Here is a 57,671-nt window from a genome sequence, read left to right on the forward strand (position 1 = left end):
AACTGGCTGACTTTGGGCGGTACAATCACGATACTGCCGCCGTTCATGCCCTTGCCGACGTAGTCGTTGGCGTCGCCTTCCAGGAAAAGATTCAGACCCCGAGCATTCCATACCCCGAAGCTCTGCCCCGCCACGCCGACGAAATTGGCCGTGACCGGCGCCGCTTCCAGTCCCTCTTCACCGTATCGCTTGGCAATGGCACCAGAGGTGAGTGCACCCACGCTGCGGTCACAGTTGGTGATGGTGAAGTGGAATTCACCGCCCGACTGGCTTTCGATAGCATCTTTCAGCGCCGCCAGCACTTCCTGGTTTTTAGCGCCCGGATCGTGGGGCACGTTACGGCTAACCCTGCAGAACTGCGGCGCATCTTTGGGTACAAAATCATTGGCCAGCAGCGGCGTTAGATCGAGCTTACGCTGGGAAGCCGTATCACCCTCAAGCACTTCCAGAAGGTCGGTACGCCCGATCAAATCAGTGAGCTTGCACACACCGAGCATAGCCATCAGCTCACGCACTTCTTCGGCGATAAAGCGGAAGTAGTTCTTGACCATATCCACGGTGCCGCGGAAGTGCTCGCCGCGCAGGAAGTCATCCTGAGTCGCGACCCCAGTGGCACAGTTGTTGAGGTGACAGATACGCAGGTATTTACAGCCCAACGCCACCATGGGCGCGGTGCCGAAACCGAAGCTCTCGGCGCCGAGAATCGCCGCTTTGACCACATCCAGACCGGTTTTCAGGCCGCCATCGGTCTGCAGGCGAATCTTATCGCGCAGCCCGTTGATGCGCAGCGCCTGATGCACTTCCGGCAGCCCCAATTCCCAGGGTGAACCGGCGTGCTTGATTGAGGTCAGCGGGCTTGCCGCTGTACCGCCGTCGTAGCCTGATACGGTAATCAAATCCGCGTAGGCCTTGGCCACACCGGTGGCGATCGTGCCGATCCCCGGCTCGGAAACCAGTTTCACCGACACCTGGGCATCCGGATTGACCTGCTTAAGGTCAAAAATCAGCTGGGCCAAATCCTCGATAGAGTAAATATCGTGGTGCGGCGGCGGTGAAATCAGCGTGACGCCGGGGACTGCGTAGCGCAGCCGAGCAATCAGCTGGTTTACCTTACCGCCGGGTAGCTGACCGCCCTCACCGGGCTTGGCACCTTGGGCGACCTTGATCTGCAGTACTTCTGCATTGACCAGATACGCCGGGGTTACACCAAAGCGGCCAGAGGCAATCTGCTTGATCTTGGAGCTGCGAATGGTGCCGTAGCGGGCTGGATCTTCACCGCCCTCACCGGAGTTGGAACGCCCGCCGGCTTCGTTCATGGCCTGGGCCAGCGCTTCGTGGGCTTCCGGCGATAGCGCCCCCAGTGACATACCGGCGCTATCAAAGCGCGGCAGTAAATCTTCAACCGGCTCTACGTCTTCCAGCGCAATCGGTGTTTCCGCAGGCTTGAGCTTGAGCAAGTCACGAATAGTGGCCACAGGCCGCTCGTTCACCAATTGAGCAAACTTTTTCCACTTGGTATAGCTGCCTTCCTGAACCGCCGCCTGTAGTGACATCACCACATCGGGGTTGTAGGCGTGGTACTCGTGGCCGTGCACATACTTGAACATGCCGCCTTGGGAGATTCCTTTACGGGGAATCCAGGCATCTTTCGCCAGCAGCGCTTGCTGCATCTGAAGCTCGGCAAAACCGGCGCCCTGAATGCGCGAGGCCATACCGACAAAGCAGAGATCCATTACTTCATCTGCCAAGCCCACGGCTTCAAACAGCATCGAGCCGCGGTAGGAAGCCAGCGTCGAGATACCCATTTTAGACAGGATCTTGAACAGGCCTTTCTGCAGCCCTTTACGGTAGTTCTCACGACCGTCAGCCGGGTTGCCGGTCAGCTCGCCCGTGCGGTGCATATCCGCCATGACCTGATAAGCGAGCCACGGATAAACCGCCGTAGCGCCCACGCCAAACAGCACCGCCATTTGGTGGGCGTCGCGAGCGTAGCCGGTTTCTACCACGATGTTGGCGTTGGGGCGCAGCGCCAACCGGCCTAAGTGAGAGTGCACGGCACCCACGGCCAGGGCGGCCTGAATGGGAATCAGGCCTTTCGTCAGCTCCGCATCGGTGAGTACCAGAATGACTTTACCGGCGCGGACTTGAGCTTCTGCCTCCTCACATAAAGCCTTAAGCGCTTGATGCAAGCTCTGCTGATCGGGATCGTAACCCAACGACAGTGTATAGCTGGCAAACGCAGGATCGTCCTGGCTAACCAGGGCGGTAAACTTGCGTGGGGACAGTACCGGCGTGGTCAAGATCAAGCGGTGCGCGTGCTCAGGCGTCGCTTTAAAGACGTTAAGCTCAGCGCCACAGCAGGTTTCCAGCGACATCACGATCGCTTCGCGCAGCGGGTCGATGGGCGGATTGGTGACCTGGGCAAACTTCTGACGGAAGAAGTCAGTCAGCAGGCGCGGGCGGCTCGACAGCACCGCCATGGGCGTATCATCTCCCATGGAGCCAACGGCTTCCTGGCCACTCTCTGCCAGCGGGCGCAGCACCTGGTCACGCTCTTCGAAGCTAACCTGGAACAACTTCTGCTGAACGTTGAGCGAATCGGCATCCATGGTTTGGAAACGCGCAAGCTCGGTCAGTGCCGACTCTAAATAGTTCGCCTCCTGCTTAAGCCAACGCTTATAGGGGTAGGCAGATTTCAGCCGCTCATCGATATCAGTGGTGTGCAGCACTTCGCCGGTTTCGGTATCCACGGCGAGCATTTGACCAGGGCCAACGCGGCCCTTAGCGACCACGTCTTCCGGCTTATAGTCGTAGGTGCCGATTTCAGAGGCCAGGGTAATGTAGCCATTCTTGGTCATTACCCAGCGCGCCGGGCGCAGGCCGTTACGGTCGAGCATACACACCGCTTGGCGGCCATCGGTCATGACCACACCCGCAGGGCCATCCCACGGCTCCATATGCATGGAGTTGTATTCGTAGAAGGCGCGCAGCTCGGCGTCCATGGTCTCTACGTTCTGCCAGGCGGGCGGCACCATCATGCGTACCGCGCGATGCAGCTCCATACCGCCGGTCAGCAACACTTCCAGCATGTTGTCCATACTGGAGGAGTCGGAGCCGGTGGTGTTAACGATCTCGTCCAGCTCGGTGATATCCGGCAGACGCTCGTTAACGAAGTTGGCTTTACGCGAGTTCGCCCAGCCGCGGTTGGCCTCGATGGTGTTGATCTCGCCGTTATGGGCCAATAGACGGAACGGTTGTGCCAACGGCCAGCGCGGAGCAGTATTGGTCGAGAAGCGCTGGTGAAACACGCAGATGGCGGTTTCCAGGCGCGGGTCATTCAAGTCCTGATAAAACGCCGGTAGGTCTTCCGGCATCACCAGGCCTTTATAGGAGACCACTTCTGACGAGAGCGAGGCGACGTAGAAGTCCTCTTCGTTGCGTAGCGCCTGCTCGGCGCGGCGGCGGGCCATAAACAGGTCAACATCGAAGTGTTCACCCTGGCCTGGCTGCACAAACAGCTGACGAATACGTGGCAGGCAGTCCAGCGCCATGGGGCCGCAAACGCTGGAGTCAGTGGGCACATCGCGCCAGCCCAACACGTTAAGACCACGCGCTTCCAGCTCACCCGTCAGAGTGTCGCGGGCATGCGCTTCACGGGCATCATCGTTGGGTAGAAACACCACACCCACAGCAAAGCGTTCGCCCAGCTCGGCATCGAATGCTTCTTTGGCCAGCGCCTGCATAAACGGGGTGGGCATTTTCAACAGCAAACCACAGCCGTCGCCGGTTTTGCCGTCGGCAGCAATGCCGCCCCGGTGGGTCATGCAGGTCAGGGATTCAATGGCAGTTTTCAGCAAATCGTGGCTAGCCTGGCCTTCCATATGGGCAATCAGGCCAAAACCACAGTTATCGCGAAACTCGCCAGGCTGGTGAAGACCTCTATTCATGGGCGTGCCTCTACTAGTCAGCGTATTTTTTTAGCAGCGTGCTTATGGTATAAAGGACGGTTTCGCTTTTTTTATAGTGCTTATAACCTGCCCAGAATGGGGTACTTCCCAAGTTCGCTGCCGCAACAAAATGGCCGGTCAGCATAGCGATTGCTAGCCACTTTGCGCAATCTCTTGGCGCCCACATCGTTAGAGAAACTCTTTTCAAATCCTGTATTTGCATCCTCATTCAAGGAAAAAATACATATACTTCAACCACTTGTAACAAGGTAAAACGCTATTTTAACGCTTTTTATTTTCCATTAAACTTTAGTCTAAACAGCGCCCAAAAACCCATGCCGATAGCGCATAAGGCATACGGATTATATAAAACAGCGTTCGACAAATGGGCTCACGATGTAGCCGAGCGAATAAAAAACCGCCCAATGAAAACCACTCTACGTAAGGAGCGATCCATTGGGCGGATAGGATATAGCTGACCAGTTTTTGGAATGACTAGCTTGTGAAAGGATTACTTTTCCACTGGACAGCGCGGGTAATCATCGAGCAGCGTGCGAAGGACATCAACGGGCGTGGCATCGCTAACACAAGCATCGCCCAGGGCGTTAAGCAGCACCAATCGCAGCCGCGTATCGATATTTTTCTTATCCAGCCGCATGCGGGTTAAAAAGTCATCGCTGGTCATATTCGCCGGTGCCGCTAACGGTAGCTCGGCGCTCTCGATCACCGCCAGGCTGCGTGCTAGCGCCGCATCGGTGAGCCAGCCCAAGCGTCGGGAAAGCGTTGCCGCCATGGCCATGCCAGCGCCCACGGCTTCGCCGTGTAGCCAGTTGCCGTAGCCCTGATGCGCCTCAATGGCATGACCAAAGGTGTGGCCCAGGTTGAGCAGCGCGCGGACGCCCTGTTCCGTCTCATCTTCGGCAACAATGTCTGCTTTGATTTGGCAACTTCGTGCAATGGCGTCTGCGACGACCTCAGGCTCCACATCAAGTAGTGCGGGCATGTTGGCTTCCAGCCAGCTTAAAAACGCTTCGTCGCGGATCAGGCCGTACTTGATAACCTCGGCCAGCCCGGCGGAGAGTTCGCGACGGGGCAGACTCTTGAGCGTATCAATATCCACCAGCACCGCTTTGGGCTGCCAGAAGGCGCCAATCATGTTTTTCCCCAGCGGATGGTTAACGCCGGTCTTGCCCCCCACCGACGAATCCACCTGGGAAAGCAGCGTGGTGGGCACTTGGATAAACGCTACACCTCGCTGATAGGAAGCGGCGGCGTAGCCGACCATATCGCCGATCACTCCACCGCCTAAAGCAATTAGCGTGCAGCGGCGGTTAAAACCGGCCTCTAGCAGCGCGTCCCAAATACGGCTGACCTGTTCGATGGTTTTGTATTGCTCGCCATCGGGGAGTATGACCGTGCGCACTTCCAGATGATCCGGCAGGCTAGCGCAAAGCTTGTCCAGGTAGAGCGGCGCGATAGTCTCGTTAGTGACGACCATCACCTGCTGGCCGGCCAGATAAGGCGTTAGCATATCGGCACGCCCCATCAGCTCGGTGCCAATATGAATCGGATAGCTGCGCTCGTCTAAAGCAACATGAAGGGTGCGTTGCGCGCTGGCTGTCGAGTTCATGGTGATACCTTATGGTTAAGCGTTTTAGCCGACGATGATGAGGGCTCAAGTGGATCTACCAACCGATGCACCCGGCGCAGAATTTCATTGACCACCGCTCGCGGGCTGCGCCGGTCGGTGCGCACGGCAATATCCGAGGTGGCGCGATAGAGCGGGTCGCGCTGGGCAAACATATCGTTGAGCACCTGCTCGCGGTTGGCGCACTGCAGCAGCGGCCGGTTGCGATCTTTCGCTGTCCGTTTGAGCTGCTGGTCGACGGTGGTCAGCAGATAAACCACCGTGCCACGCTCGCGCAGTGCGCGGCGATTCTCTTCGCGCAGCACCGCACCGCCGCCAGTGGCGACCACGACCGGAGAGAGCCGGGTTAGCTCATCAATCATATGAATTTCCCGCAGGCGAAAGCCCTGCTCGCCCTCGACATCAAAAATCCACGGGATATCTGCCCCGCAGCGGTCTTGGATGGCGTGGTCACTGTCGTAAAACGGGCGCGCAAGCTCGGCCGCCAATAGGCGACCAATGGTGCTTTTGCCAGCCCCCATGGGGCCTATGAGAAATAAATTGGGTAAATCCTGCATCAGCGAACCGTTAAGCCATCGTCTAGGAGTCGTGGAGTAATAAAGACTAACAACTCTACCTTTTCATTGCTCTCTTCGGTATAGCGAAACAGTCTACCGAGCAAAGGAATATCACCCAAAAGCGGTGTTTTGGCGATTTGGCGCAGCTCTTCGGTGGTCAAAATTCCGCCTAACACCACCGTTTGGCCGTTATCTACCAGCACTTGGGTCTCAATCTGGTTGGTATCAATCGGCGGTTCACCGCCAAACTCCGATTCACGAAAACTGTCATTTTTAATCACCAGATCCATAATAATGCGGTTATCCGGGGTAATCTGCGGGGTGACTTCCAATGAAAGCTCGGCTTCTTTGAATTCGGTATCCAGGTTGTCGTTGCCATCCACACTCTGAAAGGCACGCTCTTCACCCTGGCTAATTTTGGCGGTACGTTGATTGGCGGTAATAATTCTGGGCTGAGAAATAGTCTGGCTTTTCCCTTCGCTTTCCAGTGCGCGCAGCTCCAAATCCAACAGGATATCACCAGATAAGTAGCCAAAGCTAAAACCGGTGCCCGGCCCAGTGGCAGCACCTAAATCCACAGCCAGGCCGCCCTGTGCCCGGTTGATGCCATCGGGGTTGATATCGCGTCGGCTGAAGGTGCCATCTTCCGCCTCCTGAAAACCGCGGGTACTCGACATACCCCAGTTAACTCCCAGTTCACGGGAAGCAGTGTCCCTTGCAATGACAATGCGTGCCTCAATCTGTACCTGCCGAACAGCCACATCCAGGCGGTCAATGGTGCGGGCGATATCGCGCACTTGATCAGCGGTATCTTGCACCAGCAGCGTATTGGTGCGGTTATCAATGCTGACGCGCCCCCGCTCGGTGAGCAAACCAAAGCCGTCATCGCCACCTCCGCGTAGCAACTGAGCTAAATCTTTGGCCCGCGCATACTTGATCTCGATAAACTCGGTGACCAACGGCGAGAGCGTTTCACGCTGATTGCGCGCCTCTAGCTCTTGGCGTTCCAAATCGGCCAATTCACTAGCGGGCGCTACCACGATCACATTGCCCTGCTCACGGCTCGATAGCCTCTTACTTTGCAGAATCAGTTCGAGCGCCTGATCCCAGGGCACATCATTTAAATTGAGCGTTACACGCCCCGATACGCTATCGCTGGCGACTAAATTTAGCCCGGTAAATTCGGCCAGTTTCGCTAGCACCGAGCGTACTTCTATATCCTGAAAATTAAGACTCAACCGTTCGCCGGTGAAGCGTTCACCTGTCGTCTGGGAGGGTTGCGCCTTCTGACTGGCGGGCTGGACTTCCACAGTCAGCGTGCGGCCATTTTGCGTGGAGATCATCGCATAAGCACCCTGCGTGGCGATCGCTAACTGGGTGGCGTCCTGGCTGGTGCGGGGCGTAATCCGTGTTATGGGAGTGGCGAAATCGGTGACATCGTAGATTTGGTTAAGCGAGTCTGGAATCGCCACATCGCGCAGATCCACCATCACTTGATCGGGGCCACCTTCCCGCACGTTCGCCTCGACGCCTTCGCGATCAAAGGTGACTATCAACCGTCCGGCACCATCTGCACCGCGACGAAAGTCAATATTCTCAACCTGCGGCCCTTCATCGGTTTCAAGCCCCGCTGAGGCGATGCTGGGCGAAGGGCTAGGCAAGCGGCTGGCACCTGAAGCAAAGGTAATGCGTAGGCGATCATCCATTACCCGTGATGTGAACGCCTGCGACTCGCTCAGATTGATCACCAAACGCGTGCGGCCATTGCCCTCCAGCGCGGTAATCTGTTCGATACCGTTACGATTAACGTTGATGCGCCGATCAGTGAGACCACTTTGGGTTGCTGCCAAATCCAGCGTCACTCGGGGAGGAGAGTCTAAGCGGTAGCTGCGTAGTTCAGGCATATCACCGGTAAAACGCAGGTCAAGATGGGTTCCACCGTTCTTAGCGGGTTGAACCTCAATACCGGTCAGCACCGAGGCAGCTGCCAATGAGGGCAACAGTAAGCATAGTGCGGCCATGGCCATGTAGAGAGTGATTCGCCAAGCTGTAACTGCCATGAGCTGTATCCGCTTACTCGCTGTTTTCGTTGATGACTAGTGACACTTGCCGCTCCTGCCACCCTTCAGGCTGAGTGAACACCCGTTCGGTAACGCGTATTTCTTGGGCGTTGATCTGGGCGATACGCCCATAGTCGGTGCCCATATAGTTACCCTCTTTGACGCTGGTCACGTTGCCATCCGGCGATGCAATCAACGCCACTTGTCGCTCTCCCATACGCATAGTACCGACCAATCGCAGCTCTTGCAGTGAGAAGCGCTCCAGCGGCTCTGGCGCGCGCTGCCGGTCGGGAGCGAGCGCAACTTCGCCTCGATCAGCGCTATCCTGAGCAATCTCGTCGGGAGGCAAAAAAGGGCTACGCCCGTCGCTATACAAGTAGGATAAATCTTGGTTTTCGGGCAGCGCGACAGCCATAACTGGCGGTTGCCCGCCAGGGGTCTGACGAATATCGGCCAGCGTGCCTTCAAGCTGAGCCAAGTCGGCGTCTGCACAGCCGGTGAGCACCACCGCGGAGACCGTCAAGGTGACGGCCGAGGTTGCCCTTCTTGTCCTTCTTGTTGCTACAAAAAGCAGTTGTTCAGCTCTCATGGCGCCTGCGCCCCCTCTGTGGAGGTTTGGTCGCTCTCCTCCACATAGCGGTAGGTGCGGGCCAAAAGCGAAAGACGCAGCGCTTCGCCGCGGCCATCGGCGGGTTCCAGGTTAAAATCGTGCTGGGTCACCATGCGGGGTAGCGAGGCGATATCGGCACTAAAGCGCGCTAACTGGTGATAGCCGCCACGCACCTGTATATCCAGCGGCTGCTCGACATAATGGGCCTGGGCTTGCGCTGTGCGCAGCCGAATCGTTTCAATGGTCAGGCGGTTATCGGCGGCGGCATCGCTAATGCTATCCAGCAGCGAGGGGATTTCTGCATCGGTAGGGAGCATGGTACGCAAGCGCCCCACCTGCCCTTCCAGAGTCGCCAACTGATCGCGCATTTCCGGCAGGAAGGCCGCTTGCGAGGCTTTGCTGCGGTATTCGCTCAGCAGCCTGGCTTCTTGGCGCTGGGCGACCATCAAGGCCTCGCGCTGTTCACTCACCACTAGCCACAGCATGACGCTCAATGCTGCCAGCAGCGCCAAGCAGCAGCACAGCACTTTTAATAGCCACGGCCAGCCGCCGGCCTCTTTAACGTCTAGATCCCGCCAGTCGACATCCCACAGGTGCTGCCACTCAATAGCCCACTGCTCGCGGTTAAGCGTCATGGAAGCGCCTCCTCAACGCCTTGCGGCAGCGCTGCGGTGGTCTGTTCCACATCAAAACGAAATACTCGGCCTGAGCCGTTTTGCTCACTCTCTACCGCCAATAGCGAGGGCACAGCCAACCCCGGTAGAGCGGCAATGCGGCGCAGTTGCTCGGAAACCTGGCGATCACTGCCTGCCACCGCAGTAACACTGACGTTATTCCCGCTCTTCGATAAGCGTTGATAAATGACGCCATTGGCCACGCTCTCTGCCACATCATTAAACAGCTGCACAGCATCCGTTCGCTCGGTCTGCAGCGCCTGAAACACCGCGATCTGCTCGCCTAAACGCTCGGCTTCGCTGGAGTAGCGTGAGACGCTCTCGATATCGGCATTAAGACGCTCAATATGGTTACTAATGTAAGCATTACGTTGCTGCTGGGCTGCCAGCTTGAGCTGGTAAAAATGCGCGACCAGCAGGCCCAGTACTACACCCACCACCAGCATGCCCGCCACCACGACGTAGAATTTGCGGGTTCGCCGTTCACGCTGCGCTTCCCGCCAGGGCAGAAGATTAATCGTCATGCTCATTGGTTAACTCTCATTGACCATGTCTCATTGACTTACCCTCATGGCCAAGCCACCCGCGGTAAGCATCGCTGGGGCATCGCTAGTCAACGCCTGAAGGTTCAAGCGCTTGTTCATCCGCATGTTCTGGAAGGGATTGGCAATGGTCACCGACATACCGCTATCTTCAGCAATGCGCTCGGCAAGCCCTGGAATCACACTCGAACCGCCCGCTAATACGATGTGTTGCACTTCTTGCTGACGCCCGGCGGTGTAATAGAGCTGCAGGGAACGCCCCACCTGCTGCACCACGGTTTCCAAAAAAGGGTTGAGAACACGCTCATGGTAATCATCGGGTAGCCCGCCGCGCTCTTTGGCGAAACCCGCTTCCTCCATGCTTAAATCGTAGCGGTCGCGAATCGCATCGGTGAGCTGACGGCCGCCAAACAGCGTATCGCGGGTATAAACGATATGCCCGCCGCGGACGACGTGGAAAGCATTCATATTGGCACCAATGTCCACCAGACCAAAGCAGGCGGTAGGGTCATTCTCCACCTTAAGCTGGCGCCGCAGCTCGGCAAGTGAACGCTCCATGGCGAAGGTCTCCACGTCCACTGCCGCAAGCTTTAAACCTGCCTGTTCTAGCGTGTCGGTGAGCTGCGTCACATCCTGCTGCCGACAGGCGACCAACACTACCTGCTGGTGCTCATCGTCAAAGGGCGCAGGGCCAAGGCACTCAAAATCAAATGCCACTTCATTGAACGGAAATGGAATATGGCGGTCGGATTCGGCCACGATGCGCTCTTCGATCTCCTCATCGCTTAGCCCGATAGGGAAGCTCAGCGTTTTGGTAATCGCGGCGCTAGCGGGAACAGCCACTGCAGCTTTACGGGTAGAGGGTTTAGCGTGTTCTAGTGCACGACTAAGCACACTGGCAACGCCATCGATATCGCGAATTCGACGCTCCACAACCGCCCCTTCGCGAAGTGGTCGCACGGCATAGCTTTCTACCTGGTAATGATCGTGGCATTGTTTTAGCTCAAGCAGCTTGACGGTCGCCGAGGTAATATCGACGCCAATCAACCCTTTACCAGGTTTTAGAAAGCGCATATTGGGTCTGGCTCCACCTGCTTGTCGCCCGTTTTCACATGTGATTTGAGGTTACATGATTTTTAGTTCCGTCACACGCGAACCCACTTAGCGCATATCAACACTGGTGGCCGCCGCTTCAGGTTCCTATAATGGCTGCCAATTGCATGATACGGCCGTTTAGATGCCGATCTTTTCATTCTTCCCAGGGTGCTCTTCGTACATGACGTTTCTTCGAACCCTTATTGTGTCGCTGTTTTTTCTCATCGTCTCGTTGGTGGGCGCCACCGCCTTAGCCGTGGTGGGGGCCGCCATTTACTTTGCCCCAGGGCTGCCCGACGTTCGCCAACTGCAGGACTTCGAACTGCACACACCGCTACGTATTTTCACCCAAGACGGTAAATTGATTGGCGAGTTCGGCGAAGAGCGCCGCATGGCGATCAATTTTGATGAAATTCCGCAGGATATGATCAATGCCTTGATCGCCGCCGAAGATGCCAGCTATTTTGACCACGCCGGTGTCGACCCGCGAGGCCTGGCGCGGGCGGTGGTTCAACTTGCGATGAGTGGCGATATCCAATCGGGCGGCTCGACGATCACCATGCAGGTCGCGCGTAACTATATGCTGACACTCGATCAGACGTTTACGCGTAAAATTCGTGAAATCCTGCTGGCACTACAAATGGAGCAGATACTCGATAAAGAGGAAATCTTCGAACTTTACGTGAACAAGATTTTCCTGGGCAATCGCGCCTACGGTATCGCTGCCGCCGCCGAAACCTATTACGACAAGCCCCTCGCCGAGCTTAGCCTAGCGCAAACGGCCATGATTGCGGGGCTGCCCAAGGCACCTTCTGCCTTTAACCCGCTGGCTAACTCCGAGCGTTCGCTGATTCGTCGCAACTGGATTCTGTTCCGTATGCGCGAACTCGGCTACATCGATGATGCCACCTATCAGACAGCGGTTCAGGATCCTGTAACGGCCCGCCGCCACTATACCCAAGCTGAAGTCGATGCCGCCTATGTCTCCGAAATGGCACGTCAGTATGCCGTGGAACGCTTTGGCGATGACGCTTACACCGGTGGCTATCGTATTTACACTACGATTGATAGCGAGCTGCAGCCCTTTGCCCGCCAAGCGCTGGCCAACGGCCTGACGGCCTATGACCTTCGCCATGGCTGGCGCGGGCCGGAGCAGCGTGAGATTGCGGCAAGCCTTGTCGAGGCCCAGGAGCAAACCGCGACCCAAGGCCTGGAGGAGGAGCTTTCTGAGTCTCCCGAAATTCGCCAAACCGCACGCCAAGCCGCCCAGCGCAGCCAAACGGAAGTCGAAGGGATCGAGGGCGACGTCAGCAACTGGGTTCAGGTGCTTGAGCGCACGCCCAATTATGGCCTGCTTCAACCCGCCATCGTGGTAGAAAGTAGCGGCCGCGAAATGCAGGTGCTAACTCGCAACGATGGTCTACAGACGATCGGCTGGGAAGGTTTGAACTGGGCACGCCCTTACCTGAGCCCGCGGAGCCGCGGAGCTGCACCCAGCTCGGCTGAGGAGATTGCCGTACGGGGTGATATGGTGCGCGTCATTGAGAATGAAGACGGTTCGCTACGCCTCTCTCAACAGCCGGATACCGAAGGCTCGCTGGTCGCTCAAGACCCTCAAACGGGTGCTATCCTGGCACTCCAGGGCGGTTTCGACTTTAACGCCAGCAAGTTCAATCGTGCTGTACAGGCACGACGCCAGTCAGGCTCTATCTTCAAGCCGTTTATTTACTTAGCGGCCCTTGAGGATGGAGAGATGAACGCCGCCAGCGTCGTTAATGATTCGCCCGTGGTGCTTGACGATGGCAGTAACTCATTGTGGCGGCCGGTCAACTCCAGCCGTGACTTCCAAGGCCCTATGCGCTTACGTCCAGCCCTTGCCCGTTCGCGCAACCTGGTCACTATTCGCGTTCTACAAACCATGGGGCTGGATTACACGATTAACTTTTTGGAGGGCTTCGGCTTCTCTCCCGCCCAGCTCCCTCGTGGCTTATCATTAGCGCTAGGCAGCGCGAGCTTAACGCCGATGGAAATGACCAACGCTTACGCGGTGCTCGCCAACGGTGGTTTCCAGGTGTCGCCCTGGTTTATTGAGCGGGTTACCCGTGACGACGACAATGAGCTGATTGATGAAGCCACGCCGCAGGTTGCCTGCCCCAGCTGTGCCGAAGACCAGGAGACGGTGGAAATTGATGGCCGCGAATACCCGATCGCCAAACGGGTAGCCGACCCAGCCGCTGTCTACATTCTACGCGATATGCTACGTGACGTTATCACCTCGGGCACTGGCCGCGGCGCACTGAGCCTTAACCGTGAGGATATCGTCGGCAAGACTGGTACCACCAACAGCCAGCGTGACGCCTGGTTTGCGGGCTTTAACAGCGATCTAGTCACTACGGTATGGGTCGGTAAGGACAGCAACGAGACCATTTCTGAGTATGGTTCTCAGGCCGCGCTACCCATTTGGGTAGAGTTTATGGGGGATGCCCTGGAAGGTACGCCGAACGCCGTGCCCGAGCGCCCCGCGACGATTGTCACTGCGCGCGTAGACCCAACGACAGGCCAACGTTTATCTGACGGCCAGTCTGGAGGTATCACTGAACTGTTCCATCAGGATCACTTGCCGGATTACCAGCAGCGCCGTATCAGCCGCGAGCTGGAAGAAGCCAGTGGTTCTGAGGGTTCAGGCACCGCTGAGTCGATCTTCTAACTCGATCTTCTAAACCAGCCAATCCTGTAGTACACCAAACAAAAGGCCTGGAGATTATCTCTCCGGGCCTTTTCTGTTACTGGCTACCTTTGGGTTTGTATATAGGGTCGCCTAACGTTTAACCAGCAGGTGCTTCGCGCTTACTGGCCAACCAGTTAGCGCCAATGGCGACGATCATGACCGCGACACCAGCAATTTCGGTCATCAGATTGGGATAGAACACCCCAAAGATCGCGGCGGTAATCGCGATGCGCGGTAGCCACGACATTTTGGTAAACAGATAGCCTTCCAGCGCCGCGGCAAAGGCACCTAATGCCAGAATGGCAATCACTCCATTCCAGATGACCACCGGCACCGGGCCACCAATGATAATCTCAGGGTTGAAGACCATAAACAGTGGGATCAGGTAGAGCCCTTTGGCAAACTTCCACGCCTGGAAGCTGGTTTCCATCGGCTTACTGCCCGCAATCGCCGCCCCGGCAAAGCCTGCCAAGGCGATGGGAGGCGTCACGTTGGAATCCTGGGAGTACCAGAACACGACCAGGTGGGCGACCAGCAGCGGCACACCAAACTCGGCTGTCAATGCAGGCCCAACGAGCACGATGAGCACGATATAGCTGGCGGTAACGGGTAGCCCCATCCCCAGCACCAAGCTTGCCAACAGCACCATTACCAGCGCCAATACCAGGTTGCCGCCGGAGAAAGCCAGCATCATGGAGGAGAATTTCAGTCCCAAGCCGGTTAAACCCACTACCCCAACGATAATCCCGGCGACTGCACAGGCCATGGAAACCGCTACCGCATTGCGAGCACCTAGTTCCAAGCCCTCGATCAGCTTGGCAAAGCCTGTACGTACCACGTCTTTAACGGCCGTTGCGGTCACTGGCTGGCCCTGCCTGGGCGCCACAAAGAAGAACCACAGCACATAGCGCAATACCGCTACCGCCAAAATGGTGATCACTGCGTAGTAGCCTACCCGCATGGGCGACATACTCATCGCCAGCAGCCAGACCAGCACCGCCAACGGCAGCAGGAAGTGCCAGCCATCCTTCATGACCTGGCGCATCTGCGGCAGTTCATCCTTGGGTAGCCCCTGCATGCCCTGCTTGAGAGCGATGATATGCACAAACAGGTACACCGTCGCGAAATACATGATCGCTGGCAGGATACTGACCTTGACGATGTCCAGGTACGGCGTATTGGTGTACTCAGCAATCAGGAACGCCCCAGCCCCCATCAACGGCGGCATGATTTGCCCGCCGGTCGAGGCCGCCGCTTCGATACCACCTGCCTGCTTGGCTTTGTAGCCCAGCCGCTTCATCAATGGAATGGTAAAAGCGCCGGTGGTGACCACGTTGGCAATCGCGCTGCCAGAAATCGAGCCCATGCCCGCCGACGCCAATACCGCCGCCTTGGCTGGCCCGCCACGCTGGCGGCCGGTCGCCGCATAGGCCATATCGATAAAGAATTTACCCGCCCCGGTGCACTCCAAAAAAGCACCAAAGAGGACAAAAATAAAGATATAGGTCGCCGCAACGCCTAGCGGCAGGCCGAAAATACCCTCTTGCCCCAAGTAGAGTTGACCGGCAACTCGATCAATGGTGTATCCGCGGTGCTCAAGAATGCCCGGCATCCACTCGCCAAGCCACGGCAGCTCGCCCCGCGGCCCCGCAAAGGCATACACAATCGCCAAGAGGCCAATCACGGTCATACCAAAACCTACCGCGCGACGGCTGGCTTCCAGTACCGTCACCGTAGCAATACAGGCAACCAGAATATCGGTACTGTTCCAAAAACCCGCACGGCTAAAAATCTCATCCAGGTTGAGTACCAAGTAACCACCGGTGAGAATCGCCCCGGCAAAAAACACTAGATCAAGCCCCCAGCCCAATACACCACGTTTGCGAGTGGGCCCAAAGGCTGGAAACATTAGAAATGCCAGCACCATAATCAGTGCCAGGTGAATACTGCGCTGATAAAAAAGCCCTAAGGGCTGAATACCGGCAGAGTAGAGCTGAAACAGGGAAAGACCCACCGCCACAATGGTGATCGACCACAGCACCATGCGGGGTTGAATCACATTACCGCCGGGCACCACGCTCGACGGTTGATTGGATTCGCTCATGAAGTCCTCGGAAGCGTTAACTAATGTCGTTTTTATTCACGCGGGGATGCGTGAGGGTCTATCAACTGAATGGTCACGCGTTGTCCAGCGGCGTGCTCACTGAGGCTCACTGGCGCATGCTCACCGCCAGGCCACACCACACGATGATTAACAGCCGGTGAACCTACCCTCAACACATAACGGTTATTGGCTACAGGCTCGTTAATGGCATTAATCCAGTAACCGCCCTCACCGTCTGATACCTGCTCGCCGCGGCCAAAAATATGCCCAAGCCCTGCGGCGAAATCGGGTTGATGGCTACGCTCTAATTGCATGACGCCCGCTACATTACGATAGCAGTCCAGCACCGTGAAATGTTCAACGGAGTGCTGCCACTTAATACACCAGCGACCGTCAGCCGGCACCGCTTCATCCACTAGCGTGTCGCCTTGTTCGGTCACCACGGCTAGGCGCATAAACGCCGACGCCGAAGCGGGGGAAGCCCCCACTTCGGCGAATGGACAACATGCAATCAGTAGCGCCATCAGTCGTCGCTGCCACTGCATGGCAATGTCCTTATGGCAATCTGATTATGAAAATATCATTACACGATTAAGGACGCAGACGATCCGGGATTTCAGCACCGACTTCTTCGAAATAGCGCAGTGCGCCCGGGTGCAGCGGCACGGGGGTCGACTCCATAGTGAACTCAACGGTGGTGTCGTTAGCCGCCGGGTGAACCGCAATCAGCTCATCGGTGTTTTCAAACAGCAGTTGGGTGAGTTGATAAGCCAGCTCTTCGTCCATATCGGCATTAACGACCAGCACGTTGGGGATACCGATGGTCTGAACGGCTTCGTCCATACCGTCGTACATACCCGCAGCAAGCTGGTAGGGGGCAAATACCGCTTCTTCTTCCTGGGCATTGGCTACCTCTTCATCAGACAAGCCAATCAGGCGAATATCGCGGGTGGCTGCCAGGTTGAGAATCGAGCTGGTGGGTGGCCCAACGCTCCAGAAGCCGGCGTCGATATCACCGTCGCGAATGGCATCAGCGGTTTCGTTGAAGTTAAGGCGCTGGGGAGTGAAGTCTTCATAGCTAATGCCATTGGCTTCAAGCAATGCACGGGCGTTCAGCTCGGTGCCGCTACCCGGTGCACCGACGGAAACGCGCTTACCCGCTAGATCAGCAATCGATTCGATATCCGACTCGGTCAGGGTCACCAGCTGTACCGCGTTGGGATAAACCGACGCCAGTGCGCGAGTATTTTCAATCTGGCGGCCTTCAAAATCATCCGTGCCGGTATAGGCTTGATAGACCGTATCGGCCAGAGCCAGGGCGAGATCCGCGTCACCGCGCATGATCAGGCCCATATTTTCAACCGAGGCACCGGTCACTTCAGCAGTCGCCTGAGCGCCTTCGATATGGTTGTTGATCATTTCGGCAAAACCACCGCCGATAGGGTAGTAAACGCCACCGGTACCGCCAGTCGCGATTGAGAGTTGTTGAGCGCTTGCTGGAAGTGCAACCGCGAGCATAGAAGCGGCAGCGGCTGTGGCGTATAGAGAGCGTAGAGTTTTCATGAGCATTTCCTCCGTCCTGCTTGGACTTATAGGTATGGTTGACGATAAAAAGGAGGTGTTGAAGCCCCAGCTTCTGGCTGCCGTCACGACGAACCGGAAGCGGTGGAGGTGAAGTTAGCACGGCTTATGCGTTGGATGCTAATAGGGCGTTATCAGCGCAGCAGTGCCTTTACCTCATACAGCCATGAGTGCCTCAGAAGGTGTAACCGCCCAGCAGCTGGATCGAATAGCCAGCTATTAAAATCCTGGAATCCCGCATAAATGTCTTATTTTATGCCGAATTGTTATTATTTATTGTTAATGGCCGTCAATTTCGCCCACCCCACCGTTATTATTGATTCAGGATAGGAGCCACACTGCTATGGAGCCCGGTTTTAAAGAGGACAATAGTCGGGATAAAGGCGCGCCGCGGCAGAACCTCGCCATTAGTGCTTACCGCCAACTCAAGCACGACATTATTCGTGGCCGCTATGCGCCTGAGCAGAAGCTGCTGATGAGCAGGCTCAAAGAGCAGTACGGCGCCAGCACCGGGCCGCTACGGGAAGCGCTATCGCAGTTAGTCTCTGACCGCCTTGTGGTCGCGATAAGCCAGCGCGGCTACCGGGTAGCACCCATGTCGCTGGCCGAACTCAACGATATTTACGACGCCCGGGCTCAGCTTGAAGGGCTGATCCTGCGCTTGGCTATAGAGCGCGGCGACGACGATTGGGAAGCCACGGTGCTGGCTACCGCACATCGGCTGGCCAAGGTCACCGACATCAACACCCCCAACGACCTGCTCGACATCTGGGATCAGCGCCACAAAGCCTTCCATACCGCCATTGCCAGCGGCTGCAACTCCCCTCACCTACTGCAAATGCGCAACACCCTGTTTGACCAGGTAGAGCGCTACCGCCACCTGTGGTTGCAGGAAACCGTGATGTCGTCCCAGGCGCTGGAGCTTAAGCGCCAGGAGCACGCTGCGCTGGTCGATGTCATTCTGGCGCGCGATACTGCCGAAGCCGACACCCTGATGCGCGATCACCTGATGACCCCCGTACCGATCATTACCCGCGTCCTTCAAGAGCGCGGCATCGGCTGAGCTTTTCGCTTCGGCTCTTCGCCCCAGACCAAAGTTCTACGTTTTAAAAAAATGTAGATATTTCAAAAAAACGGCGATACATTGGCTGCAAGCTATTTTGCATCTATTCCTTCCCACTATCCGAGGAATCTACGCCATGACGCATTTCAACTGGGACGACCCGCTACTTCTGGAACAACAGCTCACCGATGAAGAGCGCCAGATCCGCGATGCGGCCTACGACTACTGCCAGGAAAACCTTCAGCCCCGCGTGCTAACCGCCTTCCGTGAAGAGCGCTTTGACCGCGAGATCATGACCGAAATGGGTGAGCTTGGCCTGCTGGGCGCCACCGTTTCCCCCGAGTACGGCGGCGCAGGCGTTAACCACGTAGCCTACGGTTTGATTGCCCGCGAAGTGGAGCGCGTAGACTCCGGCTACCGTTCGGCCATGAGTGTGCAGTCATCGTTGGTAATGTACCCCATCGAGACCTATGGCTCTGAAGAGCAGAAGCACAAGTACCTGCCTAAGCTTGCCAGCGGTGAAATGGTTGGCTGTTTTGGCTTGACCGAACCCGACCACGGCTCTGATCCGGGTGGAATGATTACCCGCGCGGAAAAAGTCGACGGCGGCTACCGCCTGACTGGCGCAAAAATGTGGATCACCAATAGCCCAATTGCCGATATCGCGGTGGTATGGGCGAAATCAGCGGCTCACGACAATCAGATTAAAGGCTTTATTGTCGAGCGCGGCACCGAAGGTTTCACCACGCCCAAAATCGAAGGCAAAGTCTCTTTGCGCGCATCGATTACCGGTGAGATCGTGCTGGATAACGCCTTTGTTCCCGAAGAGAACCTGCTGCCAAACGTCAGTGGCCTGAAAGGCCCCTTCGGCTGCCTCAACAAAGCCCGCTACGGCATCGCCTGGGGTGTGATGGGCACGGCAGAGTTCTGCTGGCACGCAGCGCGCCAATATACCCTCGACCGCAAGCAGTTTGGCCGCCCGCTGGCCGCCAACCAACTGATCCAGAAAAAGCTCGCCGATATGCAGACCGAGATCACCCTTGGCTTGCAGGCAGCCCTGCAGGTGGGCCGGCTAATGGATAGCGGCAACTGGGCACCGGAAATGGTCTCGCTGATCAAGCGCAACAACTGCGGCAAAGCGCTGGATATCGCCCGCCAGTCTCGCGATATGCACGGCGGTAACGGCGTCTCCGACGAATACGGTGTTATTCGCCATATGGTCAATCTGGAGTCGGTAAACACCTACGAAGGCACCCACGATGTACACGCTCTGATTCTGGGTCGCGCCCAGACAGGCATTCAGTCGTTCTTTTAATCACCGCACCTTGATCACTTGTCACTTATTAACGGAGCCTCTATGAACGAGCCAACCAAACCACTGGCCGGTATAAAAGTACTCGATATTTCCCGCGTACTGGCCGGGCCTTGGTGCGGACAAATGCTCGCGGATATGGGGGCAGATGTGATTAAGGTAGAGCGCCCCGGTAGCGGCGATGACACCCGCCACTGGGGCCCTCCTTGGCTGGCGGGCAGCGAAGAGTCGGCGTACTACCTGTGCGCTAACCGAGGTAAACGCTCGCTGACCGTCGATATGGCCAAGCCCGAAGGCCAGGCAGTGATCAAGCAGCTAGTCGCTAACTCTGACGTGCTGATAGAGAACTTTAAAGTTGGCGGCCTGAAACGCTACGGGCTGGATTACGCCAGCTTAAAGGCGCTCAACCCTAGGTTGATCTACTGTTCGATTACCGGTTTCGGCCAGGAGAGCCCTTACGCTCACCGCGCCGGTTATGACTTTATGATCCAAGCCATGGGCGGGATCATGAGCCTAACTGGCAAGCCCGACAGTGAACCCGGCGGTGGCCCGGTAAAAAGTGGCGTCGCCTTTACCGATATATTCACCGGGTTATATGCCGCTAATGCAATTTTAGCGGCGCTTTATCAGCGCCGTGATAGCAGCGAGGGTTGCCATATCGATATGGCATTAATGGATGTGCAGGTAGGCGTACTCGCCAATCAGGCACTCAATTACCTCACCTCCGGCAATGTGCCCCAGCGATTGGGTAACGCTCACCCCAACATCGTGCCTTATCAGGCGTTTGCCACCCAGGATGGCCATATGATTATGGCTGTCGGCAACGACGAGCAGTTCAAGCGTTTTTGCGCGGTGCTTTCGCTACCGGCTTTGGCGGAAGATCCACGCTTTGCCACCAATGGCGCCAGGGTAAACAATCGTGCTCTGCTCGTTCCGCAGCTGGAAGCGGCGTTGGCCCAGCGCAGCACTGATGAATGGCTAGCCGCTTTTGAAGCCGTAGGCGTTCCCTGCGGGCCGATCAATACGCTGGATCGGGTGTTCGACGACCCCCATGTGAAAGCCCGCGGACTTAAGCAGACCCTGCCCCACGACCAAGCAGGTCAGGTGGATCTGGTCGCTAACCCTATCCGTTTTAACGGTGCCCAAATGAGCGCCACTACGGCGCCGCCTCACTTAGGCCAACATACGGAAAGCGTGCTGGAAGAACTTGGTATTAGCTTGGAGCAGCGCACTGCGCTTCGCGCAGCAGGCATCATTTAATAGCACTAATGGTTTATGCACTCGATTTATGCACTTCCCTCTTATAGGCGCCTACTTGGCGCCTTTTTTTAAGCCAAAAGAACAGACCAATATTGCAAGCCAAGAAGCAGGCACCTGGCTAATGCTTCGCAACCCATGGTTGTACAAAAGCTATACAAAACGTATATTAAGACCTAAAGTTAAGAGCGTTGAATGCTTCAACATAGGCTATAGGCATTAATCTATCTAATGTTATGGCATTAACAGCGCCATCCAACACCCATCCCTCAGGAGCAGCTATGAGCCAGTGCGCACGCGTCAATGGCAGTTGCAAACGCTGTGAAGGCGACTTGCCCTTTGAGTTCACCATGGCCTTTCAGCCAATCGTGGATCTATCGCTGGCCCAAATCGTCACCTATGAAGCACTGGTTCGTGGGCCGTGCGGTGAATCCGCTTGGAGCGTCATTTCGCAAGTGACTGATGAGCTCCTCTACCGTTTTGATCAGGCCTGCCGGGTAAAAGCAATCGAAATGGCCAGCGCACTGGATATGCAAACCGACCTTTCGATCAACTTTCTGCCTAACGCCGTTTATGAGCCCGAAGCCTGCATCCAGGCAACGTTAGCGGTATCAAAACGGGTGGGTTGGCCTACCCATCGGCTTATTTTTGAAATCACCGAAACCGAGCGCGTCCGCGACCGGCAACACCTGTGCAATATTATTAATGCCTACCGCTCCATGGGCTTTAAAACGGCGCTTGACGACTTTGGCAATGGTTACGCCAACCTTGACCTGCTCACTGACTTAACCCCCGATAAACTTAAAATCGATCGTGAGCTGGTGATGAACTGCGATAAGGATCTTCGCCGCCAAGCACTGTTAAACGCGATCATCCTGCTCGCCCAAGAGCTCGATATGACTCTTATCGCCGAAGGTGTCGAGACTCGTGCCGAAGCCTTATGGCTCGCCCGCGCGGGAATTGTTCATCAGCAGGGTTTCTACTACGCAAAACCGGCGATTAACACTTTGTGCACCAATATTGTTCCGCTATTAGTGGGGTTAAAAAATGAAGTAGATAGCAGCTCAGGAGCGGTGTATGAAAGAGATTAGTCTCGACAGACTCTACCAGTTATTTAACCGCTCCAAGCGCAACACCGAAAACGTCATCAAAGCGGCACCGATTGGAATCTGTATTACAACCCCTTCGGGTCACTTTGAAATGGTCAATCCAGCTTACTGTGAATTTTATGGCTACCGGCATGAAGAGCTTTTAGGCCAGCACCTTACCCACGTAGTGCCCGAAGAGAACCATGCGCTTTTATCAGCGCTGCATACTGAGTTTATGCAGGGCAACGAGGATCAAGAGCTGCGCCAAGAGTGGGATGTGGTTCTCAAAAACGGCGGAAGACGCACCATCATCGCCGAAGCTGCGCGTATTGAGGCTGACGACGGCGAACCGCGTAAAGTCACTTTCATAATCGACATTACCCAGCGCAAACAGCTAGAAGAGCGGCTCAAGCAGGCTAATGAGCGCTTGGATCATTTGGCTCACCACGATGAGCTAACGGAGCTGCTCAACCGTCGTGCCGGTTTGCAGCGCCTGGATGAAGAGATCAAGCGCTGCGAGCGGTATGGAACACCTTTCAGCATCGCGATCTATGACCTGGATGACTTCAAAGCGATCAACGATACCTATGGGCACAGCGCGGGCGATAGCGTTTTACAACAGATCACCTCCTTAGTGAGTGCTGTACTGCGCGATACCGATTTGCACATACGATTGGGCGGTGAAGAGTTTTTAATCATTATGCCAGGCGTAAATTCTGAAGAAGCCTACCAAGGCATGGAACGCATTCGTGAAAGCGTCGCGCAACAAACGTTTACTAAGCACCAATTAACGATGACGCTCTCATCGGGGATTGCCAGCTACGTTGAAGCCTCGGGCAAACGGCTACTTGATCGTGCTGATAAAGCTATGTACCAAGCTAAACAGACGGGGCGCAACCGTGTTGTCATTGCCTCGTCATCCATGTAGGCAACGCTTTTAAACTTCACAATCAGGCCCCTATCAGGCACCCCTATTAAGCACTATGCTAAAAGATCAATCCTCATCAATTAGGAAGTAAGCCATGAGCAGCAATGCCGAACTAAACGAGCTAAAACATAAATACGTCGCTGCTGGCGCTGCAAGCCCCGCAACGGCGTTCGCCGACCACGCTGAAAACGCTGAAATCTGGGACGCGGACGGCAACCGCTTTATCGACTTCGCAGGCGGCATTGGCGTACTCAACGTAGGTCACCGTCACCCCAAAGTGGTCGCAGCGGTAAAAGCCCAGCTCGATAAGCTGATGCATACCTGCCAAACGGTCATGCCTTATGAAGGCTACGTGAAAGTCGCGGAAAAACTCAGTCACATCGTGCCCGTTCGTGGCCATGCCAAAGTCATGCTGGCCAACTCGGGTGCGGAAGCGCTGGAAAATGCGGTCAAGATCGCCCGCGCCGCCACTGGCCGTTCTAACGTTATCTGCTTCGATGGCGGCTACCACGGCCGTACCTTCTTCACCATGGCCATGAACGGCAAGGTGGCGCCTTACCAGAGCGACTTCGGCCCCATGCCGGGCACCGTTTTCCGTGCGCCCTACCCGGTGCCTTACCACGGCGTTAGCGAAGACGAAGCCATTCGCGGCCTGAAAATGACGCTGAAAACCGATGCCAACCCCAAAGATACCGCGGCCATCGTGCTCGAACCGGTGCTTGGCGAAGGCGGTTTCTACCCGGCCTCTACCAGCTTCCTGACCAAGGTTCGCGAAATCTGCGATGAGCACGGCATGCTGATGATAGTCGATGAAGTGCAGTCAGGCTTTGGCCGTACCGGCAAAATGTTTGCCATTGAGCATAGCGGCGTTGAGCCGGACATTATGACCATGGCCAAGAGTATGGCCGACGGTATGCCGATTTCCGCCATCGTAGGCACCGACAAAGTGATGGACGCTTCAGGCCCTAACTCGCTGGGCGGCACCTACACCGGCAGCCCCACTGCCTGTGCGGCGGCGCTAGCGGTCATGGAAGTGTTTGAAGAAGAGAACATTCTGGAGAAGAGCCAGGCCCTGGGCGACAAGCTGGCCAAGCGCTTCAACGTGTGGGCAGATAAGTTTGATTGCATCGACCACGTGCGCAACATGGGCGCGATGGCTGCCTTTGAACTGGTGTCGAACAAAGCCGACCATACGCCTAACCCAGAACTAGCGGCCGCGCTATGCAAGAAAGCCCGCGAAGAGGGTTTGATCCTTCTTTCCTGCGGCATGTACGGCAACACCATCCGCTTCCTGATGCCCGTCACCATTCAAGATGACGTGCTCAATGAAGGCCTGGATATTATTGAGTCCTGCCTGGATTCGCTGGTGTAATTAAGCGTTAGTCAGCAAGAACCAAACCGCCGCCCAAATTTGGGGCGGCGGTTTTACTTGTGTGGATACCTAACCTGCTTATTCCGCCATAAAGCGAGGCAACCACAAGGCAATATCCGGCCATAAGCTGATGATCAAGGCCGCCACGCACATCAGCAGGAAGAAAGGTAGCGCTGCCAGGGCCACCCGGCTGATGCTTTCCCCTGTCAGGCTTTGCAGCACAAACAGGTTGAATCCGACCGGCGGCGTTATCTGGCCAAGCTCGATCATGATGATCAGGAAGATGCCAAACCAGATGGGATCGAACCCCGCCAGCAGTACGATCGGCAGCGTAATCGGCAGGCTCATCACGGTGATCGAAATACCGTCCAGGAAAAGCCCCAGCACCACATAGAAAACCGCCAGCGCCAGCAACAACGACATCGGGGTAAAGTTTTGCGCGGCGATCCACTCCGCAAGCTCCCGGGGCAGGTGCAGGTAGCCCATCGCCGTGGAGAGCAACGTGGCGGTAATCAACAGGCTGCACACCATGATACTGGTGATTAACGTGCCTCTGAACGCCTCAATAAACAGCCGCGCCGAAAGCTGGCGCTCGACGCCAAGCAGCACCAGCGTTGCGGCCACGCCCACCGCCGCCGCCTCCGAGGGCGTGGCAATACCGCTATAGATAGAGCCAATCACGATGCTGATCAACACCAGCACGGGCAGCAGAAGCAGAATGGATTGCCCTACGCTCTGGTCAGTCGCCGCCTGTTTGGGTGCCAACGACGGCGACAAATAGGTCCTCGCGCCGATATACACGCTATACAGCAGCGCAATTAACAGGCCCGGCACTACCCCCGCCATGAACAGCTGGCTAATAGAGACTTCCGCCTGAACGCCATAGACGATCATCACGATCGAAGGCGGAATCAACAGCCCCAGGCTACCGGCGCCCGCCAGCGAACCGATCGATAGGTTACGATCGTACCCCCTCGTTTTCAGCTCCTGGGTGGTGATTTTGCCAATCGTCGCGGTCGTCGCCGCGCTGGAGCCGCTCACCGCCGCAAACAGCGTACAGCCAAGCACGTTGGTGTGGAGAATACCGCCCGGCAAATGGCGGGTGATCGGCACCAGCCCTTTGAAAAGCCGCTCGGAAATGTTGGAGCGAAAAATCAGCTCGCCCATCAATATAAACAGCGGGATGGCCGATAACTCCCAGCTATTACTGGCACGGTAGAGAATTCGCGAGAAAATCAGGCCAATACGATCAGCACCGAAGTCGCCAAACAGCCAAAGCGAGCCAATGGATACGGCCAGCATGGATGCAAAAATCCAGGTTCCCATCGACAAAAAGAACAACAGCAGTACGCCGACCCCGACGGCCGACCAAAAAATATCCATAACGCCTTTCCTATTAGTCGCTGCTTCAATTGACGCTAGACGAGTAGCCTGAACGCAGAGCCATTATTTTTAGGGCTCTGACTAACAGCGTGATGGAAATTAACCACATGCCCACGAGGATGGCGCTCTCCGGCAGCCAAATAGGCGTCTCTGCCATGGTTTCACTGACGGTGCCGCGGCTGTAGCTACGCAGAACATTCTGAAACCAGAAGGTCGAGAGCCACACAAAGCAACCTGCCGTTACCAAGCTGCTGAATAGCTCCAGCGGCCAGCGCATGGTTTCAGGAAAGCGTTCCAGAAGCAGAGAGACACGGATCAGCCCGCCCTTCTCCAGCACATAAGGCAGGCCTAAAAAGGACATCGTAGCCACGGCATAGCCGATATACTCATCGAGGATAAACGTCGAGTGGCCAAACAGCCTCAGCGCTATCTCTAACAGGATATGGCCGAGCATATAAATAATGAGCAGCACGGCAATGACAGCACCGACCCGATTGAGCAGTTTAGAGATACGCTCAATGACATTGAGCGCCCTCATTCGGCGCCTCGGAACTCGCTCAAGATCGACTCGCCGTCATCACCAGTATTCTCCAGCCAGCTCTCGACCACGCCACTGGCGGCTTCCTTGAGAGGCGTTAACAACCCGTCCGAGACGGGATCACTGATCACGACATCGTGCTCACCAAGCGTCTGATAGTTCTCTTCGGTACGCGTTTCAACCGCTTCCCAGTTGTGTTGGTCAGTCAGGCTGGCCGCTTCCATGACCGCATCCTGTTGCGCGTCGGTAAGCGATTCGAACGCATCGCGATTCATGTGCACCATGTTAAGAGGAATGGCGTACTGAACCCCGGCAAAGTAATACTGGTGCTCCCAAAAGCTGGCATTGGCCCCCGCTTCGGCGGACGTTAACACCGCCTCGATACCGCCGGTGGCCAGTTGGGGTACCACATCGGCCCAGGACAGGCTGACCGGCGAGGCACCTACATTTCTAAATGTCTCGGTACCGTTACGGTCAAAGGTGCGAATCTTCAGGTTCTCGAGATCATCCTGGCTCGCGATCTCGTCTTCAGACCAGATGCCGCTCGGCGGCCAGGGCGAGGCATACAGCAGCACCTGGTTATTATCGGCGAACACCTCTTCGTAATAGGGTTTTGCTATGTCATAAAGCCGCCGCGCATCGGCAACGTCGTCGACAATAAAGGGCAGCGAAGAGAGTAGAAACAGCGAATCGATACCGCTCATGGTGCCCGAGAGGGTATCAGCTATCTCGACGGCGCCATCGGCCACGCCATAAAAATGATCACCGGAATTAAAGCCGAGCGAGCCACCCGTATGCAGCGTGATATCCATATCGCCATCGGTTAATTCGGCAAGCTTATCAATAAAATAGGCATCGCCCTGAGCATGAATGGAGGACGCATTATACTCATTGGAGAAGTCCATACTGACCGACTGGGAATGCGCATAGCCACTGACGAGTAGTGCCCCTAGCGCTATCGAAAGTTTTTTACCTGAATGAGGGAATTTGTTATTTAAATCAGCAGGATGGAACATTCTTTTAACCCCTATTTTTGATTGGTACAGGGATTAAACTACAGTCATTTGGGAACCATTTATGTCCCATAGCGACGCGAACGGACCAGACAACGACACGCCGCCCAGTGGGCGGCGTTTGCTGCGTGATTAACGCGGTCGGCGGTCGCCTTCGAGAAAGTTGGCCGTGAAGACCGCTTTGCCGTGGGTTTCGAACGACCACTTCATCACCTCGCTCAGTCCCGCCATGACCACATCGAACTCGCCAAATACCTGGGTGCTCATGCGATTCGGGTGTACTTCCAACCCTGTCGCCTCAAGGCGTTTCACCACCTCTTTGACCACCGGCTTGAAGTCATCGGCCAACGGGTAATAGCTAAGCTGTACGGAAAGATACATAACGCCTCCTTACGCTGTGTTTTGGGGCTGACGGACGCTGGATAAACGCTGCCAGGCAGCCAAAATAGCGGCACGGGTCTCGTCCGGATGCTCCATCGGGAACATATGCGTACCGGGGACTTCACTCACCGATAGCCCTCTACGCTTCAAGCGTTTTATACGTGAAGCGGTCAATAGGTGGGACTCTTTGCCCGCCACCAGTTCTAACGGCACGCCCAAACGCTGCGGCAGGCGCGATAGGTGATCCGGCAGGTGGCGGAAAATTTCCACCTCAATACCAGGATCAAAGGTCAGTTCTGCACTGCCATCGTTTAGCAAGCGCGTCCCTGCTTCAATGTAGTCGTTGAGCGCCTCCGGGGTAAAGCGACGAAACAGCCCCCGGCGACCCAGCGAACTTGCCATCGCTTCGCGACTCGGCCACACGGTGCGCCGACCCAAGGTTTTTCCAGCAGGGGTAACCCGATCCACAAAGCCAAACCGCTTGGCGGCTTTCATTGCCCAGGCGTCCTTCCCCAGCATCAAAGGGGGATCAAGCATAATTACCCCGCAGAAGCGCTCGGGCTGCTTATCCGCGGCCATGGCCATTAGCGTGCCACCCAAAGAGTGCCCCACGCCCAGAAGCGGCGTATCCGTCTCGGGTAGATAGCTCAGCAGCTCATCCACCAAGTTGCCCCAGTTATGATTAACGGGGTAGTCAGGGTGGTGACCCAGGCGATCCAGAGGGTGCAGATCAAAGGTCTCTGCCAGTGGGTTCAGCAGGCTGCGATAGCTTAAGCCCGGAAAACCATTGGCATGGGCAAACACTAAACGGGGACGTTGGGCAGCATTAGCAGACATGGCAAGGCTCGCGCGTTAAAAAGGCAGGAAGACGGCTAATGTGAAACATGATTATTTACGCCGCCTATCATACATCTGTTTTAACGCGCTCCTGCATGAGCGTCAATCGACAAAAGGATTAACAGGCTAATTAAAACAGCGACAGTTGATGCTCCTGGCTGTTGTCCGCCAGCCGATACCCCACGCCAAGCAGACGCACGGGACGCTCGCCACGTGCCCAGCCAACGTTAAGCAGGGTTTCAAACTGTTCAAGGTTAGGCGCGGGGTCGGCGTGTTCGACGGTGGTTTGGGTAAAGTCGTTGAACTTCACTTTTACGATTAACCCGCGCACCGCCAGTGGCGGGTCAAGCCGTGCGTAGCGGCGCTCTAAATCTTCGATCAGCGCGGGTAGCTCACGGCGGCAGGCGTCGAGGTTGGGTAAATCCTGGGCGTAGGTCTGTTCGGTGCTGACCGACTTGCGCTCCCGGTGGGTTTTCACCGGGCGCTCGTCCCGCCCCCAGCTCAGCTCATGCAGTCGCCGTCCAAAACGGCCAAAGTGCTCGACCAGGTCGGTTAGCGTGCGGGTACGCAGGTCAGCGCAGGTGTGAATATCCAGCCCCGCCAGTTTCTCGGCCGTACGCGGTCCTACCCCGTGGATTTTCTTGACCGGCAACTGTTGTACGAAGCTATCGACCTTATCCGGCGTAATCACGCACAGGCCGTCGGGTTTGTTCCAGTCGCTGGCAATTTTGGCCAGAAACTTGTTGGGCGCTACGCCCGCCGAAACGGTGATCCCCACTTCGCGGCTGACCCGTTCACGGATCGCTTCAGCCATTAGCGTCGCGCTGCCGTGATGCTGGGTGACCTCCGAGACATCCAGAAAGGCCTCATCCAGGGAGAGCGGTTCGATCAGTTCAGTCACATCGCGATAAATGGCGAAGACCTGGCGGGCAACTTCTTTGTATTTGGCCATCTCACCGCGGATCACGGTGAGGTGCGGGCAGCGCTTGAGTGCCTGAGCCATCGGCATGGCCGAGTGAATGCCAAATTCGCGGGCGGGATAGTTGCAGGTGGCGACCACCCCGCGCTGCTCGACGCTGCCGCCAATCGCAATCGGTATATCCCGCAGCGCGGGATTATCGCGCATTTCCACTGCTGCATAAAAGCAGTCACAGTCGCAGTGAATGATTTTGCGCACCGGCTAGCCTTCCAACTGTAAAAAAACACAGTCTAGCATAGGCGTTATGTGCCACAGAAGGTTCTTAGCACCTGCTCATTTTCCGTGGCGGGCGCCGCTAAACGGCGCGCTTCAACAGATTCATCGAACGGCTTAGTCACCACTGCCAATAAGGTGTGGAAAGGCGCAAAATCACCTTCGTAAGCGGCATCAATGACCTCTTGAACCCGGTGGTTACGGGGAATAATGACCGGGTTGGCGCTTCGCATGGCCGCAAAACGCTCACTATCTTGGCTGGCTATCTGCGCTTGCTGCCAGGTATCCAGCCACGCGGTCAACTCGCCAGGCTGAGTCGTCAGCGCCAGCAGTGCCTGGCGGTACTCATCGCTCGGCGAGGAAGCGTATTGCGTGAGCGCGTCAAAGGTGGCGGTCATGTCCATCCGCCCCTGATGCATCTGGCTTTCGAGACCTTCCATTAGCGCTTCGGCTTGAGGGCTTTCCGCCGCTAAACCGAGCTTATCGGCATGCAGGCGGACTTGCTCGGCGTTGAACAGTGATTCAAAGCGCCGGATGGCGTCAGTGGCCTGCTCCACGACCGCGTCGCCCTCTTCCCGCATCAACGGCAGCAGCGTTTCGGCAAAGCGGGCCAGATTCCACTGAGCAATCGCTGGCTGGTTGGCAAAGGCGTAGCGTCGGCCTTGATCGATGGAACTGTACACCTTCTGCGGATCGAACTGCTCCATAAAGGCGCAGGGGCCGTAATCGATGGTTTCGCCGGCGATGCTGCAGTTATCGGTATTCATCACGCCGTGAATAAAGCCGACGCTGATCCAGCGGGCAATCAGCACCGCCTGACGAGCGACCACCGCTTCCAGCAGCGCCATATAGGGATCTTCTGCGTTGGCGGCATCCGGGTAGTGGCGCGCAATCACATGATCCGCCAGGGCTTTGAGCAATGCTTCATCCCGCTGTGCAGCGGCAAACTGAAAGGTACCCACGCGAATATGGCTACTCGCCACGCGGGTAAAGACGGCGCCGGGCTCAGCCATTTGCCGTACCACTCGCTCGCCGCTCGCCACGGCCGCAAGGGCACGGGTGGTGGGAATCCCCATGGCGGCCATGAACTCGCTGACCAGGTACTCACGCAGCACCGGCCCTAACGGCGAACGACCATCGCCACCACGGGAAAACGGTGTGCGGCCGCTGCCTTTTAGCTGCACATCGCGGCGAACGCCATTCTGATCGATCACTTCGCCCAGCAGCAGCGCACGGCCATCGCCCAGTTGCGGCACAAAGTTACCGAACTGATGCCCGGCGTAACCTAAGGCGCCCGGCTTGGCATCCGGCATGGGCTGGTTGCCGCTAAACCAATCGGCAAGCGTTGTTGAGTCAGGTATCTCTTTGGCCCCCAGTTCATGGGCAAGCGGCGCATTGAACGCAATCAGTTCGGGTTGAGCCACAGGCGTTGCTTGGGTGGCGACCCAGAGAGGTTCAGGCAAGGTGGAATAGAGATGTTCGAATGGCAGCACGATAGGCTCCGCTATTGATGGCGATATCTACCTAATACCCTAGCACTTCAGTCAAGTAAACGCCGCTGCAAACAGCTCACAGCCTGCTCGAGCACCGGCGTCAACGGCGCCCGCCACTGGTGGGTCAATAGCGCATCTGCCCGGGTGACGCCGAGCGATAGCGATGCTAGCGGCATGCCCCGTTCATGGGCGGCACGGCAGAAACGGTAGCCGGAAAACACCATCAACGAGGTGCCCACTGCCAGTACCGCCTCCGACTCTGCCAGCGCTACCTGCGCTGCAAGCCGCCGTTCGGCGGGCACCACATCGCCGTAGAACACCACGTCAGGCTTCAGGATGCCGCTGCAGCGCGGGCAGTCGAAAATGCGAAAGGTGCTGAAGTCGGTTTCCAGGTCGGCATCGCCATCCGGAGCGTGCCCCGCCTGCAAACCAGTAAAGCTCGGATTCATGCGCGCCATTTCGGCATGCATGGCGTGGCGCATCATTTGATAGTCGCACACCATGCACTTCACCATGTCCGCTCGACCATGGAGGTCGATCACCCGGCGGGAACCAGCGCGCTGATGTAAACGGTCAACGTTTTGGGTCACCAACTGCTGGATATAACCCTGTGACTCCAGCGCAACCAACGCACGGTGTGCGCCGCTGGCTTGGGCTTCGCGCATGGCGCTAAAACCGATCAGCGCGCGGGCCCAGTAGCGCTGGCGAACGTGATGAGAACTCATGAAGTCGCCATGCTGCACCGGGGGTGGCCGCTTCCACTGACCATCCGCATCGCGATAGTCCGGAATGCCACTGTCGGTACTCACACCGGCACCGGTAATCACCCACAGTTTGGGGTGCCGCTGAATAAAATCAGCCAGTTCCTCGCCCGCCTGGGCAACGCTTTCTGCAATTTCCACGGCCTGCGTCAATCGTTCACCTCTAGGCAATGTGGCTCAAACTCAACGATACTGTATAGCAACAGCGGGCCATGCAACGCGCCCTTTAACGGTTATTGTGCACCCAGGAGATACTCTTATGCAGCACGATCATGACATTATTATTGTCGGTGGCGGCATGGTGGGCGCCGCTCTGGCGGCTCGCGTGGGTCATGCGGGTTTCTCCGTTGGGCTGGTAGAGCACGGCGATGCCCCTACTCCCCCTAGCGGTGACTATGACCTGCGTATTTCCTCGCTGAATGCGCGCTCGTTAGCGTTCGTTAAGGCCAGCGGCACGACGTTACCTGAGGAGCGTTGCTGCCCTTTTCGGCATATCGATGTCTCCAACCAGGACGGCACCGGCCATTCGCTGTTTTCCGCTCAGGATAGTGGCATGGATGACTTCGGCATCTTTATCGAAAACCGCACGTTGCAGTACGCGCTATGGCAACGGCTAGAACAACTGCCCAGCGTCACCTGCTACACCCAATGCGCACCATTAAGTACGATCACCTCAAGCACTGGCCGCCTGCTGGAGCTGGATAATGGCAAAACCCTAAGCGCCCGTTTGATCGTCGGCGCCGACGGCGCGCAATCGACCCTACGTGAGCTAGCGGGGATCAACGTTAGTAGCCACGATTACCATCAGCGGGCGATGATTATTAACGTGGAAACCGAACTGCCCCAGCAGGATGTCAGCTGGCAGGTCTTCACCCCCACGGGCCCCATTGCCATGCTGCCATTGCCCGGCCATCGCGCTTCCTTGGTGTGGTACGACACAGATAAAACCACCCAAGCCCGCGAACAGCTGGACGATGAGGCACTTAAAGCAGCCATCGAAATGGCCTTCCCTAAACGCCTGGGCAACCTCATCCGCATCGTCGCCCGGGCCAGCTTTCCCATCAAGCGCCAACACGCCCACCGCTACATCGGCAAGCGTCTGGCACTCATTGGCGACGCGGCCCATGTGGTGCACCCGCTGGCAGGCCAGGGGTTAAATATCGGCCTGCAAGACGCCGACACCCTTGCCGAGATCATTATTCAGGGCCGCGACCCCGGCGACTATGTCAACCTACTGCGCTTTGAGTGCCAGCGCCGCGCGGCCAACCAGGCGATGATCGCCGCCACCGACAGCTTTCACCACCTGTTTACCGGCGCCAAGCCGTTGCGCCAGCTGGGCGATCTAAGCCTGCAGCTCGCCGAGCGTTTCCCGTTCGCCAAGCGCATGATGATGCAGCAAGCCAACGGGTTGAATCCGTTTAAATTCCATTAGGATTCATCAATGTATTCAGAATCGAATGATTTGGCAGCTTTGGAGCGGTTTTTCGAGAAGCTGGCACTGCTGCCCAAGCCAGAACCCCTGACACCCAATTTGTTTTCGGTTGCAGGACCTGGTCAGAATGAGAACCGACTATCCGACTTAATGGCCTTCTTTATGGGCGGTTATCCCGGTGCGCCTCACTGGTTAGCCAAGGCCGTTCTGCATGCACTAGTTCGTAAAGAGCGATTCGATCATGACCATCTACAGCAAGTCGACTGGGAAGCAGTCACTACCGAACGGGAAGCAGGGAGCTGGAATGTCGAAAGCGAATCGATCAAGCGCTTGGACTTATTGGTTTCAGGAAACAACTTCGTATTGGGCATTGAGCATAAAGTATGGGCTTCGGCGACTAATAATCCGTTTTATGCCTATGACGACTTGCTGAAAAGCTATGAAGTTAATATCTACAAATGCGTTTTATGCCCAGATGACTCCAAGGAAGGCGTTCAGGCACCCGCCACTAACGCAGGCTGGCCAACGTTATCCTACTCGGAAGTATTGGTCTCAGCTTATGAACTGTACGGGAAAGACGTAGCCCCATCTGATCAGACGAAATGGCAAATTTTCTATCAAGAGTTGTTACAGCACCTCACTTCTATCGCCCATCCAACTGAAGAAAAGACAATGACGAAAGTCGAACTGAATTTTTCGTTGAAGCATTTCAATGACCTGTATGAAGCATCTCAGCGTTTGGAGCAATTCGAACAGGAGTTGATGGCGGAAGGTAAAAGCCATATTGCGGCTGCATTGCAAATAGCTACCAGCGATATCCATACCAAGAAAAAGCCGGAAATTTGGAGTGAAGAGACAAGAGTATGGCGTTTCTTCCCCAGTGCTTGGAGTAATACAGGAGCCTCCCAAATATGCCTCGTTTATTATCCTTCATCAGAGTCGGAAGGTGATGAAAGCATCGGTTTTGAAGTTCGGGCCTACTTGGAAAGCCAGGTAAGCAGTGACCCTTGGCTGAAAAAAATCGAACGGGCATTTTTAAAGGTAACGCCTGTCACCAAACACCCAGACTGTACTTGGTACAGAGAAGGCCATGGCAACGACACTTGGCCTGAAACCGCTGGGCGCTGGTTGGCTTTGAGTGCTTGGCCCCGGGAGTACACCAAGACAGGTGCGATGAAAGCACTGGGTGATTTAGCCAAATGGGTGGATGAACACGCTTTCGAGACAGAAACCAATATAGCCGACTCATGAGGCTAGGGCGGACGAGAGGCCGCAGTAGCATCAAGGCATCAGCGCGGAGCAAAGACGTCTATTACTAGTAGTGGTCCCCCGTGGTAAACATTGTTAACCACTCGTTCTTCCTCAAGCACTTAATATGTTAAACGGTGCTGAATGATGATGCAGCAAGCCAACGGGTTGAATCCATTCAAAATGCGCTAGGGTCTACTACGCTGAGAGGGTGGTCACTGCCGGTGGCCCATAACAATCACAATAACCCCTCGTTAAAGGCAACCCTATGGCATCTACACGATACGCGCTGTTCACGGCAACGCTCTGTTCCGGCCTTGGCCTCCTTCTGGCTTCTCCCCTGTGGGCCTGGGATGGGGTCGTCGAGAAACAGACCTTCGAAATGGACAGCTTCACTACCCATGGCGGCGAGACGATCCCCAACGTCACGGTGGGTTGGGAAGCCTACGGCGAGCTCAATGACGCCCGCGATAACGTCATTCTGATCACCCACTTCTTCTCTGGCACCAGTCATGCGGCAGGCCGCTATGAGGTAGATGGGCAGCCGACCGGCTACTGGGATGCCATCATTGGCCCCGGCAAGCCACTCGATACCGATGAGTACTACATCATCTCCTCGGATACGCTGGTTAACCTGAATGCCAAAGACCCCAACGTCACCACCACCGGGCCCGCCTCCATCAACCCTGACACCGGCGAGCCCTGGGGCATGGACTTCCCGGTCGTCACCATCCGCGACTTTGTCGAGGTACAGCGCGAGCTACTCGAAAGCCAAGGCATTGAATCGCTGCATGCGGTGATGGGTGCCTCGATGGGCGCGCTACAAGCTATCGAGTGGGCCAGCGCCTATCCTGACCGAGTTGAACGCTTAATCTCAGTGATTGGCGGCGGCGTTGCCGACCCTTGGCTACTGGCCACGCTAAGCGCCTGGGCAGCGCCGATTCGTTTAGACGCCAACTGGAACGAGGGTAACTACTACAACGGCGAACCACCTACCGACGGGCTAAAAGAAGCGCTAAAACTGGTGACACTCAACGCCAACCACTGGCAGTGGGCTAACGAAACCTTTAACCGCGATTGGGCCGATGAAGCGCGTGACCCCGCTCAGGATATCAACGCCCGCTACGCGATCGAACAAACGCTGGATGATATCGCCGCCGCCCGCGCTGCCACTTCTGACGCTAATCACCTGCTCTATCTAGTGCGCGCCAACCAAACCTTTATGGCGGGCCACGGCGAGTCGTTAGAGGAAGGGCTTGCCGCCATCGAAGCGCCGACCCTGATGCTGTATAGCGAAAACGACCTCGTCTTCGCGCCTGAAGGTGTGCGCGGCACCGCAGAGTTGATTGAATCAGACGGCACCGACGTGACGCTTGAAACCCTGGATGGCAATCGAGGCCACTTGGATGGCGTTGTTTCCATCAATCAAGCAAGTGATACGTTGCGGGCGTTTTTGCAGTAAGGGGGGTAGCGCTGGCTTTGAGTCTTAAAGCCAGCGCTTAAGAAGTTGCGATATGAACCAGGCTAACTAGCCGCCATTCAGGCCAGAGCCTCTAAAACATTATCGGTTGGCGTTCTCTTCGGCCACCTGGCGAAGCGCATCGACAAGCACGTCAGCTGGCTGGGCACCAGGAATCAGGTAACGTCCATCCAGAATGAATCCCGGCACGGCGCTTACACCCGCTTCTATGAAATGCTGCTCTGCCGCGCGTACTTCGTCTGCGTACTGATCAGACCGGGCGATGGCCTCGGCAACATCACCATCAAGCCCAACCTCAATGGCCTTCTCCCGCAAAACCTCTGGGTCTGAAGGGTTTTTCGCCTCACCGAAGTAGGCATCGAAAAGTGCTAACTGCAGGGGCGTCTCTAGATTTTGCGTGGCGGCCCACGCCAGCACGCGGTGGGCAGCGAAGGTATTGTTCGCTCGACGCTCCTGGGCGCCACGAAAATTTAATCCAAGCTCTTCGGCCACCGCCATAATCTCACGCTGGGACTGCGCCATGCTGGCCGCGTCCTTGCCGTACTTGCGGCACAAGTGCTCCAGGATCGGCTCGCCCTCGGGCGGCATGTCAGGGTTGAGTTCAAAGGGCTGCCAGAAGAGTTCAACGTCGATCTCGCCATCAAGGGTTTCTAGCGCTTGTTCCAAGCGCCGATAGCCGATCGCGCACCACGGGCAGGCGACATCAGATACTAGGTCAATTCTTACCTTCTGCATGATAGATCTCCTCGTTGGGTTCGGTCGTCAGCGCTCAAACTGCGCTAAGCCTTGGCTTTTATCAAGCAACACCTAAACGCAACCCGCCTAGTCGGTTGTGCACTTTTTCCAACCCATTGACGGCGTTGGTAAGCAAAAGCCTCTTACTCACGGCTTAGCAGCTTACTAGTTCCAACGCTGGGGGTTGAACTGGTAACGAGGACTAAAGTTCGTCAGCACCAGGTGGGCAGCTCTGTCGATTCGGCAAACGCGGCGATCATGACTTTCCCTGGTTTGTGTTTGAAGATTAAGGAGTCATGGCTTTCAAGAATGTAGCTTGCACCTTATCAAGAGAAAGGCAACCACACCCGATGCAGTCTGTCATCATATCTCTCAGTTCAATTAACTGCGTTATCTTCCTGTTTAGCTCGCCTCGCCACCTAGAGCCCAATTTGTCCCAATCAACAAGAGTGACACGGGTATGATTCGGAAGCTCTTCAAGCTCAAATAAAATGCCTATAAGTTTATTTTTCGCACCCCTCTTGACCTAAACCTTAGTTGAGGTTTCAGAATAGCCCTACGTCAAAGCCAACTCAAGCTTATCGCTTCAGATAACATTTTTATTAAAAACGTGTAACTAAAACCAAACCAACACCCTTGAAAAAATAAACTCAGAGGATTTTAAAATGAAAGTACTTTCCTTCGGCGCTAGCAACAGCAAAAGCTCCATTAACAAAAAGCTGGCTTTTTATGCAGCACAACAAATCAGCGATGCAGATATTTCGTTAATCGATCTTAACGACTTTGAAATGCCAATATTTAGCGAAGACAGAGAAAAGGAGTCTGGCATCCCTGAATTGGCGCATGCTTTTTACAACGCTATCGGTGAAGCAGATGTCATTGTAATGTCATTCGCGGAACACAATGGGACTTATACGTCAGCCTATAAAAACCTATTTGACTGGACATCACGAATAGATATGAAAGTATTTCAAAATAAACCCGTTCTTATGCTATCTACCTCGCCTGGTCAAGGTGGGGCACAAAGTGTTTTAGCTTCCGCACAAGCGTCAGCTCCCTATTTTTCAGCAACCGTTATAGGCGCGCTTTCCTTACCAAGCTTTTTTGACAATTTTGACTTAGAGCAGGGTGTTGTCACTAACCAGCAGTTTAACCGAGACCTACTTGGAATATTAAGTAAGATTTAAATTTTTCTATTTTTGGGAAATCATCTGCAGTCTGTCATTACAGGCGCTATAGAAACTGATAGCGCCTGCCATCACCAGTGGCAAAATCGCTGCGACTCGAAGGATATGACACCTGGAGAATGACTTGGCTATATGCTATTTCAGACCATAACAAGCTTCTTCACGTTAAGCTCTTCGCAATATTGGTCAGCATACCAAAGCGCATACTGGAACTGATGATTCAGCCAGCTCTCTGCCAAGATATCAAAAACAGTAGTCCGTTTAACTCGTTAGACGTCTTTGACTAGAATAGCTTCCCATATCGATTTTGGCATAGCGTACTTGTGCGTGATCATTTCTTCTAAACTGAGCATATTCCAGCCGCTTTGGAAAAGGTGCTCGATGGAACTTCGATCAAAAAAACGCTTGGGCTCGCCATGAACGGAGTAGTAGTTTGTATCGATCAAGGGGTGTCCCGAGGCACCGAAGTGATGATCGTTTGTCGAGTTCAACCGACAAAGGAGAATGCCGCTATCGTTCAGAGTGTCACGTATACGAGTGACAAGGCGCAGCGTCTCAGCCCAAGGGAAATAGTGTAACGATAGGCTCGCAACGACCACGCTGGCTTTTCCATTCTCAAGCGGGAAAGGATCGCGTAGGTCTTGAACAAAAAAACTCGCGTTGGGTACGCGGCCTCTAGCCGTTGTTACGGACTCTTCAGATAAGTCGAGTGCGACAAGGTCGACGCCAGCTCCAACAAGGATTGCGCTATCTTCACCAGCACCACAACCAAGCTCTAGGACTGGCCCGCAGTGAGCTCGATCAGTGATAAGAGGCAACCAGCGTTGGAGCCAGGGGTCTGAATACATGGGGAATCCTGAAGATATCTAATTAACAGTGATTTCATAAATTAATTTAACTCTACCCCATTGATTCCCACACGAGCAAAAATAAATTCAGCAGTGCTTAAAGCAACCATCGGGCGTATCTCGGTGCATAATCATCAAAGTCAGAGATAGCTTTTAAAATGCCTCAGCGGCGCATAGCACATCGACATATACCAAAATACGATCAAACTGATGAAAGTACATTCCGCCCTATACTGAGAAGCACCCAGTAATGATAAGGAGGCAGCTATGAAAAAAGCATTATTAGCGCTAATCACTACGATGCTGATAAGTGGGTGTAGCAACAGCAACACCACCGCATCAAACGCGCCCGTTTCAGATACTGCAACCGAGCAAAACCAACCCCACCATCAGGTTACCGATCAATGGGTCGGCCGATGGATTGGCGTTGAAGGGTTATTCCTGGAAATCAGCAAGGACGAGCCTGCAGGCCCGGGACATTATCTCCTTCACATGCGCTACGGCCTGGATGACGACCAAATCGGCACCTTCGAAGGGCAGGCCACCACCGAAGGCATTAGCTTCAACCGCGGAGACGGCCCGCAGTTGCTTCGCTCGGGCGACGGCGAAGCCACCGGCATGAAGTGGCTATTGGAAAAGGAAGATTGCTTGGTAGTCGCAACAGGTGAAGGCTATTGCCGCGACTGACCTGAGCGGTGGTCACTCAAGGAGCGGCGGGATAAAAGCAGTTATTCAGCCGCTAGTTCAGCAAAGTGGCCCGCTTAATCCAGGGTGTACTTAAACCACCGCTGCTTTAAGCGGCAACCAGCCTCTTTACTTTAAGCTCTTTGCGATGCTGTTCGGCATGCCAAAGCTCGTATTGGGACTGCTGGTTCAACCAGCTTTCCGCAGAGGTATCAAACGCAATAGAAAGCCGCACAGCCATTTCAGGACTAATACCCGCTTTGCCGTTCAGCACGGCACTGAGCGTTTTGCGGCTTACACCCAGCGCTTCAGCAGCAGCTGTCACAGTAAGGCCTAGAGGCTCCAAGCAAAGCTCGCGTAATACTTCACCAGGGTGGGGAGGGTTGTGCATCAACATTGGCGCTACCTCAGTGATAATCTTCGTAATTCACTATCTCGGCATCTCCGTTCTCGAACCGGAACGTCACGCGCCAGTTACCACTCACCGTGACTGACCAGATTCCAGAGCGCTTACCTGAGAGTTCGTGCAAGCGAAGACCTGGCAAGTCCATATCGTTGACATCTGACGCTGCATTAAGTCGACCAAGAATAAGCCGAAGTCTCTTTGCATGCGCGGCCTGAATCCCTGCAGTGCTGCCGGATTTAAAGAATTTTGCCAAGCCTTTGTGTTTGAAGCTTCGGATCATCTATCAAATGTACCCTGCTACGTATCAGGTGTCAAAAGCATATAAAAATCAAAAATAACCAAGAAACTGACTATGCCACTACAGGAGATAGCACGATTAGATTAAAGACTACTTGCCCGCCACTTCAGTAAAGTGGCCCGCCTTATCCAGGGTGTATTCGCCAAAATCCTGCGCCAAATAAAGCGAGCCTGAATAGGCGTTCTCGGCCTCTTTGCGGATATCTTCGATGGAGGGCGTCGCCTTGAGGTTGAGCTGGTAACGGGGGCTAAAGTGCGTCAGCACCAGATTAGGTAGCTGTACGGTTTCGGCAAACGCGGCGACAAGCTTAGCGTAACTATGCCCCACATCACCGGCCTTCTGGGCCATTTCTTCGGTGTAAGTGGCTTCATGCACCAGCACCTGCGCGCCCTTGCACGCCTCAAACAACAAGTCAGGCTGGTCATTGTCCCCCGCTACCACCACTTTTCTCGGCTTGTGCTTGAAGATCAGATAGTCATGGCTTTTTAACCGCTCACCCGCAAACTCAACATCAACCCCTTGCTTCAACTGCCCCCACAACCGCCCTCTCGGAATACCCTTCTGCGCTAGTTTATCCACGTCCAAGGCGGCGTCGACCTTTGTCTCCGTAAACCCATAAGCATAGGACGGCGCCCGGTGTGAAAGCCTGAACGTAGTAATCGCCATGCTCCCAAACGCAACGCTTGGCAGCTCGTCCGAGTCGATAAACTTCAAAGCGAAGGGTAAACATAGCTGCGTGGCCTCGCAGGTGGCCTCCAACCACGCCTTGATACCTGCGGGTGCCACAATGGTCAGGGGCGCTTTCCGGCCGCCCATTCCCGCACTCGCCAGTATGCCCGGCAGCCCATAGCAGTGGTCGCCGTGCTCGTGGGTAATCAAGATGGTTTTCAGCGAATGGAAAGACAGCTTCGTGTGCAAAACCTGATGCTGGGTGCCCTCACCACAATCGATCAGGTACCAGCCCTTCCCCTGGCTTTCTCGCAAAGCAATCCCGGAGACGTTTCTTGTTTTGGTGGGTACTCCGGCGGAGGTTCCTAGGAATAGTAAATTCATATCGCATCCATGCCTTCTCTTTAGAACCCCAAGCCTGGGTTGCAGGCATATAGAGTTCCAATAAGTTCGTTTTCTCGGACTTTTTCGACAGGAGGATCAGAAGCAACGATAGCTCTCGTTAAGCGGCTTCAAAATCCAATGGCTGAAGGTCGTCCAAATTAATTGTGCTGCGAGCCATCCATAGATCATACATATCCTGCATCGCCAGCCAGCTTTCTGGGGTGCGCCCAAGCACTTTGGATAGACGCAAAGACATTTCGGGGCTAATACCGCTATCCCCCTTGAGCAACCGCGACAAGGTGGAGGGGGAAACGCCCAAACTGGATGCAAGCTGACGAGAGCTGATACCAAAGGGGGCGAGGTAAACCTCTCGGATAAATTCGCCGGGATGCGGTGGGTTATGCATCGTCATTAGTGATAATCCTCATAATCAAGAATGTAGGCGTTGCCATCCCGAAATTCGAACGTCATGCGCCAATTTCCGTTGACCCAAATCGACCATCGCCCCTTGTCTTTCCCCTTCAATGGGTGAAGCCGAAAACCGGGGATATCCATGTCTTCCACTGATATAGCCGTATCCAGAGCAGCGAGCTGCATGCGCAACTTCTTGGCATGATCTACCTGTATGCCAGCGGTGCTACCAGACGAGTAGAACCTTTTCAGTCCTTTGTGACGGAATGATTTAATCATGAGGAAACTATAGCCTGTTGCGCACCAGGCAACAACAAAAAAGGTGAATTCACCACCGACTACTTCTCGGATGAGTTTCAAGGCTTACAGCGCGTCAACGCAATCCCGCAAGCGATCAGGCCTGAAGAAACAAACCGCCATACGCCGAAACCTTCTTTCAGAATGATGGTGGAAATCAGTGCGGCGAACAGCACACTGGTTTCTCGTAAAGCCGAGACCATGCCGAGTGGGGCGTAGGCCATGGCCCAGATAACGATCCAATACGCACCGACCTGCATTCCCCCGCCGACAATAGCGGGAGCCAAATTGCTGGATATAACTCTTTTTATCTCCTTGGCTTTCCATATCAGGGCAATAGCAAACGTCAGTAAGCCGTTGCCGAGCGTTAACAAAACAGCAAAGCCGAGCACCGAGCCAGCTTGTCGTGCCCCCAGGCCGCCTACCAACGTGTAGGAAGCGATAAAAGCACCCGTACCGAGAGCAAGGAGGATAGCACGGGGATTTCTGGTGATACCGGTGCTTGTATCAAAGGCTAACGACATCACGCCCACCCCAAGAAACAGCACGCCGAGTAACGGGAGAAACCCCAACATTTCGCCAGCGAATGCGGCTGCGCCAAGGGTAACGAGTAATGGCGCCGATCCACGCGCTATGGGATAGACCTGGCCGAAATCGCCATAGTGGTAAGCCATGGGCAGGCAAAAGTGATATGCGGTATGAATCAAGATAGCCAAGCCAAGCAGCGGCCAACTGGCAGGATCGGGGAGCGCCACGAAAGGCAGTGCAAACACAGAAACCAAGCTGCCCAACAGGGTAATCACTGCCATAACGGCGATCCTGTCGCCACTCACTTTAATGATCGCATTCCAACTGGCGTTAAAGATGGCAGCGAGCAGTATAACCATTGTTATTTCTAGGCTCATATCACCGTGTCCTTGAGCGGCAGGATGCTACGTTAAGAAAAACTAGTTTCCCCAGCATAGTCCAAATTCCTAGACACGCATGTGGCCACACTCGCCAGTATGCCCGGCAGCCCATAGCAGTGGTCGCCGTGCACGTGGGTAATAAAGATGGCTTTCAGTGAATGAAACGACAGCTTGGTGTGCAAAACCTGGTGCTGGGTGCCCTCACCACAATCGATCAGGTACCAGCCCTTCCCCTTGCTCTCTCGCAAAGCGACCCCGGAGACGTTCCTTGTTTTAGTGGGCACCCCGGCGGAGGTGCCGAGGAATAGTAAATTCATATTTTATTCGTGCTCTCGCTTATGTACTCGCTTGAAGAACAAGGTAATGGAGTGCCTGCCTGATTTTATACATTCGTTCTTTTACGATGATTATTAGATGCACATAAATGCAGTGGAAGCCTACTGATATCCGCCAAGCGTAGCTGTTTTCATTTGCCGTTAAAGGGTTAGCATACCTAGTTCATAATGCCTGAATTCTGGTGCGTTTAAGGCAATACATGACTTATCAGTAGCAAATTTATGTGGTGGGCTCGACGCCACCTTCAGCGATTAGTTATACGTCGCGCATGCAGTTGGCACAGAGTGCCTCCAATGCACTTAGAAGTGGCCGGACTTCCTCATCAATTTTGGGATCGATTGGGGCGTACCCAAACGATTTGTCCAGCTTGAGGTGAGCACAGCGATGACGGACATCAACCACTTCGTCAACGAAAGTTTCAAACTTTCCGTCTGGAAGCAGTTTCTCAAAATTTCGTCGAAGCCTATCGGACTCCTTGAACGCAGTTTTCAACGGTTTCTTCTTGGAGCCCGAAAACAAGCTTTCGAGGATTCTAAAAAAACCTAAGAATTTTTTGATAGGACTACTATCCGCCGCAGCGTCATTGAACTGAGCAAGTAGGCGCATGTCGATCGGCTTGAGAGCGCTTTCCTGAAACCGCTCAGAATCAAATGCTGGAGTCGGTATGACTTCTTCTAAATGAAGCTCAACAGAATATAACTTATCTCCAAATTCCTTCTCTTCCTCCTCCGTCTCAGTGATGCGCTTGCAGGTAACAAAGCTGTAATCGATTCTGAAACGACCTGACTGGAAAGAAATTTGCTGCGCCATGTACTGGGCAATCCAGTGAGCTATAGGCTTCGCTTCTTTCACTCCATATCCAAGAGTGATGTATAAGGAGCCCACCTGCTCTACATCCGAAGGACAGATGCAGTCGTTTTCAGGTTCAATCCGTGCTTCGAATTCTAGTCGATCAATTGAGCCATTCCCGAATTCGACCGGTTGCTCAGACGCTCCCTTGTACTTGTGCTCCTTTCCAAAATGGAAATTGACTGCTTCAAAACGAAATTGCCACTCGGTCTTCAACGGAAGCCTCCTTACGACGTATAACGCTTTAAGAACCGATGTATTTTGCTGAATCCGTGTTGCTTAATTTGCTAGTTTGCTCTTGCACTGTATTATCTGTTTTTTCTTCAAGCTCAAGCGCAGAATAACCATACTGCATAGCTTGAAATAATGAAAACAGTACTGCGACGAAACCAAGTACTTTAACTATAGGCCGCTCAAGGAAGGTGTTAACTCTGTTACCCCAGTTTTTCTTGTGAACATTTATCTTGTCGCGTTGTAAGAGGTAATACATATGCTGAAACCAATAAACCTTAGACATAGTCGACTTATGTAGCTTTACATATTCTTTAGCGGCGAATGCATCAACTTCTTCCTTGCCGGTAAGGTTATCACGATGCTCCCCATTATTCAGCTTCATAAAGCTTGCCATTCTTGGGTGCTCTACGCAGTTTTTTCCATATACAGACAATATTAATGACGACAGGTTAAATTTCTTAGAGTCAGGGATTCTTTTACCGTCTTCACCAGAAAGGACTTTGTAGCGGTGAAGCAATGCTTCAAATCCATAGTTAATATTAGACATATTCCAGTGCAGCCAAAATCCACCATCATTTTCAGACAAAAATGAGAAAAACTGCGCCAGCATCTTTTTTTCTAGATCGTCATAATGGTCATGGATTTCTTCACGAGGAATCTTGTTAATTTCGGCGACCAAATGAATGGAAAAGCTGTGCATTGTGGAGCTTCCAACATGGAGCACAGCGATAGAAGTTATCCGCGGAGAATAATTTTCGTTGTTATCGTTTAAATTCTGACACGAGTAGTGAACAATAAACAGACTCTGTTCATTTTCTCGCAATTTCTTCAAAGTCTCTTTGGTGTTCAATTATTGCTCCACATTCTGATTTCAAACTAACGCTTTATTAAGGCGTGAGGCACCCAACATTATTGTCGAAGACAACCATCTTAAACACGAAAACCAACGCATAGTAAAAATGCTGCGAGTGCCGAATCATCTTAAAAACTTGTTATGTCATCAATAAACTTGTGCAATCCCACTGGCATGTACTCCTGTGCTAGATTGTTATAATCATTTTCGTATGGATCCAGCGTAAAAATAATAGGGGTACACTCCACTGGCAAACCGAAACTCCTTATGATTACTTGAATATAGCTTCTACTAGCTTCAATGTTATCTTCAAAACATGTGTGACCAGATAAAAAGACTTCCTTGAGGCAAGCATAGTAGCCTTCCAGTAACTCAGACAAACAGAGCTGGCTTTCCTGTAACTCTAAGACTTCTCTAAACTTTTTCCAATCATAGCCACAAGTTAGAAGTTCATCAACAATTAAATAAGGGTCACCTCCTTCAGCGTGACCGTCTCTAAAGTCCATGTTGATACCAGAAATTGGTATTTGGTAATGCTGTGAAAAGTTTCGCAATTCGTAACAAATTTTATAAGGATTTGAATTAGTGTATAAACCCTGCCTATGCGAATTCCACTTAGCGTAGGTTTCAGAGTCTTCACCGAAAAAGTTTTTCATCAATCGCTGAGATACTATAAGAAACGTAGAGGCTGTAGCCAAAAAATTTATTGTAGCTCTACTTATATCTGACATTTGTGAATATGGCTTATCACTCCCCAGAAGAATTTTGGGGTGAAAATTTAGCTTCTGCTTCTTTGTTTTGATAGAAAGATACTCTTCGTAGTTCTTAGAAACTAAAGACCACGCAAAATAAAAAGGCTGTGATTCCCATAATATATTGGTTGTCGACCGCATTTCCTTGTACGTTTTTAATTCAAATTCCCTTGCAACCACCTCTGGCATTGCTTTTGTTTCATCAACAAATTTGTAAAATCCTATTCTTAAGTTTCCAGACACATGCATATCCTATTGTTGTGACATAACAGTGATTCAACTGAAGGCAGCATATGCCCGCTCATTCATTAAGATCTTGTGACCACCTTATTTGACTCTACCCCACTGATTCGCCTGGAGACAAAGAAAAAATAGGCATTATATCCAAATGTAGCGTACTGGCTCGTTTTGCTCTGCCTAATCATACAGCCTAGAAAACACTACTACGCCATGGGAATCAGGTCTACGGCGCTGATGAATCCTACGAAGACAAAGCGTGAAATGCGGGCTTGAGCGGCAGCCTTTTGATCCGACTTTTAGCTAAGTCCCACACACACCATCTCCCCACCAAACCACTGCTGCTTAAGCCCCCGCTGCTTTTCCAGCAGCAGCGTCAGATACTCACGCAGTGGATGAGCCGATGGCAGCGAAGCAAGGTGTTTACGAAGCCTGCGCTGATAAGGAAACTGCTCGGCAGGCACATGCAACGGTGTGGCGTTTTGGGTAAGCCACTCGATGCCGGGCAGGAGCAAGTGCGTGGCCTTGTTGTCGAGTGCTAGCGTAACGCCTTTTACATCGAAGTCACCGGCGTAGATATGTGTTCGGCGGGTTTTGCGCCAAGCTTCTGCCAGTAACGCGAAGCCGCCGCCGTAGTGGCTATCGCCGCGGTAGACGACCAGCGGATTTACGTACCCGCTTAGCGCTGGGAGTTCCGGCGAAAACTCGTAGAAGCTGTCCAGGTTTTCGACCTGCACCAAGGCGCTAAAGGCACTCAATTTTAACCCCAGCACATCTACATCACGAATAGCGCGTGGCTCGTTGGCAAGCCCGGTTGTTGGCTGGGGCGGAAAACTGACGAGTACCCGCCGTGCGCGGGGGCTTTCGCGGCTTGCTTTGTTTTCCTCTACACCCTCTTTCGCTTGGGCGCTGCTGGTTAGGCCGCTGAGTGAGCGGCCTAGTGGTGCTATGCGGGCGCTCTCTAACACGTCATTGATCTGCGCCAGCAAGGTGGCGTCAAAACGCAGCGCTTTACCGTTGATTCGCATGGCCAGGTCAATGTCGTGCTGGTGGCACCAGGCTACCACGTCGTCTACCCACTGGCGGCGGGGCTTCTCCACCGTGGGCTGGCGGAGCAGTTCGCGGGCGACGCCGTTAAGGCCATTGCGTGCGCGGCTGGGTAGGTTCATACGGCCAGCTGCAGTTCTACATCGTGGATCAGGCGCAGGTGGTTGAAGGTACTCGCCTGACTTTCCTGCTGTTTGAGCCGAAACGCCTTCTGATCGCTGCGCGGCAGGCCCTGGTATTCGGAAATCACCTGGAAGAGCCAGATTTCCTCCGGCCATTCCAGCGGGCTTTCGTGCAGGTACTCAAGGGCGCTGACCGGCTCTGCTTGGGGCTGGTCGATCACGCTTAAATAGAAGTGCTCCACATCCTGTTTGAGCGCCTGCTGGCGGGCAGCGGCTAAGCTGCTCTCCTGGGCTTGGGCAGGGGCCGCGGCTTCTACGGTTTGCGTGGTGTGGCGCGGCTGGGGTAGCTGGTGCAGCAAGTCGGCGAGCAACCGGCTGTCCAGGTTACGATCCAGCGCCGGGGCGGCCGCCGCGCTTAGCGGTGCAGCTTGATTGACCAGCCCTGGCACTTCGCTGCGCCGGGCGTAGTTGCCCGGCACAAAGCCGGGATGTTCCCGCATAAAAGCGGCCATGCCGCTGATCAGGCGGCTGCGCGCCTGCTGCTTGCGAAAGCGCGCCATCAGTTCGATCAAGCGCCGCTGCACTTCGCGCAGGCTGGTGTAGTGGTGGCTTAGTTGCTGCTGAAGCTGGCTGATCAACAGCTTGCGCAGGCCGCCGTCGCTGCCCACCAGTTCGATCAGCTCGTCGAAGTCGATCAGCGCCAGGCCATCCAGCAGTCTCGCGATCTGCTTCTGGGCGCGGTCGTTTTCGCGGATTTTGTCGTTGAGCTGACTGACGAAACCAAAATCACTATTCAGCCGCTGCCATAAACTGTCGATGGCATCGGCGAAGCGTCCGTTCAGGTCGTCGACCTCTTGGCGCAGGCGCATCAACTGCTGCTCCAGCCGCCAGTGCTCGCCGCGGCTACGCGCCTCCCGATAGCTATGTACCAGGGCGCGAATCAGTTCCAGGGTTTCCGCTACATCGGCGTTCACATGGCGGCGGGTCTCGTCGGCAAGCATCTCGGCGATCAGTTCGCGCACCTTGGGCGCCAGCTTCACGCCGCTCTGCTCATCCGGTCGCCATAGAATGCGCGCCGCCAGCAGCTTGCGTAGCGCGCTATCGCTGAGCGATTCCAGCGGCACTTCATCGCGGGTGTAGGCCTGCATCAGCACATCGGCATGCTTGCCGAGCAGCGCCAGCCGTTCGCTGCCGGTTTTCAGCAGGCGGCTTTCCAGAGCGTGTTCCCCATTAGAACCCATGCTCACAACAGGGCCTCCTGGGAACCGGAGCCTTCCTCGCTACCCTCTTCGATGGGCAGGTTCTCTTCATCGCGAATAAAGCGCACCAGATCCACCAGGTAGTCGATCTTGCCGGTGACCACGAATACCTGCCGCTCTGAATGGGGCTGGAGCAGGTAGCCATGCTCTTTCAGGCGCTTGAAGACCTGCTTTACCTGGGCGTCGAGCTGGTCACTTTGCGAGCCAAAGAAGCTGTCGGTGGCCAGGCGCTCCAGGCGTTCGCGCAGGCTCTGGTTATCTTCGCACTTGGCGCTGAACTCGGCGGGTTTGAGTACGTCGCCGGGGGCGGCCAGAGTGTCGCGGCCCAGCGCCTCCTGAACCAGCTGCAGCCACTCCAGCAGCGGCAGCAGGCTATTGAGCGTATCGCCGAGCTGGCGGGAGAGCTGATCGCGGGCGTTGTCATTGAGCTGACGCCAGGCCAGAAAATAGACGCTGCCATCTTCATTGCTGGCCAGCCGTCGGTTAAGCGGCCGCAGGTAGGTATCGATCTCTTCCCGGGTCTCTTCATTGGTGAGATGACGATAGCCGCTCTCATCGCTGATCGGGCAGACAAACTCACCCGCCAGCAGGCGCTCTAGCAGTGGGCCATGTTCGATCATACCGTCACCTCCTGCTGACGTTCCTGGAGTCGTTCGGCCAGGCGGCTTAGCCGTGGCTCGATGCGTTTTAACACCCGCTTGTTGGGGTTGGCCTCATCGCGATCAATCAGATAGCGGTTGGCGAACAATAGCAACACATCGGACTCGGGGTTGGGAAACGCGCCGACGATATGAATACGGTTGCTGTCGCAGGCGTCGAACAGTTTTTCGACGTTGTGGTACGCCAGGGTGCCGATTTCATCAATAGGCCAGTGGATGGCGATTTCTGCATCGCCGCGCAGCAGGCGGGTAAAGGCGAGTAGGAACTTGCACAGAATCAGATACGCCATGCCGTGGCTGGAGGACTCCAGCAGTTGGCGGTCGTTTTTGATCACCAGATCGGTGCCGCCTTCGTTCAGGTGCAGCTCTAGGCGCAGCAGGCTCTCAAAGCTGTACTGCTGGTCGCTGCGCAGCAAATCGACCACGTCCGCCAGAGCGTTGAGGTAGTCATCGCTGGGCAGCGTCTGGCCGGACTCGCGCCACTCTTTATAGCGCTGGGCGAACAGCTTCAGCGGCTCCCAGAAGCCGAGTTCATCGATGGTGGACTGGATGCGCACTTCGGCCTTGGTGATGCCCTCCAGGCGCAGGTCATCGGCGACTTCTTCAGAGAGACGACGGCTTTGGGCGCTGATGCGCCGGTTCAGGTCGCGGAACACGGTGAAGAACTTATCCAGGTCGTCGCTTAGGTTGCGCCCTTCCTGAATCAACTGCTGCTGTTGATCTTCGAGCAGTTTGAGCATGTCGCGCAGTAGCGGCAGCTGTAGGCGCGGGTTGTCGCTCTGCAGCTTGCTGCGTTCGCTCTCCAGCGCTTCGGCAAAGCCGCTGCTGGCGTCCTTGATCAGTTGGCTTTCGACCTCCAGGCAGCCACGGCGCAGCTGCTCGATGAGCTGGTGGCGATTGCCCAAGGCTTGGCGGGCGCGCTCGATACGCTCGTCCACATCGCCCAGTGGCGTGCCGGGCGCTTGGCTGTCGGGCTCGATGGCCAAGCTTTCCAGTTGGGTGAGTAGCGGCTTCAATGCTTCCAGGCAGGCGTATTCGCTCTCCCGCTGGGTTTTCAGCGTGCTGACTGTGCTTTGGTGAGTTTTGCGCGCGGCCTGGAAGTCGTTTTTCAGGTGCTCTTTATCCCGCTGCAGCTTTTGCTCTGCTTGCTCCAGCTCTGCCTCTTGAGCGACGAGCTGCGGTTTATGCTGCCCCCACTCAACGCGCATAAAGCGGGTGTACTCGGTGAGCTCATCCTGGCGGGCGGCGGTGACGCGAATGCGTTCATCCTGACTTGCCAGCCGCTCCTTGGTATCTTTTAGCTTGGCGGGGTCAACGCCCTGCTCGGCCAGTTCCTGGCTAAAGGCCTCTTCCAGTTCCGTGCGTTGGCGCTTGTGTTCGGCATTGGCGTCGCTCAACTGCTGCTTATACTGGCGCAGTTGGGCATCCAGGCTATCCACCTGGCTCTGGCCGTCGGCCTTGAGCTCCAGCAGTTGGCTTTGGTGGGTCTCGCTAAGGGCGGCGAGCGCCTGCTGCTTCTCTTCGCGCAGCTCCTTCTGCGCCTGCTCCTGGCTGGCTAACGCGGTCTGATGCGCTGCGCGACGCTCCTGCTGGCGCTTGGTATGGCGCTCCTGCTGCTGGCGGCGGGCCTCTATCGCAAACTCGACTTCCTGCTCGGCGCGCTTGTGAGCCATGCGGCCCTGATCTTGGGCTTCATCGGCCTGCTGCACCCGCTCGTTATGCTGCCTGAGCGCTTTCTCGGCGGCCTGGCTCTCTGACTGCACCCGGCGTTTGGCGCTATCGGCTTCTTCGATGGCGGCCAGCAGGCTGGCTTCATCCTGGGCGTAATCGGGCAGGGCAATGGCGGAGAGATCCACCGCCAGCCCAAACAGATCATCGCTAGCGCCTTCTGCCAGTTGCGGGGCGAGGTCACGCCGCTCTAGCAGCTCTGGCGCAATCACCTTGCCTAACTGCTGCTCCCAACCGGGGCGGTGATAGCGCAGGAAATGGCGCAGGCTGCCCTGCTCCGGGTCGCGCTGCTGATAGAGCGCGAAGCAGCGCTGCTCGGCGCGCTCCAACTGCTGACGAAGTTGCACCAGTTGCTGTTCGGCACTGTCGCGCTCGCGTTTTCGGCTTTCAAACTCCCGGCGCAGGCCATCCAGGGTAGCAGCCGATGCGTTGCGCTCCTGCTGGGCCTGATCCAGGCGCGCCTGGGCAAGCTCCGCCTCGGAAGCCTCTTCAGCGGTCTGAGTCGAGAGCGAGAGCTGCGCTTTCAGTTCGGCTAGCTGCTCGACGCCGAGTTCCAGCTGCGCCTGGTACTCGCCCTCCAGGCGTTGGCGCTCCTGTTGGTAGCGTTCGTTGAGCTGCTGTTCGGACTCCCACTGCTGCTCCCGGCGCAGGGCTTTCTCTTCGACCAGGGCGTCGATCAGTTCCTGGGATTCACGGGTCTGGCGGGCCAATGCTTCGGAAAGCTCGCGCAGCCGCCCGTCCAGGCGCGCCTGGCTCTCTTTGACCGCGTCCTGCATCACGTTCAGGTGCTTTTGCAGCTGGTCTCGCTGCTCCCGCCACTGGGGCAGCGCATTGATATCGCGCTCCAGGGCGGGCATGTCCGCATCAGCGTAGTGCTCGTACTGGGTTTGCAGGTCGTTGAGGCGGCGCTGGGTCTGCTGTAAATCGCTGACCACTTCACTGTGGCGGTCGTTTAGCTTATCCCGTGCTTCTGCGTAGTCGCTCTCACGCTGCTGGAACTCGCGCTGGTGGCGGGCAAGCTCGGCATCCAGATCGGCCATTTGGCGCTCTGCTTTCTGACGGTCGTCTTCCAGTTGGGGTTTCAGTTGCCACAGCGTGGCATCCAGGTCGGCGAGTTCACGATCGATACCGGCCAGCCTGGCCAGCGATGCCTGCAGCGGTTCCAGGCGCATGGATTGGCGCATCTGGGCAATCCACTCCCGTGCCTTGGTGTTGCGAATCCGGGTCACCGGGAGTTCAACGCCATCCTCTTCGAAAATCGCCGCCAGCATGGTTTTGAGGGTGTCCATCTTGCCCTCTTTGGCATGCACCGCAGAAACCAGCTTTTCGATATGGCGGATGCGCCGCTCGGGTTTGACCAGGCTGAACTGCGACGCGATCTGGCGCAGCTTGAGGCCATCGCGGCTGTTGCCGTGCAGTTGGGTAAAGTCGTTCTGGATCACCGAGCGGAATTCAGAGGTGGCGCCCAGCTTGGGCGACACCGGCGTGCCGTTGCGCCGCAGGCCGCTGGCCCACTGGGTGTAGTCCAGCGCCGCAACGCCCGCGTCGCTCTCCACCAGATAATCCTCCGGCTGGTAGGGCGCGCCGACAAAGCGGTATTCCACCCCGCCCTCGGCCTTGCGGGTCAGCACCGCTTGGCAGATGTTGCCCGCTTCGCGGCGGTATTCGTACACCAGGTAGCTGTTGCGGTGGGGCAAATAAAACGCGTCGAACTTCATGCGCGTCTTGGGCACGACCTTGTTGGGTAATTCACCGTAGAACACCGGTACCAGGCGCTGTAGCGTGGTTTTGCCGGAGGCGTTGGTGCCGCAAATATTGGTGTGACCGTCCACACTCAGTTCGACCACGCCTTCCAGGTGGCCGTGAATCATCACGATGCGTAGCAGGTGGGCCATGCCGTGTCCTTTCGATGACTATTTCAATGGCTATCCGGATCGTTTTGCTGATCGCTGAAAGTGGCTATATTGCCAGACACAGACCAAAGCGGCTACGCGGCTAAAAAAAGCTGGCTCACTATAACACTTAGTGCTATATATTGAGGATAACAGTACAGGTATCAGATGCGAGTATTTAAAAACAAAGTGTTCAGTAAGTGGGCAGCAAAGGAAGGACTGGATGATGCTGCTTTGCTAGCCGCAGTTGAGGAAATGGAGCGCGGCCTGATTGATGCTGACCTAGGTGGTCATGTGGTGAAAAAACGCGTGGCAATCGGTGGTCGAGGCAAGAGCGGCGGGGCCAGAACCCTGTTGGCTTATAAGATCGGTAATAAGGCGTTCTTTGTTTATGGTTTTGCCAAAAATGCCCGCGCTAACATCAGTGCCGAAGAGCTTAAAGCGTTAAAACATTTAGCAAAAGAATTACTGGGCTACGGTGAGAAAGCATTAGCCGAAGCCATTAAGCATGGCGCATTGATTGAGGTAAAAAACGATGGATAAATCAATCTTAGATATGGTGCATGAAACGGCTCAAGATCTTCACGCGGCTGGTGTGATGAAAGAAACCACGCTGCGCGAGTTCGATGCACTCTGTCTGCCGCCGGTAAAAGAGTACACAGCAATACAAATCAAGCGGATTCGCACCAAGAATCACGCCAGCCAAGGCGTGTTCGCGGCCTACCTGAATACTAGTGTGTCCACGGTTCAAAAGTGGGAGCAAGGCCAGAAGAAACCTAATGGCCCTTCGCTTAAGCTGCTGAACCTGGTGGCCGAAAAGGGCTTGGAAATACTGGCTTAATCGTCAGGGCGTTTTGTTGCCAAGCAACCCCTCGAAGAAACTCACCGCGTTGGCTTCCAGTCCTTCCAGGTAGTAGCCGCCTTCCTGAACCACCAGCGTGGGTACGTTCAGGTCCGCAACCCGGCGGCCCAGCTCACCAAACCCTGGCGTGGAGACAGCCACCTTGGCCTGGGGGTCGCGCTCGTAGATATCAAACCCCAGCGCCAGCACGATGGCATCAGGCTCGAACAGGCGGATGGTCTGGCAGGCTTCTTCCAGGCGGTCAAAGAACACCGACTCCTCTGACCCATGAGGCATCGGCAGGTTGAGGTTATAACCCAGTCCTGCGCCCTGCCCGCGCTCGTCTTCGAAGCCGGTGACCGCGGGGTAGAAGTTGGTGGTATCGCCGTGGATCGAGATATACAGCACATCGTCGCGCTGGTAGAAAATTTCCTGAATGCCCTGCCCATGGTGCATATCCGGGTCTAACACGACGATGCGGGGGTAGCGCGAGGTGAGATGCTGCGCGGCAATGGCGGCATTATTGAGAAAACAGAAGCCACCGGCGGAATCGATGCCCGCGTGGTGGCCTGGCGGGCGCGATAACGCATAGGCAAATCGCTCCCCGGCTAATAAAGCCTCAGCCCCGGCGACCGCACTCTGCGCCGACCAATAAGCAGACTGCCAAGTGTGCTGGCCCACGGGAGCGCTACCGTCAGCCAAGTAACGCCCGGCTTCCGCCAAGATGCCGCGCAGAGCATTGGGCGAACGCACAAAAATATTGGAAATAACTTCTTCTCCCCAATCCTCGCCGAGGGCATGCCAGCGCCGATGGGCACTTTCGAGAAAGCGCAAATAGGCCAGCGAATGCACCGCCCTTAACGGCGCCACGCCATGATCCGCGGGCGCTTGAATATCAAACCCTAGCTGTTTGGCGGCTGCCAGCAGGTGCGTGGCACGCTCGGGCACTTCCTGGGGTGTGCGCATTTTGCCCCGGGAGAAGTAGGTTTGCGGCTGATGAAGCAGTTGGTCAGCGTGGAAGAACGTCTTCATCGGCACTATCTTCATCAGAACTATCTCCGGTTTCGCCCACACCCTTGACCACAAAATCGCGGGCAACGCCGATATGGTAGTCAATCGCCTCACGGCAGGCAGCAGGGCTGCCGCTATCCAGCGCGTCAAGCAACTTAAAGTGGCTGGTGGCGATGGTGTCGGGGGCTTCATGGGTTTTGGTAATTAGGGTGATGCAGAGGCGCAGCTCATGGGACAGGTCGTCAAAGGCGCGCAGCAGACGCTCGTTACCTGCGTAATGCAGCATCAGTCGATGAAACTGCAAATCCTCCTCGATGCGGCGGGTGCCATCGTTCCCGGCTGCCGCTTCACATAGCACCTCTACTTGCTGCTTGAGCGCGCGCTGGGCATCGGCGGTATAGCGTTCTGCCAGGCGTTCGATCGCGTGGCGCTCAAGGCAGAGCCGCAAATCAAACACATCTTCGAGTTCAACGGCATTCAACGCGCGAACAAAGAAGCCTCGACGCGGTTTCGAGATCAATAAACCACGGCTTTCCAGCAAACGAGCGGCCTCGCGAACCGGTGCGCGGCTAACACCCAGGTCGCGGGAGAGCTGCACTTCCGAGAGCCGTTCGCCGGGTAAAAAGTGTTGCTGAATAATCGCTTGGGTTAAATAGTCAGCTACTTGCTCGACCAGGTTCTGCTGCTGGATAAAGGCCCTGGGAGCCGCCGTTGGTGAGGCCATCGCATTCACTCATGGGATATGACGTGTTCTTCCCAGTATGACGAAAAAAAGCCACTTGTCGACGAACGATTGCCGACTGTCGACAGTTTTACCAAGTGCTGCTATGGTCAAAACAGATCCCTAACAAACATCACAACCGGGTCTGACACGCCTCGCTCGCCTAACGACTACGTAACCTCATTACGTGCTAATAACCGAGGAGCAGGAAACATGAAAAAACCTTTAGCTTTGGCTATTTCCGCTGCAGCACTCGCTTTCACCTCCGCCGCCCTGGCTGATGACCCCAAAGAGGGCGGTGTGGTTAACACCATTATCCAGCCGGAGCCGCCGGGCTTGGTGCTGGGCATGGTTCAGAACGCACCCACCCGTACCGTCTCGGGCAATATCTACGAAGGCCTGTTGCGCTACTCCACCGACCTGGAACCCATGCCGCAGTTGGCGGAGTCGTGGGAGGTCAGCGACGATGGCCGCACCTACACCTTCCATCTGCGTGAAGGCGTTACCTGGCATGACGGCGAAGCCTTTACCGCCGAAGACGTGGTGTTCTCCGCCGATGTCTTCCACCGCGAGTTGAACCCCAGTGCCCGCGCCGTGCTACAGCACGTGGAAAGCATCGAAGCCACCGACGACCACACCGTTGTATTTACCCTTACCCAGCCTTTCGGCCCTTTCCTGCTCTCCTTTGAAGCAGGCACCTTTACCATGGTGCCCGAACACCTTTATGCGGGTACCGATTTCCGCAACAACGAACACAACGATCATCCCATTGGCACCGGCCCGTTCAAGTTCGACAATTGGGAACGCGGCACCGTCATCGAGCTGGTCAAGAACGAAGAGTATTACGAAGAGGGCTTGCCTTACCTGGATGGCGTGAACTGGCACGTTATTCCTGATGGCGCTTCCCGTGCAGTGGCGTTCGAAAACGAGACCATTGACGTGCTGCCCAGCGGCACCGTCGAAAACTTCGATATTCCCCGCCTGGCCGAAATGGATAACGTCTGCATGACCGAAGAGGGCCACGAGTACTTTAGCCCCTTTGCCATGCTGTGGATGAACAATCGCGAAGGCCCCACCGCGGATAAACGCTTCCGTCAGGCGGTGATGTACGCCATGGATCGCGAGTTCGCCAAAGATGTATTGTGGAACGGCCTGGGCAATGTGCCGCTCTCCGCCTTCGGCTCCAATGCACGCTTCCAGAACGATGACCTGGAACCCTACGATCACAACCCCGAACGCGCCCGTGAGCTACTGGATGAAATGGGCTACGACGGTGAAGAGATCACTATTCTGCCGCTGCCCTACGGCGAAACCTGGACCCGCTGGGCCGAAGCCGTGCAGCAGAACCTGCGCGAAGTGGGTATTAACGTTGAAACCCAAGCCACCGATGTGGGCGGCTGGAACCAGCGCCTGGGCGATTGGGATTACGACCTCGCGTTTACCTATCTCTACCAGTACGGCGACCCGGCACTGGGTATTTCACGCACCTACCTTTCCGACAACATTGCCAAGGGCTCGCCCTGGAATAACGTGGAAGGCTACGAAAACGAGCGCGTCGACGAGCTGTTTAACGAGGCCGCCACGGCTTTCCCCGACGAAGAGCGCGAAAAACTTTACCGCGAAGTACAGGAAATCCTCCATGAAGACGTGCCCGTTGGCTGGCTGATGGAACTGGGCTTCCCGACCCTGTACCGCTGTGATGTGCAGAACCTCGTCACCTCTGGCGTGGGTGTCAACGACGGCTTTAAAGATGCTTGGCTAGATCGCTAAACCCAAGCCACCCAGGTGGCGAGAGCTACCTGGGTTTTTTAGCTATGTCTTGAAGGTATTCGTCAGGAAACGACTTATGGTTTACGCGCGCCTCATTCTGATGCGGCTGTTTAAAGCCGTGATTGTGCTGTTTTTAATCGTTATTTTTAACTTTCTGCTGATTCAGCTGGCCCCCGGTGACCCGGCCGCGATTCTGGCTGGCGAAGCGG

General features: G+C 55.4%; 52 protein-coding genes and 1 pseudogene (1 of these 53 only partly in view). 16 read left to right on the top strand and 37 right to left on the bottom strand.

Annotation, left to right across the window (positions count from 1 at the left end; translation table 11 throughout):
• From gltB to pilM, 8 genes are all read right to left on the bottom strand, one after another.
• On the bottom strand, window positions 1-3,947 hold a 3,947-nt coding region (gene gltB / locus HALA3H3_RS03795; protein ID WP_053856895.1), incomplete at its 3' end, for a glutamate synthase large subunit.
• Between the two features lie 511 nt (window positions 3,948-4,458).
• Window positions 4,459-5,577, bottom strand: a complete 1,119-nt coding sequence (gene aroB / locus HALA3H3_RS03800) for a 3-dehydroquinate synthase (protein ID WP_022520003.1) — start codon at window positions 5,575-5,577, stop codon at window positions 4,459-4,461.
• A complete protein-coding gene (aroK, locus tag HALA3H3_RS03805; RefSeq protein ID WP_009286772.1) occupies window positions 5,574-6,152 on the bottom strand; it encodes a shikimate kinase AroK in 579 nt (192 codons plus the stop codon). The genes aroB and aroK overlap by 4 nt, the downstream gene beginning before the upstream one ends.
• The gene (pilQ, locus tag HALA3H3_RS03810; RefSeq protein WP_022520004.1) at window positions 6,152-8,212 is read right to left on the bottom strand and encodes a type IV pilus secretin PilQ; all 2,061 of its coding nucleotides are present in this window, start codon (window positions 8,210-8,212) and stop codon (window positions 6,152-6,154) included. The genes aroK and pilQ overlap by 1 nt, the downstream gene beginning before the upstream one ends.
• A gap of 13 nt (window positions 8,213-8,225) precedes the next feature.
• Window positions 8,226-8,801 (bottom strand): pilus assembly protein PilP, encoded by a 576-nt coding sequence (locus tag HALA3H3_RS03815; protein ID WP_022520005.1) that lies wholly within the window; start codon window positions 8,799-8,801, stop codon window positions 8,226-8,228.
• Window positions 8,798-9,457, bottom strand: coding sequence for a type IV pilus inner membrane component PilO (locus HALA3H3_RS03820; protein ID WP_022520006.1), 660 nt, complete (start codon window positions 9,455-9,457; stop codon window positions 8,798-8,800). The genes HALA3H3_RS03815 and HALA3H3_RS03820 overlap by 4 nt, the downstream gene beginning before the upstream one ends.
• The gene (locus tag HALA3H3_RS03825; protein ID WP_022520007.1) at window positions 9,454-10,026 is read right to left on the bottom strand and encodes a PilN domain-containing protein; all 573 of its coding nucleotides are present in this window, start codon (window positions 10,024-10,026) and stop codon (window positions 9,454-9,456) included. Before HALA3H3_RS03825 ends, HALA3H3_RS03820 begins: the two co-directional genes overlap by 4 nt.
• A gap of 24 nt (window positions 10,027-10,050) precedes the next feature.
• Complete coding sequence (gene pilM / locus HALA3H3_RS03830; RefSeq protein WP_022520008.1) at window positions 10,051-11,112, bottom strand: type IV pilus assembly protein PilM; 1,062 nt, start codon at window positions 11,110-11,112, stop codon at window positions 10,051-10,053.
• A gap of 202 nt (window positions 11,113-11,314) precedes the next feature.
• Here pilM and HALA3H3_RS03835 point away from each other — a divergent pair, with 202 nt between their 5' ends.
• On the top strand, window positions 11,315-13,840 hold the full coding sequence (locus HALA3H3_RS03835; RefSeq protein WP_022520009.1) for a penicillin-binding protein 1A: 2,526 nt from the start codon (window positions 11,315-11,317) through the stop codon (window positions 13,838-13,840).
• A 118-nt stretch (window positions 13,841-13,958) separates the two neighbouring features.
• Here HALA3H3_RS03835 and HALA3H3_RS03840 read toward each other — a convergent pair whose 3' ends face one another.
• The 3 genes from HALA3H3_RS03840 to HALA3H3_RS03850 are packed head-to-tail and all read right to left on the bottom strand — an operon-like array spanning window position 13,959 to window position 17,528.
• Window positions 13,959-15,965: a TRAP transporter permease gene (locus HALA3H3_RS03840; RefSeq protein ID WP_022520010.1), complete on the bottom strand. Its 2,007-nt coding sequence runs from the start codon at window positions 15,963-15,965 to the stop codon at window positions 13,959-13,961.
• Between the two features lie 32 nt (window positions 15,966-15,997).
• A complete protein-coding gene (locus HALA3H3_RS03845) occupies window positions 15,998-16,510 on the bottom strand; it encodes a DUF1850 domain-containing protein (protein WP_009286764.1) in 513 nt (170 codons plus the stop codon).
• Between the two features lie 46 nt (window positions 16,511-16,556).
• A complete protein-coding gene (locus HALA3H3_RS03850; RefSeq protein WP_022520011.1) occupies window positions 16,557-17,528 on the bottom strand; it encodes a TAXI family TRAP transporter solute-binding subunit in 972 nt (323 codons plus the stop codon).
• Between the two features lie 361 nt (window positions 17,529-17,889).
• On the opposite strand from HALA3H3_RS03850, the gene csiR reads away from it, so the two are divergent.
• From csiR to gabT, 6 genes are all read left to right on the top strand, one after another.
• A complete protein-coding gene (csiR, locus tag HALA3H3_RS03855; protein WP_022520012.1) occupies window positions 17,890-18,609 on the top strand; it encodes a DNA-binding transcriptional regulator CsiR in 720 nt (239 codons plus the stop codon).
• Window positions 18,610-18,745: 136 nt separating this feature from the next.
• Entirely contained in the window at window positions 18,746-19,924 is a 1,179-nt protein-coding gene (locus tag HALA3H3_RS03860) for an acyl-CoA dehydrogenase (protein ID WP_022520013.1), read from the top strand.
• A 42-nt stretch (window positions 19,925-19,966) separates the two neighbouring features.
• Complete coding sequence (locus tag HALA3H3_RS03865; RefSeq protein WP_022520014.1) at window positions 19,967-21,181, top strand: CaiB/BaiF CoA transferase family protein; 1,215 nt, start codon at window positions 19,967-19,969, stop codon at window positions 21,179-21,181.
• Between the two features lie 278 nt (window positions 21,182-21,459).
• A complete protein-coding gene (locus HALA3H3_RS03870) occupies window positions 21,460-22,269 on the top strand; it encodes an EAL domain-containing protein (RefSeq protein WP_022520016.1) in 810 nt (269 codons plus the stop codon).
• Entirely contained in the window at window positions 22,256-23,194 is a 939-nt protein-coding gene (locus HALA3H3_RS03875; protein ID WP_022520017.1) for a GGDEF domain-containing protein, read from the top strand. The genes HALA3H3_RS03870 and HALA3H3_RS03875 overlap by 14 nt, the downstream gene beginning before the upstream one ends.
• Before the next feature lie 94 nt (window positions 23,195-23,288).
• Entirely contained in the window at window positions 23,289-24,566 is a 1,278-nt protein-coding gene (gabT, locus tag HALA3H3_RS03880) for a 4-aminobutyrate--2-oxoglutarate transaminase (RefSeq protein WP_009286758.1), read from the top strand.
• 78 nt (window positions 24,567-24,644) lie between these two features.
• On the opposite strand, the gene HALA3H3_RS03885 is transcribed toward gabT, so the two are convergent.
• The 8 genes from HALA3H3_RS03885 to HALA3H3_RS03920 form a co-directional block, all read right to left on the bottom strand.
• Entirely contained in the window at window positions 24,645-25,949 is a 1,305-nt protein-coding gene (locus HALA3H3_RS03885; RefSeq protein ID WP_022520018.1) for a TRAP transporter large permease, read from the bottom strand.
• 25 nt (window positions 25,950-25,974) lie between these two features.
• Window positions 25,975-26,487, bottom strand: coding sequence for a TRAP transporter small permease (locus HALA3H3_RS03890; protein ID WP_022520019.1), 513 nt, complete (start codon window positions 26,485-26,487; stop codon window positions 25,975-25,977).
• Window positions 26,484-27,503 carry a TRAP transporter substrate-binding protein DctP gene (gene dctP / locus HALA3H3_RS03895; RefSeq protein WP_022520020.1) on the bottom strand — a complete coding sequence of 340 codons (1,020 nt, stop codon included), beginning with the start codon at window positions 27,501-27,503 and terminating at the stop codon, window positions 26,484-26,486. The genes HALA3H3_RS03890 and dctP overlap by 4 nt, the downstream gene beginning before the upstream one ends.
• Before the next feature lie 129 nt (window positions 27,504-27,632).
• Complete coding sequence (locus tag HALA3H3_RS03900; protein WP_022520021.1) at window positions 27,633-27,881, bottom strand: YkoF family thiamine/hydroxymethylpyrimidine-binding protein; 249 nt, start codon at window positions 27,879-27,881, stop codon at window positions 27,633-27,635.
• 9 nt (window positions 27,882-27,890) lie between these two features.
• Window positions 27,891-28,718 (bottom strand): alpha/beta fold hydrolase, encoded by an 828-nt coding sequence (locus HALA3H3_RS03905; RefSeq protein WP_022520022.1) that lies wholly within the window; start codon window positions 28,716-28,718, stop codon window positions 27,891-27,893.
• A gap of 130 nt (window positions 28,719-28,848) precedes the next feature.
• Complete coding sequence (dinB, locus tag HALA3H3_RS03910) at window positions 28,849-29,895, bottom strand: DNA polymerase IV (protein WP_022520023.1); 1,047 nt, start codon at window positions 29,893-29,895, stop codon at window positions 28,849-28,851.
• Window positions 29,896-29,939: 44 nt separating this feature from the next.
• Complete coding sequence (locus tag HALA3H3_RS03915; RefSeq protein WP_022520024.1) at window positions 29,940-31,403, bottom strand: protein adenylyltransferase SelO; 1,464 nt, start codon at window positions 31,401-31,403, stop codon at window positions 29,940-29,942.
• A gap of 47 nt (window positions 31,404-31,450) precedes the next feature.
• The gene (locus tag HALA3H3_RS03920) at window positions 31,451-32,317 is read right to left on the bottom strand and encodes an NAD-dependent protein deacetylase (RefSeq protein WP_022520025.1); all 867 of its coding nucleotides are present in this window, start codon (window positions 32,315-32,317) and stop codon (window positions 31,451-31,453) included.
• A gap of 106 nt (window positions 32,318-32,423) precedes the next feature.
• Between HALA3H3_RS03920 and HALA3H3_RS03925 the strand changes: the two genes are divergently transcribed.
• The 3 genes from HALA3H3_RS03925 (at window position 32,424) to HALA3H3_RS03935 (ending at window position 36,306) form a co-directional block, all read left to right on the top strand.
• Window positions 32,424-33,596: a UbiH/UbiF/VisC/COQ6 family ubiquinone biosynthesis hydroxylase gene (locus HALA3H3_RS03925; RefSeq protein WP_022520026.1), complete on the top strand. Its 1,173-nt coding sequence runs from the start codon at window positions 32,424-32,426 to the stop codon at window positions 33,594-33,596.
• 9 nt (window positions 33,597-33,605) lie between these two features.
• Window positions 33,606-34,847 (top strand): PDDEXK-like family protein, encoded by a 1,242-nt coding sequence (locus HALA3H3_RS03930; RefSeq protein ID WP_022520027.1) that lies wholly within the window; start codon window positions 33,606-33,608, stop codon window positions 34,845-34,847.
• Window positions 34,848-35,112: 265 nt separating this feature from the next.
• Window positions 35,113-36,306, top strand: a complete 1,194-nt coding sequence (locus tag HALA3H3_RS03935) for an E22 family MetX-like putative esterase (protein ID WP_022520028.1) — start codon at window positions 35,113-35,115, stop codon at window positions 36,304-36,306.
• A 99-nt stretch (window positions 36,307-36,405) separates the two neighbouring features.
• On the opposite strand, the gene HALA3H3_RS03940 is transcribed toward HALA3H3_RS03935, so the two are convergent.
• Entirely contained in the window at window positions 36,406-37,059 is a 654-nt protein-coding gene (locus tag HALA3H3_RS03940; RefSeq protein WP_022520029.1) for a DsbA family oxidoreductase, read from the bottom strand.
• A 665-nt stretch (window positions 37,060-37,724) separates the two neighbouring features.
• On the opposite strand from HALA3H3_RS03940, the gene HALA3H3_RS03945 reads away from it, so the two are divergent.
• Window positions 37,725-38,246: an NADPH-dependent FMN reductase gene (locus HALA3H3_RS03945; protein WP_022520030.1), complete on the top strand. Its 522-nt coding sequence runs from the start codon at window positions 37,725-37,727 to the stop codon at window positions 38,244-38,246.
• 269 nt (window positions 38,247-38,515) lie between these two features.
• On the opposite strand, the gene HALA3H3_RS03950 is transcribed toward HALA3H3_RS03945, so the two are convergent.
• Window positions 38,516-39,094: a class I SAM-dependent methyltransferase gene (locus HALA3H3_RS03950; RefSeq protein ID WP_022520031.1), complete on the bottom strand. Its 579-nt coding sequence runs from the start codon at window positions 39,092-39,094 to the stop codon at window positions 38,516-38,518.
• Window positions 39,095-39,361: 267 nt separating this feature from the next.
• Here HALA3H3_RS03950 and HALA3H3_RS03955 point away from each other — a divergent pair, with 267 nt between their 5' ends.
• Window positions 39,362-39,781: a putative periplasmic lipoprotein gene (locus HALA3H3_RS03955; protein ID WP_022520033.1), complete on the top strand. Its 420-nt coding sequence runs from the start codon at window positions 39,362-39,364 to the stop codon at window positions 39,779-39,781.
• A gap of 106 nt (window positions 39,782-39,887) precedes the next feature.
• On the opposite strand, the gene HALA3H3_RS03960 is transcribed toward HALA3H3_RS03955, so the two are convergent.
• The 14 genes and pseudogenes from HALA3H3_RS03960 to HALA3H3_RS04025 form a co-directional block, all read right to left on the bottom strand.
• On the bottom strand, window positions 39,888-40,175 hold the full coding sequence (locus HALA3H3_RS03960) for a HigA family addiction module antitoxin (protein ID WP_022520034.1): 288 nt from the start codon (window positions 40,173-40,175) through the stop codon (window positions 39,888-39,890).
• A 10-nt stretch (window positions 40,176-40,185) separates the two neighbouring features.
• A complete protein-coding gene (locus HALA3H3_RS03965; RefSeq protein WP_053856897.1) occupies window positions 40,186-40,464 on the bottom strand; it encodes a type II toxin-antitoxin system RelE/ParE family toxin in 279 nt (92 codons plus the stop codon).
• Between the two features lie 108 nt (window positions 40,465-40,572).
• Window positions 40,573-41,535, bottom strand: coding sequence for a ribonuclease Z (locus tag HALA3H3_RS03970; protein WP_022520035.1), 963 nt, complete (start codon window positions 41,533-41,535; stop codon window positions 40,573-40,575).
• Window positions 41,536-41,653: 118 nt separating this feature from the next.
• On the bottom strand, window positions 41,654-41,947 hold the full coding sequence (locus HALA3H3_RS03975) for a HigA family addiction module antitoxin (protein WP_022520037.1): 294 nt from the start codon (window positions 41,945-41,947) through the stop codon (window positions 41,654-41,656).
• Complete coding sequence (locus tag HALA3H3_RS03980; protein WP_238326066.1) at window positions 41,947-42,306, bottom strand: type II toxin-antitoxin system RelE/ParE family toxin; 360 nt, start codon at window positions 42,304-42,306, stop codon at window positions 41,947-41,949. The genes HALA3H3_RS03975 and HALA3H3_RS03980 overlap by 1 nt, the downstream gene beginning before the upstream one ends.
• On the bottom strand, window positions 42,303-43,148 hold the full coding sequence (locus HALA3H3_RS03985; RefSeq protein ID WP_022520039.1) for an EamA family transporter: 846 nt from the start codon (window positions 43,146-43,148) through the stop codon (window positions 42,303-42,305). The genes HALA3H3_RS03980 and HALA3H3_RS03985 overlap by 4 nt, the downstream gene beginning before the upstream one ends.
• A gap of 89 nt (window positions 43,149-43,237) precedes the next feature.
• Window positions 43,238-43,468: pseudogene (locus HALA3H3_RS03990) on the bottom strand (MBL fold metallo-hydrolase); the annotation flags it as partial.
• Between the two features lie 274 nt (window positions 43,469-43,742).
• Window positions 43,743-44,552, bottom strand: a complete 810-nt coding sequence (gene mauJ / locus HALA3H3_RS03995; protein WP_022520041.1) for a methylamine utilization protein MauJ — start codon at window positions 44,550-44,552, stop codon at window positions 43,743-43,745.
• Window positions 44,553-44,580: 28 nt separating this feature from the next.
• Window positions 44,581-45,420, bottom strand: coding sequence for a hypothetical protein (locus HALA3H3_RS04000; RefSeq protein ID WP_022520042.1), 840 nt, complete (start codon window positions 45,418-45,420; stop codon window positions 44,581-44,583).
• A gap of 131 nt (window positions 45,421-45,551) precedes the next feature.
• A complete protein-coding gene (locus HALA3H3_RS04005; RefSeq protein WP_022520043.1) occupies window positions 45,552-46,418 on the bottom strand; it encodes a hypothetical protein in 867 nt (288 codons plus the stop codon).
• 293 nt (window positions 46,419-46,711) lie between these two features.
• Window positions 46,712-47,581: a DUF7281 domain-containing protein gene (locus tag HALA3H3_RS04010; RefSeq protein WP_022520044.1), complete on the bottom strand. Its 870-nt coding sequence runs from the start codon at window positions 47,579-47,581 to the stop codon at window positions 46,712-46,714.
• Window positions 47,578-48,822: a hypothetical protein gene (locus HALA3H3_RS04015; RefSeq protein ID WP_053856898.1), complete on the bottom strand. Its 1,245-nt coding sequence runs from the start codon at window positions 48,820-48,822 to the stop codon at window positions 47,578-47,580. Before HALA3H3_RS04015 ends, HALA3H3_RS04010 begins: the two co-directional genes overlap by 4 nt.
• 2 nt (window positions 48,823-48,824) lie before the next feature.
• Window positions 48,825-49,460 (bottom strand): condensin complex protein MksE, encoded by a 636-nt coding sequence (locus tag HALA3H3_RS04020; protein ID WP_022520046.1) that lies wholly within the window; start codon window positions 49,458-49,460, stop codon window positions 48,825-48,827.
• Window positions 49,457-53,122, bottom strand: a complete 3,666-nt coding sequence (locus HALA3H3_RS04025) for an ATP-binding protein (RefSeq protein ID WP_022520047.1) — start codon at window positions 53,120-53,122, stop codon at window positions 49,457-49,459. The genes HALA3H3_RS04020 and HALA3H3_RS04025 overlap by 4 nt, the downstream gene beginning before the upstream one ends.
• A 165-nt stretch (window positions 53,123-53,287) precedes the next feature.
• Here HALA3H3_RS04025 and HALA3H3_RS04030 point away from each other — a divergent pair, with 165 nt between their 5' ends.
• Window positions 53,288-53,662 (top strand): type II toxin-antitoxin system RelE/ParE family toxin, encoded by a 375-nt coding sequence (locus tag HALA3H3_RS04030; protein ID WP_022520048.1) that lies wholly within the window; start codon window positions 53,288-53,290, stop codon window positions 53,660-53,662.
• Window positions 53,655-53,960, top strand: coding sequence for a helix-turn-helix domain-containing protein (locus HALA3H3_RS04035; protein ID WP_022520049.1), 306 nt, complete (start codon window positions 53,655-53,657; stop codon window positions 53,958-53,960). The genes HALA3H3_RS04030 and HALA3H3_RS04035 overlap by 8 nt, the downstream gene beginning before the upstream one ends.
• A gap of 3 nt (window positions 53,961-53,963) precedes the next feature.
• Here the strand turns inward: HALA3H3_RS04035 and HALA3H3_RS04040 are convergent, their stop codons facing one another.
• Together HALA3H3_RS04040 and HALA3H3_RS04045 are read right to left on the bottom strand one after the other, a co-directional pair.
• Window positions 53,964-54,992, bottom strand: a complete 1,029-nt coding sequence (locus tag HALA3H3_RS04040) for a histone deacetylase family protein (RefSeq protein ID WP_053856899.1) — start codon at window positions 54,990-54,992, stop codon at window positions 53,964-53,966.
• The gene (locus HALA3H3_RS04045) at window positions 54,970-55,695 is read right to left on the bottom strand and encodes a GntR family transcriptional regulator (RefSeq protein WP_022520051.1); all 726 of its coding nucleotides are present in this window, start codon (window positions 55,693-55,695) and stop codon (window positions 54,970-54,972) included. The genes HALA3H3_RS04040 and HALA3H3_RS04045 overlap by 23 nt, the downstream gene beginning before the upstream one ends.
• A gap of 210 nt (window positions 55,696-55,905) precedes the next feature.
• Here HALA3H3_RS04045 and HALA3H3_RS04050 point away from each other — a divergent pair, with 210 nt between their 5' ends.
• Together HALA3H3_RS04050 and HALA3H3_RS04055 are read left to right on the top strand one after the other, a co-directional pair.
• On the top strand, window positions 55,906-57,462 hold the full coding sequence (locus HALA3H3_RS04050) for an ABC transporter substrate-binding protein (protein WP_022520052.1): 1,557 nt from the start codon (window positions 55,906-55,908) through the stop codon (window positions 57,460-57,462).
• A 76-nt stretch (window positions 57,463-57,538) separates the two neighbouring features.
• Window positions 57,539-57,671, top strand: the beginning of a protein-coding gene (locus HALA3H3_RS04055) for an ABC transporter permease (protein WP_022520053.1). The gene runs 848 nt beyond the window's last position; 133 of the gene's 981 nt are visible here — the first part of the coding sequence; the start codon lies at window positions 57,539-57,541; the stop codon falls past the right edge of the window.

It is taken from the genome of Halomonas sp. A3H3, assembly GCF_000982975.1.
Taxonomy (GTDB): domain Bacteria; phylum Pseudomonadota; class Gammaproteobacteria; order Pseudomonadales; family Halomonadaceae; genus Vreelandella; species Vreelandella titanicae.

Coding starts and splice junctions, on each gene's coding strand:
- HALA3H3_RS04030 (WP_022520048.1), top strand. CDS start 53,288: ATGCGAGTATTTAAAAACAAAGTGTTCAGTAAGTGGGCAGCAAAGGAA.
- dctP (WP_022520020.1), bottom strand. CDS start 27,503: ATGTTCCATCCTGCTGATTTAAATAACAAATTCCCTCATTCAGGTAAA.
- HALA3H3_RS03930 (WP_022520027.1), top strand. CDS start 33,606: ATGTATTCAGAATCGAATGATTTGGCAGCTTTGGAGCGGTTTTTCGAG.
- HALA3H3_RS03865 (WP_022520014.1), top strand. CDS start 19,967: ATGAACGAGCCAACCAAACCACTGGCCGGTATAAAAGTACTCGATATT.
- pilQ (WP_022520004.1), bottom strand. CDS start 8,212: ATGGCAGTTACAGCTTGGCGAATCACTCTCTACATGGCCATGGCCGCA.
- aroK (WP_009286772.1), bottom strand. CDS start 6,152: ATGCAGGATTTACCCAATTTATTTCTCATAGGCCCCATGGGGGCTGGC.
- HALA3H3_RS03885 (WP_022520018.1), bottom strand. CDS start 25,949: ATGGATATTTTTTGGTCGGCCGTCGGGGTCGGCGTACTGCTGTTGTTC.
- HALA3H3_RS03835 (WP_022520009.1), top strand. CDS start 11,315: ATGACGTTTCTTCGAACCCTTATTGTGTCGCTGTTTTTTCTCATCGTC.
- HALA3H3_RS04040 (WP_053856899.1), bottom strand. CDS start 54,992: ATGAAGACGTTCTTCCACGCTGACCAACTGCTTCATCAGCCGCAAACC.
- HALA3H3_RS03840 (WP_022520010.1), bottom strand. CDS start 15,965: ATGAGCGAATCCAATCAACCGTCGAGCGTGGTGCCCGGCGGTAATGTG.
- HALA3H3_RS03970 (WP_022520035.1), bottom strand. CDS start 41,535: ATGAATTTACTATTCCTAGGAACCTCCGCCGGAGTACCCACCAAAACA.
- pilM (WP_022520008.1), bottom strand. CDS start 11,112: ATGCGCTTTCTAAAACCTGGTAAAGGGTTGATTGGCGTCGATATTACC.
- HALA3H3_RS03825 (WP_022520007.1), bottom strand. CDS start 10,026: ATGAGCATGACGATTAATCTTCTGCCCTGGCGGGAAGCGCAGCGTGAA.
- HALA3H3_RS03965 (WP_053856897.1), bottom strand. CDS start 40,464: ATGATCCGAAGCTTCAAACACAAAGGCTTGGCAAAATTCTTTAAATCC.
- HALA3H3_RS03900 (WP_022520021.1), bottom strand. CDS start 27,881: ATGTATCTTTCCGTACAGCTTAGCTATTACCCGTTGGCCGATGACTTC.
- HALA3H3_RS03950 (WP_022520031.1), bottom strand. CDS start 39,094: ATGTATTCAGACCCCTGGCTCCAACGCTGGTTGCCTCTTATCACTGAT.
- HALA3H3_RS03935 (WP_022520028.1), top strand. CDS start 35,113: ATGGCATCTACACGATACGCGCTGTTCACGGCAACGCTCTGTTCCGGC.
- HALA3H3_RS03820 (WP_022520006.1), bottom strand. CDS start 9,457: ATGACGCTTAACCGCGAGCAGTGGGCTATTGAGTGGCAGCACCTGTGG.
- HALA3H3_RS03975 (WP_022520037.1), bottom strand. CDS start 41,947: ATGACGATGCATAACCCACCGCATCCCGGCGAATTTATCCGAGAGGTT.
- HALA3H3_RS03860 (WP_022520013.1), top strand. CDS start 18,746: ATGACGCATTTCAACTGGGACGACCCGCTACTTCTGGAACAACAGCTC.
- HALA3H3_RS04035 (WP_022520049.1), top strand. CDS start 53,655: ATGGATAAATCAATCTTAGATATGGTGCATGAAACGGCTCAAGATCTT.
- HALA3H3_RS04015 (WP_053856898.1), bottom strand. CDS start 48,822: ATGGGTTCTAATGGGGAACACGCTCTGGAAAGCCGCCTGCTGAAAACC.
- HALA3H3_RS03945 (WP_022520030.1), top strand. CDS start 37,725: ATGAAAGTACTTTCCTTCGGCGCTAGCAACAGCAAAAGCTCCATTAAC.
- csiR (WP_022520012.1), top strand. CDS start 17,890: ATGGAGCCCGGTTTTAAAGAGGACAATAGTCGGGATAAAGGCGCGCCG.
- HALA3H3_RS03985 (WP_022520039.1), bottom strand. CDS start 43,148: ATGAGCCTAGAAATAACAATGGTTATACTGCTCGCTGCCATCTTTAAC.
- HALA3H3_RS04010 (WP_022520044.1), bottom strand. CDS start 47,581: ATGAACCTACCCAGCCGCGCACGCAATGGCCTTAACGGCGTCGCCCGC.
- gabT (WP_009286758.1), top strand. CDS start 23,289: ATGAGCAGCAATGCCGAACTAAACGAGCTAAAACATAAATACGTCGCT.
- HALA3H3_RS03845 (WP_009286764.1), bottom strand. CDS start 16,510: ATGCAGTGGCAGCGACGACTGATGGCGCTACTGATTGCATGTTGTCCA.
- HALA3H3_RS03815 (WP_022520005.1), bottom strand. CDS start 8,801: ATGAGAGCTGAACAACTGCTTTTTGTAGCAACAAGAAGGACAAGAAGG.
- HALA3H3_RS04020 (WP_022520046.1), bottom strand. CDS start 49,460: ATGATCGAACATGGCCCACTGCTAGAGCGCCTGCTGGCGGGTGAGTTT.
- HALA3H3_RS03875 (WP_022520017.1), top strand. CDS start 22,256: ATGAAAGAGATTAGTCTCGACAGACTCTACCAGTTATTTAACCGCTCC.
- HALA3H3_RS04045 (WP_022520051.1), bottom strand. CDS start 55,695: ATGGCCTCACCAACGGCGGCTCCCAGGGCCTTTATCCAGCAGCAGAAC.
- HALA3H3_RS03955 (WP_022520033.1), top strand. CDS start 39,362: ATGAAAAAAGCATTATTAGCGCTAATCACTACGATGCTGATAAGTGGG.
- aroB (WP_022520003.1), bottom strand. CDS start 5,577: ATGAACTCGACAGCCAGCGCGCAACGCACCCTTCATGTTGCTTTAGAC.
- HALA3H3_RS03940 (WP_022520029.1), bottom strand. CDS start 37,059: ATGCAGAAGGTAAGAATTGACCTAGTATCTGATGTCGCCTGCCCGTGG.
- HALA3H3_RS03960 (WP_022520034.1), bottom strand. CDS start 40,175: ATGTTGATGCACAACCCTCCCCACCCTGGTGAAGTATTACGCGAGCTT.
- HALA3H3_RS04025 (WP_022520047.1), bottom strand. CDS start 53,122: ATGGCCCACCTGCTACGCATCGTGATGATTCACGGCCACCTGGAAGGC.
- HALA3H3_RS03870 (WP_022520016.1), top strand. CDS start 21,460: ATGAGCCAGTGCGCACGCGTCAATGGCAGTTGCAAACGCTGTGAAGGC.
- HALA3H3_RS03850 (WP_022520011.1), bottom strand. CDS start 17,528: ATGAAAACTCTACGCTCTCTATACGCCACAGCCGCTGCCGCTTCTATG.
- HALA3H3_RS03925 (WP_022520026.1), top strand. CDS start 32,424: ATGCAGCACGATCATGACATTATTATTGTCGGTGGCGGCATGGTGGGC.
- HALA3H3_RS03890 (WP_022520019.1), bottom strand. CDS start 26,487: ATGAGGGCGCTCAATGTCATTGAGCGTATCTCTAAACTGCTCAATCGG.
- HALA3H3_RS03905 (WP_022520022.1), bottom strand. CDS start 28,718: ATGTCTGCTAATGCTGCCCAACGTCCCCGTTTAGTGTTTGCCCATGCC.
- HALA3H3_RS04050 (WP_022520052.1), top strand. CDS start 55,906: ATGAAAAAACCTTTAGCTTTGGCTATTTCCGCTGCAGCACTCGCTTTC.